Source organism: Psychroserpens luteolus (assembly GCF_021032705.1).
Lineage (GTDB): Bacteria > Bacteroidota > Bacteroidia > Flavobacteriales > Flavobacteriaceae > Psychroserpens > Psychroserpens luteolus.
On sequence record NZ_JAHVXI010000006.1, the window covers coordinates 1 to 57,671 of the forward strand.

Genomic DNA, 57,671 nt, shown 5'->3' on the forward strand with positions numbered 1-57,671 from the left:
AGGTTGGAATGGTAACTATAATGGGAACCAGATGCCAACAAGTGACTATTGGTTTGTAGTTGAGTATAATGAACCTAATACAGGTGACCGTAAAGAATTTAAAGCCCATTTTACCCTGAAAAGATAAGTTGGGAATAAGATAGATAAATAAATATAAAAGCTATGCGCACATGCATGGCTTTTTTATTTAATGCCTTTTCGAGATAACATACTGTTTTAATAAACCAATATTATGATGTGATATACTCTTTTATCTTAGTGTTACTAGTTTTATTTGGATTTGAAATAAGAACTCTGGAAAGTAATGCATTTATTTATATACTATGTTTTATCAAATAAAAATGCCGAACAAACGTTCGGCATTTTTAGTCTATATTTTGCTTTATAAATTACAAGTTGAAACCTAAGGTCAATGTAATGTTAGAATTGTTTGTGTCTAAGGTTGCTGCATCAGTTAATCCAACAGAATATAACTGATTATTAGTTGTTCTCTCAGCTTGATCATATGTAATATCTAGTCTAGTGTTTCCGAAGTTATAACCTAAACCTAAAGAATAACCTGTTAAGTCTCCGTAGAACGTATCATCTTCGTAAGGACTTTCTTCAAACCTGTATCCACCTCTAAAGCTAAATTGCTTAACTTTATATTCGCCACCAACTCTGTATGTGTTTGCGATTTTGAAAACATCATCGATGATATCATTTTGAGCTGCAAAAAACGCATCAGAAGTAGGTCTAAACTTAGTGTTTTTAAAATTTCTTCTTGAATAGTCGAAACTTAGTAATCCTTGCTCAGCAAAAACGTAAGCTAAACTTCCTGTAATTTTGCCAGGAGACTGTAGTCTATAATCTGGAAAAATATTTATGATATTTGGATTTATAAATGTGGAAATATTACCGCTTCCATCATTTCTTACCGTTTCTACATATTGCGAAGTTTCTTCTGTAATGGTCAACCATGTTGGTGAATTATATGTAAAACCAGCTCTTAATTCATTTGTAAGTTTTAAAATGGCACCTAATTGAAAGGAAAACCCATTTCCAGTTGTCAATAAATTATTGTCAAAGCCTACATTTGTTACTAAAGAACCAGTGTTAGAATTAGATTCATTAAAAGATGTGAATCTTTCATAATTAATGAAATGTGTATTTAAGTTTATACCCAAATACAATCTATCATCATATTGAGCAGAAGCATTAAAACTGACTTTTCCGTTATATCCTCTTGAGGTATAGTTATAATTTTGATTAAAAGTACCAGGAGCTATATTGGACGTGTATATTGTATTTTCATCAGTATTTGCATCTGGTTCTAAAATAAAAGATTCATATCCTAAAAAAGCTTGTTGATTTCCAAAGCCAAAAAACGCACCAATTTCTCCATAGGCCTCAGATATGGTCTCGCCAGGAAAAGCAGATATTTCATCAAGTCTTTTACCTTGTGCAAAAGCTAAAAAGTAGCTATCTATAGAATTTGTATTCTGCCCATTTGCTGACCACTGGTCATCATAGTTCCCAGTTTTATCATAAGCTACACTTAGTACAAATTTACGCCATGGTGAATTTTCATTATTATTAGAAAAAACAAAAGCCGCACCACCTTGGTTTATGTCTGTTTTAGAATCTGAAGACGCGCTTTGCCCATTAAAATAGGTTACATCATTATCGATGTTCAAACCCGAAAGTGATATCGATGCATGACTTCTACTAAAAATTGCAGAACCTGCTGGATTAATACTAACTGCAGACATATCACCTCCAAGTGCGCCAAAAGCACCGCTTAGGGCTCTAAATCGAGCAGAACCTTGAATTTCATCTTGTGAATATCTTAGGGCATCAGAGATATCTTGTGCCATAATATTAGACATAGAAAGTACACCTATGACTAGTATAGTTAATTTTTTCATAGTAAAATTTTATAATTTTTCGATAAATAAATTTGGATTATCCTCTACGACCACCGCCTCTAGATGATGATCTAGATGAACCAGATGATCTTGAAGAACCACCAGAACTTCTTACAGAGCTGCCTCTACTAGAAGATCTACTGCTTCTAACACTAGAGTTATTACTTCTGCTTGGTCTAGATCTAACACTAGAATTATTACTTCTACTTGGACGCGTTCTAACATTGGAGTTGCTACGTGTATTTGGTCTAGTTCTAATTCTGGTATTTGGTCTAGTTGTTCTAATTCTAGTATTTGGTCTCGTCGTTCTAATTCTAGTATTAGGTCTAGTTGTTCTAATCCTTGTATTACTTCTTGTATTGCCTCTTATACTTGCATTATTTCGTCGTGTATTAGCTCTTGTTAATGCGGCATTTGATCTACTGCTGTAAACACCTCGACGTGCATTTGCTCTATTGAGTCCATTTATAGACCCTCTTCTTCCATAGTTATAGGCTACATTGTTGTAATAACCGTTATTGAAACCATATCCATAATAGCCTGGAGGGCACCATGCATTCCAGCCCCAACCGAAACCGCCATTCCAGCCGCCCCAGCCGTAATAACCCCAGCCATAATTAAAGCCATTATAAAAACCGCCTCCAAAACCTCCCCAAGGAGACCAACCAAATCTGTTCCATCTATTCCATCCCCAATAGTTCCATCCCCAATTGTTCCATCCCCAACCGTTGTTGATAATATTAATGCTAACATTATCAGGATCTTGTCCCCAGCCAGCATTACCAGTTTGAACTTCATCAGAAGCGACATCATCATACTCACCTACATATGAATCTATATCAGTGAATATAGCACTACCATCATCGGGAATGTTATCATACTGATCTGATTTTTCTGTAAAATAATCTTTAAAATAACTATTATTTTCTGCAGGAACGGTTCTTGTTTCTTCATATACTACTTCACTGTCACTATAGATACCATCGCTGTCATAACCAACGTATTGGTATGAACCACAAGAAGCCAACAGAAATGTTAAGCTTAGTGCAACAAAAAATGGAAATTTGTTCTGTATGTAATTGTTTAATTGCATATCTCTTGATTTTTATTGTTGAACATTACAAAAATAGTTAGTTTTGTTGAACTATTTTTTTATTTAACAGTATCACAAATTTTGTGCCAAAACACTTAAAATGAGTAAAAACCTTACAAGTAGAGCAGAAGACTATTCAAAATGGTATAATGAATTGGTCGTAAAGGCTGATTTAGCTGAGAATTCAGCAGTAAGAGGATGTATGGTTATAAAACCTTATGGCTTTGCAATCTGGGAAAAAATGCAAGCAGAATTAGATAGAATGTTTAAAGAAACTGGACATCAAAATGCCTATTTTCCTCTTTTTGTACCTAAAAGCTTGTTTGAAGCTGAAGAAAAAAATGCTGAGGGCTTTGCTAAAGAGTGTGCAGTAGTGACTCATTACAGGCTACAGAATGATCCAGATAATGAAGGAAAGCTTCGTGTTGATCCTGAGGCTAGGCTAGAAGAAGAGCTTATTGTTAGGCCTACAAGTGAAGCTATTATATGGAATACTTATAAAGGATGGATTCAAAGTTATAGAGATTTACCAATTTTAATTAACCAATGGGCTAATGTGGTGCGTTGGGAAATGAGAACACGGTTATTTTTGCGTACGGCTGAATTTTTATGGCAAGAGGGACATACTGCTCATGCGACTAAAAAAGAAGCACTAGTTGAAGCAGAACTCATGAATAATGTCTATGCAGAATTTGCTGAAAATTTTATGGCCATACCAGTTATCAAAGGTGTGAAAACAGAAAGTGAGCGTTTTGCTGGTGCTGAAGAAACCTATTGTATTGAAGCTTTAATGCAAGATGGAAAGGCACTACAGGCTGGAACATCTCATTTTTTAGGACAAAATTTTGCTAAGGCCTTTGATGTGAAATTTACTAACAATGAAGGGAAGTTGGATCATGTTTGGGCGACGTCTTGGGGTGTTTCTACCCGATTAATGGGAGCCTTAATTATGACACATAGTGATGATAAAGGTTTGGTGTTACCTCCAAATTTAGCCCCTTTTCAAGTGGTGATTGTTCCTATTTATAGAAATGACGAGCAGCTTGATACTATAACTGAAAAGGCAAATGGTATTATAAAAGAATTGAAAACTCTAGGCGTGACTTGTAAATTTGATTCTAGAACAACGCATAGGCCAGGAGCTAAGTTTGCACAGCATGAATTGCAAGGAGTACCTTTAAGAATAGCCATTGGTCCTAAAGATTTAGAAAATCAAACAGTAGAGTTAGCTAGACGTGATACTTTAAGCAAAGAAATTGTATCAATGTCTGAATTGTCATCTACAATAAGTTCATTATTAGTAGTGATTCAAGATGAACTATTTAATAAAGCGCTTAATTTTAGAGATACGCATATCACAGAAGTTGATGATTTTGAAACATTCAAAGATGTTTTAGAGTCCAAAACTGGTTTTATTTCTGCGCATTGGGATGGTACTGCAGAGACAGAGCAGAAAATAAAAGAGTTGACAAAGGCGACCATTAGATGTATACCAACAGATGCTGAAACAACAGATGGAGTCTGTGTTTACAGTGGGAAACCATCAACGAAAAGAGTGTTATTTGCAAAGGCGTATTAATTTTTTTTTAAAAAAGTTTATTTAGGTGTTGCAACATTTAAAAATAGTTGTATTTTTGCATCCGCAATGAGTAATTGCATGTTCATTTGAAATTGTAGTTAGAAAACTAATAAAATGTCCAACTACAAATGAAATAACTCAAATGGCCCGTTCGTCTATCGGCTAGGACGCCAGGTTTTCATCCTGGTAAGAGGGGTTCGATTCCCCTACGGGCTACAATTTTTAATAAGAAAGAAAATACAATGGCAAATCATAAGTCAGCATTAAAAAGAATTAGAAGTAACGAAGCTAAACGTTTACGTAACAGATACCAACACAAAACTACTCGTGGTGCTATCAAGAGATTACGTGATATGGAAAAAGCTAAAGACGCAAAAGAATACTTGCCTTCAGTTATTTCAATGATAGATAAATTAGCTAAAAACAATATCATTCATGATAATAAAGCGGCTAATTTGAAATCGAAATTAACTAAGCATGTAGCTTCCCTAAGCTAACAAGAACTTATTATAATTAAAATTATAAAAGCTTCTCATATGAGAAGCTTTTTTTATGTGATGTATTCAACAAACGAATTATTTGCATTTACTCATAAAAAAACTCTTAATATTATATTAAGAGTTTTTTGTTGTATCAAGTTTTTATGTATTTAGCCATTCATAGATACCAAAAACTCTTCATTATTTCTAGTTTGTTTAAATCTATCGTTGATAAATTCCATAGCTTCTACAGGGTTCATATCGGCAAGATATTTTCTCATCACCCACATTCTTTGAATTGTAGTTTCATCTAATAGGATATCGTCACGACGTGTACTAGATGATGTTAAATCAATTGCAGGGAAAATACGACGATTAGATATCTTACGATCTAATTGTAACTCCATATTACCTGTTCCTTTAAATTCTTCGAAGATAACTTCGTCCATTTTAGAGCCAGTTTCTGTTAATGCCGTAGCTATTATAGTTAATGAACCACCATTTTCTATATTACGGGCAGCACCAAAAAATCGTTTTGGTTTGTGAAGCGCATTTGCATCTACACCACCACTTAATATTTTTCCAGATGCTGGCTGAACTGTATTATAAGCTCTTGCCAATCGTGTAATAGAATCTAATAAGATGACTACATCATGGCCACATTCTACAAGACGTTTTGCTTTTTCTAATACAATATTTGCAATTTTTACATGTTCATGGGCTTCCTTATCAAAAGTTGAAGCGATTACTTCACCACGAACATTACGTTGCATATCTGTTACTTCTTCTGGGCGTTCATCAATTAATAAAATCATTTGATATACTTCAGGATGATTTGCAGCAATGGCATTGGCAACATCTTTTAATAACATCGTCTTACCAGTTTTTGGTTGAGACACAATCATACCACGTTGTCCTTTTCCGATAGGAGAAAACAAATCCATAATACGTGTTGAAATCGTACTTTGCTTTTCTGCAATATTGAATTTTTCCTGAGGAAACAGAGGTGTTAAATGTTCAAAAGATACGCGGTCTCTTACAACTTCTGGTTTTTGACCATTAATTTTACTAACCTTGATTAAAGGGAAATATTTTTCACCTTCTTTTGGAGGTCTTACATGACCAAGAACTGTATCTCCTGTTTTTAATCCAAATAGACGAATTTGAGATTGAGATACATAAATATCATCGGGTGACGATAGATAATTATAATCAGATGAACGTAAAAATCCGTAACCATCTTGCATAATATCTAATACACCTTCACTTTCAATAATGGCATCAAATTCAAAATCTGGCTCTCTGTAACGGTTACGACTATCTTTGTTACCGTTGTTTTTATGTTGATTACCATCTTTGGAGCGCGGATTGTTCTGTTTATTATCATTCTTCTGACGATTATTTTGCTTATTGTCATTAGAGTTTTTAGAACGATTATCACTTCTCTGATTATTATTTCTATTGTCTTTTTTGTCCTTAGGATGAGATTTAGGAGAGTTATCCTCTTTTTTCTCTTCTAGGTTCATCTTCTGCTGCTGTGCAGGTTTTTGATCCTGTTTTTTATCATCCTGCTTTTTTTCAACACGAGCTCTAGGCTTTCTTTGTTGAGGCGCAGGTTTCTTCTGTTCCTGTTTTTGAGCAGGAGCTGCTACTTCTTTTTTTACAGCGTCTGGATTGGCTGCTTGGAAGTCTAAGATTTGGTAAACGAGATCCAGTTTCTTTAACGAACGGTATTTAGGAACGTTCAATTTTTGAGCGATTTCCTGAAGTTCAGGAAGCTTCTTTGCTTTTAATTCGGAAATTTCGAACATGTATAATGTGTACTAATTAAGTTTATTCTTTGAAATGGATTAGTTTCTTACTTTTCTGAAAAATATAAAATGGGAAAAATTTGAAAAAAATCTGAAGATTAACAACCTGCTACACTGTAGGTAACGCATTGTTTATGCAATAATACAATTTTATTTTTAAAATTTAATACTACTTTTAAAAAGAAACTATTAATTTTGTGCCTTATTATTGATAATTATAAATGATTCAACGTATACAATCCATATATCTTTTATTTGCAGCAGGAGTTTCTGCTGGTTTGATATTTGTATTTCATTTGTGGACTAAGGTCGAAGATGTTATAGTTTACGCAAAAGATGAACACTTGTATTTAGGTTTGTTTTTAGGATCTGCTTTATTATCTTTAATTTCAATTTTTTGTTTTAAAAATAGGAAGCTTCAATTTGTTTTGGGCCGACTCAACATCATATTAAACTTTATTTTATTAGGATTTTTTGTATATCAATTGCTAATGCCACCTGGAGAGAGTCAAATCTCAGAGAAGGGTGTTGGGATATTCATACCTATTTTATCTATCGTGTTATTGGTCTTAGCCAATAAAGCCATAAAAAAGGATGAAGACCTCGTAAAATCTGTTGATCGATTACGATAAACCCTATTATCTTAATTATTTTAGTGCGTAAACCCAAGGTGAAGACCTTGGGTTTTTTATTATTTTTAAAAGTTTGAACTATCTTTTTGGAAACTCTATTACTTCGAGGTTCTCGATGTTTTTACCATCTATTGTAAAGCGAAGCATTGTTCTTATTTTATGAAAACCATGCTTGCCTACTGCACCTGGATTCATGTGGATTAAATTATAGCGCTTATCAGGTATAACCTTTAAAATATGTGAATGCCCTGAAATAAAAATACGTGGAGGGTGTTCTTTGATCATATGTCGAGTCCGCATATTATATTTTGGAGGGTAACCGCCAATATGAGTTATCCAAACATCTACGTCTTCACACATGAACCGATTATTTTCAGGGAATTCAACTCTAGCCTTCGCATCATCAATGTTTCCGTAAACAGCGCGCAAAGGCTTAAGCGCTTTGATAGCATCAGTAACACTTAGATCTCCAATGTCTCCAGCATGCCATACTTCATCTGCTTGTTTAACATATTTTAAAATAGCTTCATCGATGTAACTATGTGTATCTGATAGCAGTAGGATTTTTGTCATAAAACGGCTTCATTTTGTGGTTGTATGGTTTTCTGGAGAAAACCTTTTAATTATGTTAATAGCGATTAAAAAGCGACAAAAACATTTATCTTTGTTCTTTTACAAAAGTAAGGTTTCTATTGCGTTTTTTTATCGAATTATCATACAACGGAAAAGCATATCATGGGTGGCAAAATCAGCCTGACGCCATTTCTGTACAGGAAGTTGTTGAAAAGGCTTTATCGACTTTATTAAAACATGATATTTCAATAATGGGAGCAGGTAGAACAGATGCTGGAGTGCATGCTTCACAGTTATTTGCTCATTTTGATACCGAACAGAAGTTTCCAGATAATTTTGTATTCAAGTTGAATTCTTTCCTTCCGAAGGATATTGCTGTTACAACTATATTTGAAGTTTCTGCTGATGCACATGCTCGTTTTGATGCTTTGAGTAGAACATATCACTATAGGGTTTCTACCAAAAAAAATGTCTTCAATTTTGATTTTTCCTATGCTTTGCATAAATCATTGGATGTGGAGTTAATGAACAAAGCTTGCGATATCCTATTGCAGTATAGCGATTTTCAATGCTTTTCGAAGGTGAATACAGATGTAAAAACGTATCATTGTAAACTCATGCAAGCTCATTGGACTATTGAGAACAACGAACTACTATTTACGATCAAAGCAGATCGTTTTCTAAGAAATATGGTTCGCGCTATAGTTGGCACACTCATTAATATTGGTTTAGGTAAGTTGGAATTGGAACGTTTGCATGATATTATAAAATCTAAAGATAGGAGTGAGGCCGGTTTTTCGGTCCCTGCTCACGGGTTATATCTCGTTAATGTAGACTATCCAAAACATATAAAACTAGAAGGAAATTAAATGGAAAACAAAAAGACCAAAGCTTTTGATTTAACACTATTCAAACGGTTACTGCAGTACATTAAGCCTTACAGATTAGTGTTCTTTGGATCCTTGCTATGTGTTATTGGCCTTGCTCTTTTTGGAGTTGCTCGGCCATTAGTTCTCCAAAAAGCTATTGATGACTATGTCGTTATAAAAGCTTATGACGGATTTCTATTTTGGATTTTAGTAATGTTAGGCCTATTGATTTTTGAAGTAGTAAGTCAATTGTTATTTATCTATTATGCAAGTTGGTTAGGGCAATCTGTTGTTAAAGACATTCGCGTCAAATTGTATGACCATGTTCTGAATTTTAAAATGAAATATTATGATAACTCCTCAGTTGGAGTTTTAATTACAAGAACAGTTACAGATATGGAGCGTATTGCGGATATCTTTGGGCAAGGACTGTTTATGATTTTTAGCGATCTTCTTAAAATGTTGGCAGTTGCTGCAGCTATGTTTTATTTAAATTGGAAATTGAGCCTAATTGCTTTTGCAACCATGCCTATTATCTTATTTGCGACAAAGATATTTCAGAAGTATATGAAACGCGCTTTTGAAGAAGTGCGTAATGAAGTATCTAACTTAAATTCTTTTGTGCAAGAGCGTGTCACAGGAATGAAAATACTTCAGTTGTTTACTAGAGAAGATACTGAATTCAAAAAGTTTAAAGCTATAAATGAGCGTCATAAAAAGGGCTGGCTAAAGACCGTATGGTATAACTCTGTATTTTTTCCTATTGCCGATTTATTGTCTTCCATTACATTGGGAACTATTGTTTGGGTAGGAGGATTAATGGTAGTTTTTAACAAAACAGTTACCATAGGAGATCTAACAGCTTTTATCATGTTTGTGCCTATGTTGTTTAGACCTTTAAACCAAATAGCGAATAAATTCAACACCCTCCAAATGGGAATGGTGGCAGCCGATCGTGTATTTAAAGTTTTAGACACTACATCACAAATAGATGATTCTGGTGAAGCAATTGCTCAAGAGTTTAGAGGTGATATAGCATTTAAAGAAGTGCGCTTTTCATATATTAAAGATGAAGAGGTTCTTAAAGGTATTTCATTAGATGTTAAAGCAGGAGAGACAGTTGCTATTGTTGGAGCAACAGGTGCTGGGAAATCAACTATCATTAATTTATTAAATCGTTTTTATGATATTAATGATGGTACGATTTGTATTGATGGGACAGATATCAAAAGTTTAACTTTAAAATCATTGCGTTCACAAATTGCTGTAGTACTTCAAGATGTGTTCTTGTTTGCAGACACCATACTTAATAACATCACACTTAAAAACCCTCATATTTCGGAAGAGGAAGTCATTCAAGCTGCTAAAGATATTGGAATTCATAAATTCATATCAAGCCTTCCTAATGGCTATCATTATAATGTTAAAGAACGTGGAGCTATGTTATCTTCTGGTCAACGTCAACTGATTTCATTTCTTAGAGCCTACGTGACCAATCCGAGTATATTGGTTCTTGATGAAGCGACATCATCTGTCGATTCTTATTCTGAACAATTGATACAGGATGCGACAGACAAAATTACTGAAGGTCGCACGTCAATTGTTATTGCACATCGTTTGGCAACAATCCAACAAGCCGATCAAATTATTGTTATGGATGCAGGGAAAATTGTAGAAAAAGGGACACACAAAGAGCTGCTTAAAGTAGAAAACGGTTACTACAGAAATCTATATGAGGTCCAGTTTTTAAAAGCTGAAGCTGTATAAATTATTTTTTTGGAATATAATCTTTTATACCTCCAGTGGCTATTAAGAATATAGTCATGATGATTACGAGTATAATATAAAGTGCTATAAACACAGCAAAGAAAAGTAAAACCTTTAGAAATAATTGTAGCGCGCTTAGTTTAAATATGCGTTTTAGTGCGTAGCAATGATAGGCAAAGATAATAACATAAAATAGCATGCTATAGATCAAATAATGCTCAGGTATTGCTAATAGTACAAGCATACCAATAATAACCGAGGCCGAAAGTAATGCTGACATACTATACATATAAAGAATAATATGCTCGGTTAAATTATAACGCTTATCATAGAAAACAACAGCCGATACAATGGCCAATAAAGGTATCATTGCCGAAATTATCAATGAATTATATTCGAAGGCACCTCCTCCACCATTAGCCATATCGGCCAACATTTGTTGAGAGGTTGGATTATTAAATATTTCTGCGGTGAACAACTTTGAAAAATCAAGATACTCTAAATAGTATTTCTTGATAATAAATATAGACAACCCACTTAATGTTAAGGTGATACCTAAAAAACTCAAAGGGTTCACATAACGTTTTCGCACGCCTTGCACATAGCTGTCAATAACGGCTTCAGGCTTCTTAAATAAATCGATAAACGTACGTAGTAATTTATTATCATAATTGAAGAAGGTTTCACTAATATGTTCAAAAAGATTTTTAAAGCTCAGGCGGTTGCGTATGACTTTCCCGCCACAATTATTACAAAAATTGCTTTCTGAAGTGAGTTCGGTATGACAGTTTTTACAATTCATATTAGTGCAAATCTATAGGTTGTATTTGACCAGAAGCGCCTAAGTAGATGCCATATATAACTCCTATTATAATGGCAGAAATGATCATAACTATTAGCGCAATTAAGTAATAGGCAACTACTCTTATAAAGGCATTAAAGGTTTTTATGTCGAAAAGCCTTTTAAATACGTAGGTCATGTAAATCAACATTGGAATAATGGCAAACTGAGAAAAGAGATTATAATTGATACTAAAAACGATCGAAATCATGCTAGCCACAAACCAAAAGGTGAAAAAATGTGCATTTGTATATATGTTAATCACAAAGTGTTCGGCAAGATTATAGCGCTTCGAATCTAAAAATAGTAGCTTCGAACCGAATGCATAAATAGGAATAAACATTACAGTTAACAATCCTTGATACTGATAAAAGTTATCAAGAAAGGTTTCAGGGTCAAAAATCTTTTCATTTACAGGAGTTGTGGTTTTTATAAGATCACCAACACTTAACAATTCTGGAAAAAAGCTTCTGAATATATAAAACTGTAATCCAATAAGTGTTACGACTAAGCCTAAATAGCTAACTACGTTAACATAATTTCTTCTAAAGCCTTGGTTATAACTATTGATGACTTTCTCTGGTCTTAGCGTAAGATCTCGAAATGTTTTTATGAACTTATTATCATAACTTAAGAAATTTGAAAAAAATAAAGAAACAATAGATTTTACCGTTAGGCGGTTTGCATTGATCCGTTCACCGCAATTTGAGCAGAAACGATTAAAATCTTCTGAAAGTTGACTATTACAATTCTTGCAATTCATTTAAGTCAGATCTTTATACAGTAAAGTTGTGAGTTCTTGTATATCTTCAAACATGACGAACTCTCCATTTTTTAAATAAGAAATCTGTCCAGTTTCTTCACTAACAGCTAAAGCAACAGCATCTGTTTTTTCGGTAATACCAACTGCTGCACGATGACGTAAACCAAAACGCTGAGGGATGGTTTTTTCATTATTCACTGGTAATATGACACGTGTAGCTTTCACCACATTGTTTTCAATAATAATGGCGCCATCATGTAACGGACTGTTTTTAAAGAATATACTTTCAATGATAGGTTGGGTTACTTTTATGTTCATTTCGTCACCTGTATTGACCAAAAAATCAAGATTATTATTGCGTTCTATAACAATAAGTGCTCCTGTTTTTGATTTCCCCATACGTTCACAAGCATTTACAAGTGCATTAATATCGGTTTCGGTTTCGACTTCTGTTTTTAGGAATTTCATTTTCTTGAAAAACTTTCCACGACCACTTAAATTTGTGGAGCCAACCATGAGGAGGAATTTCCGTATTTCGGGTTGAAACACAACTATAAGTGCAATAATTCCAACTTTAATGAAGCCATCAAAAATGCGATGAAGCATGTACATGTCTAGAAAATCGGTGACTCTCCAAACCAAATAAATAATAATGATTCCAATAAAAATATTAACTGCAACGGTGCCTTTAACAAGCTTATAGACATAGTAGAGAAGAATAGCGACCAGAAAAACGTCGATAAAGTCTATAATCCCAAAATCCCAAAATTTGAATTTCTCCAAGGCTAGCGTGTTTGTGTAAATGTAATAATTATTGCTTAATAAATGAATTCTCTATTATCGATTCTGACACCGTTAATTTTTATGTCTGTTATGGCAGCTTTAAAATCTATGTAATCTTGAAAACTTAGATTCTTTTGAAAATTCAAATAGACTATTAGCGAATCCTTAGTGTTGTTTTTTTGTATAGCTTTTAAATAATCACTAAAATCTGAATAATTTATTAGTTTTAATTCAGGCTGATTCGATTTGTTGAATGTCATTGAACGGATTTTTCGGTCTTTATAAATTTCTGGATGAATAAAAATCCTATCAGAAAATAGTTGTGATGTATTACTAAGCGCAGATGCCGAATAATCTTCAGTATAGTGAATTTCAGTAAACTCCAAAAATCCTAAATTTTCAATACTCGTATCATTGCAGGTGTAATAATTCTTGGCATTTTCATTTTTATGCATCTTAGCATTTCGCTTTTTATCTTGTAAGAATTTGATCTTCGGAATGGCTTGTTCGAGAGTTAAACGCTTGTCCACATTAATTAACCAATTGGTTGTGCTAATTAAATTTTTTCGATTGAGTTCCACACTGTCAGGTTGAGTTTCATCATAAAACAAATAGGCATGGGATACATCATAAATTTCGGTGATTTCTGCATGTTCAATTTCAGGAAGTAGTACTGATTTTCCTTTTCCGCAGGAGAATAAAGTAACAGCAATAAGTAAGATATATAAATGTTTCATTAATGTAATTGTTGAGTAAGTGTTATGCATTCCATTGCTTCTTTAACATCATGAACTCTTAAGATACTGGCGCCTTTTTGTAGTGCAATAGTATTTAGAACTGTAGTCCCATTAAGTGCTTCTTCTGCAGAACTATCAAGTGTTTTATAGATCATCGATTTACGAGATACACCAGCTAAAATGGGTAAATCGGTCATTTTTAAAAGCTCTAATCTATTAAGTAATTCGAAATTTTGTTCTATAGTTTTTGCAAATCCGAAACCAGGATCTACTATAAGGTCGACGATTCCTAAATCTCTAGCTTTGGCTATGCGTTCAGAAAAATAAAAGAGGACATCCTTGATTAAATCATCATAATCGGTCATTTGCTTCATCGTCTGTGGCGTGCCTCTCATATGCATCATAATATAAGGAACCTTGAGCTTTGCAACTGTGTTTAACATCTGATGATCTAAATGACCTGCAGAAATATCATTGATTAAACACGCTCCAGCATCAATGGCTTGTTTTGCGACTTCACTACGGAAGGTGTCAATAGATAATAATACATCAGGGAAATTTTTAATAACCAGTTCGACAATTGGAAGGACACGCTTTAATTCTTCGGTTTCACTTATATGGTCGGCATTAGGTCTAGAGCTATATCCACCAACATCAATAAACGTTGCACCATCACTCAACATAGTCTCTACTTGCCGTATAACCATAGATTTATTTCTAAAGCGTCCTCCATCATAAAATGAATCAGGAGTAACGTTTAAAATACCCATAACTTTCGGTTGGTTTAGGTCTATTAATTGCCCTTTACAATTGATGTTTTTGCTCAAAATTATATAGTGAGGTTAAAGTTTTTAAATCTGATTAATTTATGCGAAATTTACGGAAAATTAAATGTTTTAAATGCAAGATACTTCAAAACAATATGATGATGTGATTTCGCAATGCCGAAGTCTGTTTGTTAACAAAATGAAAGACTACGGAAGTGCATGGCGAATTTTGAGATTACCATCTTTAACCGATCAAATTTTTATAAAAGCTCAGCGTATAAGAAGTTTACAACAAAATAGTGAACGTAAGGTGGATGAAGGGGAAGTGAGTGAGTTTATTGGGATTATCAATTATTGTACTATGGCTTTAATACAATTGGATAAAGGCGTTGTTGAACAACCAGATTTGTCTTTAGAAGAAGCTACAGCACTTTACGATGAGAAAGTTGCCGTAACTAAGCAGTTAATGATGGATAAAAATCACGATTATGGCGAAGCTTGGAGAGATATGCGTGTGAGTAGTTTAACCGATTTGATTTTGCAAAAATTATTGCGTGTAAAGCAAATTGAAGACAACTCAGGAAAAACTTTAGTGAGTGAAGGTATAGATGCCAATTATCAAGATATGATCAATTATTCGGTGTTTGCATTAATTCATCTTAATAACGAATAATATCAAGGCATTAAAAGTAGCTGTTTGTTAAACTAATAGAATTCAAAATGAAGATATTTATAACCATATCAAGACTTATTGTAGGAAGCTTATTTATTGTTTCAGGTTTAATTAAGTGTAATGATACAATTGGATTTTCATACAAACTCAATGATTATTTTGCCCATGATGTTTTAAATATGGAGTTTTTGATTCCATATTCTTTGGCATTAGCAGTATTTATTTGTGTAGTTGAGGTGGTTCTGGGAGTTGCAGTTCTTTTTGGATTAAAAACAAAACTCTCCACAGTATTGATTTTACTAATGATGCTGTTTTTTACATGGTTGACATGGTACACGTCAAGTTGCTTAGAAGCACAAGATGCTGCTGGCAGGCTAGGAGAAGAGTTTAGTAAAAATTGTGTAAAAGATTGTGGTTGCTTTGGCGATGCTTTAAAATTAGAACCTAAGGAGTCTTTTTATAAGGATCTGTTTTTGCTCATATTTACGATTCCGCTATTCATTTTTGGTATTAGAAATAAGATACCAAAAAATGATAAGAAACAAGATCATTTTTATATTATTGGGTCATTGATCCTTATTTTCCTGTTTGGAGTTTTATATATTGGATGGTGGTTTAGTTTACTATTTTCTATTGTTATATTTGGTATTGTATACCTGCTTAAACATAAAATGAAAGGAGACTGGTTAACGCTCTTAGCGGCTTATATGCTGTCTTTGGCTTTTGCTTATTATTGTTTGCAAAATCTACCTTTTACAGATTTTAGAGCTTATAAAATTGGCGACAATCTTCAGGAAAATATGACCTTGCCTCCAGATGCTCAAAAAGAAATAAGTGATTATACTTGGACGTATAAATTAAATGGAGAAGAGAAAACCTTAACAGATCGTGGTCGTGGACCAAAAGAATATGACGAAATTATAGGTGTAAAAACCGAAGTTGTTAAGAAAGGGGATGAACCAAAAATTCAGGATTTTACGATAGAATCTGAAGATGAAGATTTAACACAGCAGTTTTTAGCTGAAGATAAATTGGTAATCATCGTTTGTTATAGTTTAGAAAAAGCCGAAGCCGAAGGTATGCAAGCGCTTAAAGCTATGACGAAACGAGCACAAGATAATGGTTATCCAGTGATTGGATTGACGGCTTCAGGTCAACAAAAAAAGAAAGAAATTCAAGACACCTATAAATTAGATGTCGATTTTTACCTATGTGACGAAAAAGTACTAAAAACTGTAGTACGAGCTAATCCTGGAGTTATTGTTTTAGAAAAAGGAACAGTTACTCAAAAAGCACATTGGAATGATCTAGAAGATTTAGAGTTTTAATTAATTACTAATAACAACTATCTGTTTAGTTATATCTTAAATAAAGCCTTTTATGCATTGCTTACTCTTTTTGGAGTAGTGACTGTAATTTTTTTCTTATTTAACGTACTACCAGGAGACCCAGCACAAATGATGTTAGGGCAAAATGAAGATAGCGAACAAATTGCAGCTGTAAAGGCTAAGTATGGCTTTGATCAACCTATTTCAACGCAGTATTTATATTACTTAAACGATTTGTCACCATTATCATTTCATTCTACTAATGAAGATGATTATACATTTTTACGAGACGGAAAGTACAGTGCGTCTCAACTGTTCACTGTCGGACAAACAACCACAGTTGTCAAGTTTCCATATTTGAGAGAATCTTTTACAAAACAGGGAAAGAAAGTGTCACAAGTCATTGGAGAGACTCTACCAAATACTTTCGTTTTAGCGGTATCGGCTATTTTTATTGCCATCGTTTTAGGAATTATCTTCGGAATTATTTCGGCCTTATACAAAGACCAATGGATTGATAAAACGATTCAAATTTTTAGTACCTTCGGCATGAGTGTGCCTTCCTTTTTTAGTGCTATCTTATTTGCCTGGTTATTTGGTTTTGTGTTACATGAGTATACCAATTTGGAAATGACAGGAAGCTTGTACGAGCTTGACGATTTTGGTGAGAACGTCAATATCCAATGGAAAAATTTAATTCTCCCAGCTATTGTTTTAGGAATTCGTCCGTTGGCTGTTGTGATTCAGTTGATGCGAAATTCTTTATTAGAAGTATTTAATCAAGATTATATTAGAACAGCTAGAGCAAAGGGGTTGAGTGAATTTCAAGTGATAAAAAAGCATGCTGTAAAAAACGCGTTAAATCCGGTAGTAACTGCAATATCAGGATGGTTTGCATCAATGTTAGCAGGTGCTGTATTTGTAGAATATATATTTGGATGGAACGGCCTCGGAAAAGAAATTGTTAATGCATTAAACACTTTAGATTTACCAGTAATTATGGGATCTGTTTTGGTCATTGCAATGCTCTTTATCATTATAAACATTTTTGTAGATGTCATCTATGGATGGCTGGATCCAAAAGTAAAATTAGAATAATATGAAAAAGATTTTAACCATATGTTGTTTGAGCATCTTCTTTTTAAGTTGTGAAGCACAACCAGATCCAACGAGTTTCTCGACAGATGCTCTAAACGATACATTTGTCAATAGTGAAGGCGAATCTGTAACTCTTCAATCTATTTTAGACAGTCATAAAGGAAAAACTATTTTAATAGATGTCTGGGCGAGCTGGTGTAGAGACTGTATTGTAGGTCTTCCCAATCTTAAAAAACTCCAGGAAGAACATGCTGAAGTGGTGTATTTGTTTTTATCAATGGACAAAACCCAAAAGAGTTGGAAAGCAGGAATTAAAAAATATGAGATTGAAGGCGAACACTATTTTATGCCTTCAGGATGGGATGGTGTCTTTAGTGATTTTATAGATCTAGATTGGATTCCAAGATATATGATTGTAGATAAAGACGGGAAGATTAAATTATTTCGAGCTGTAAAAATTAGTGACCCAAAAATAAAAGAACATTTAAAATAAATTTACCGTTTCTTCGGTAATATAAAAGTATAGACACATGAGAAAGCATATCGTAGCAGGAAACTGGAAAATGAATAATGGTTTAATACAAACAGAAACCTTGATTTCAGAATTAAAGCAACAAGAGCAAACTTCTGATGCCGAAGTAATGATTGCTCCATCATTCACAAACTTATGGCATGCTTTTGAATCCACCAGGCAACACGATATTGAGGTCGTTGCTCAAAATATGCACTTTTCTGATAAAGGTGCTTATACTGGAGAAGTGAGTGCAGGAATGCTAAAAAGTTTAGGCATCAAAACAGTGATTTTAGGGCATAGTGAACGCCGTGCCTACTATAATGAAACTGATGAATCGTTAGCTAAAAAAGTAGATGCAGCGTTGCAAAATAATATGCGAATCATTTTTTGTTTTGGTGAAGAGTTGTCAGATCGTAAATCTGGAAATGAAGAGACTGTTGTAGAAAACCAGATTAAAAATGCATTGTTTCATCTAGAAGCCTCTGCGTTCAAAAATATAGTACTCGCATATGAACCAGTTTGGGCTATTGGCACAGGAGAAACTGCATCTCCTGAGCAAGCACAAGATATGCATGCATTTATTAGGAAAACATTAGCCAATAACTATGGTAATGATACTGCAGAATCTGTCTCTATTCTATATGGAGGTAGTGTGAAACCCAATAATGCTAAAGAGATTTTTTCTAAACCAGATGTTGATGGTGGACTAATTGGAGGTGCTTCATTGAAGGCTGAAGATTTTTATGCTATTGTTAATGCGTTTTAATGTATCAAAAAATCTATAACTGTTCAAAATAGAAAGGAACTGGTCTCAGTTTTAAGAATAATAAAACAATAGTTTGATAAAATTACCTGTAACTTTGTAATCTAAACAGGTGAGATGTCAAACACAATATACATAGGTTATTATTTTAAAGTACAGCCGCTTCAACCTGCTGTAGAGATTCTCATAGCAGAATTAGGTTATGCCGGTTTTGAGAGCTTTGTTGAAACTGAAACTGGTGTGACAGCCTACATTCAGAAAGAGGAATGGAATGAATATATCCTTGATGGTGTTTGGATCTTAGATTCTGAAGAATTTGAGATATCATTTACTTTTGAAGAGATAGAACAAACCAATTGGAACGCCGAATGGGAAAAGAATTTTAGTCCAATTATCGTTGATAATAAATGCTCGGTTCGAGCTCCTTTTCATGATAAACCAGATACAGAATATGACATCGTCATAGAACCCAAAATGAGTTTTGGAACGGGTCACCACGAGACTACCCATATGATGATTCAATATATTCTAAACAATGATTTTAAAGATAAATCAGTTTTAGATATGGGATGCGGCACAGGTGTTTTGGCTATTCTTGCCGAAATGAAAGGCGCAAAACCTATTGATGCCATTGACTATGATAATTGGTGTTATCTCAATAGTCTTGAAAATGTCGAACGTAATAATTGTAAGCATATTACTGTTCTTGAAGGCGACGCAAGTCTCTTGCCTGGAAGACATTATGATATTGTTATTGCCAATATCAATCGAAATATTTTATTGAATGATATGGAAACCTACGTCAATACTTTGAATGATAAAGGGGTTTTGTTTTTAAGCGGATTTTACAATGACGATATTTCTATTATCAATACCAAATGTGAAACCTATGGTTTAAAGCATATAGAGACTTTGAAAAGAAATAATTGGGTCGCTTTAAAATTTAAAAAATAGATAATTTTCAGTAATTTTTAAAAACTTCGACGAAAAGCTCAAAATTTTAACAATAAAACTGAAAATAATTTTAAAATTACGGAAAAACCGTAATTTTTTTATTTAAGAAATATTTAACTTCGCATTGATAATTATCAAAGACTAAATGATGAATAATAAAACATGGAATTAATATTTATTATATAGCTCATCCCATTTACGTAAATACCATTTATTAACTTAATTTACTCAAAAATGAAAAATTTTAAATTTTTGACCTTAGCTGGTCTATGTCTAATATTTTCTTTTCAATCTTGCGAAAAAGAAAGTGTCACAGAGGATATTTCAAATCTTGATGAGGACATAATTATTAATATGAACAATCTCGAGAATAGAACTTTAGTTACTGATACAGAATTATTGGATGCTATTCAAACTTTAGATATCGACGTTGGAATTGTTTCCATTGGAGATTTTCACCTTCCAGATGGAACAATAGAAGAACGAATTTATATTGGTAGTGATATTGTTTTCACAAGAGATGAACTAAATACACTAGCAGGCATCGGTACTGATTTAAATCGTCAATATAGAACGTTTAATTTAGTATCAGCAAATAATCAAACTATTAATATTTTAGGATATACTGGAGGTAGTCAAGCACTATCTAGTAAGGCACAAACTGCTTTAACTAGAGCTGTTGCTAATTATAATAACATTAGTAATATGACGCTTCAATTTAATTTATCGTTTGGTACTAATTACCAAGCCGCAGATATGGTGGTATATGATAATTCTATAAATAATCCCGGAAACGGAGGTGTTGCTGGTTTTCCAAACTCAAACGGAGAACCAAATAAGTTTGTACAGATTTATGGTATAGAGCAATTTTCTACTAATGTCAATGAGCATGTCATTACTCATGAGATAGGGCACTCTATTGGTTTTCGTCATTCAGATTGGTTCGATCGTTTAAGTTGTCCTCCATCTAGTCAAGGTAATGAAGGGTCGGGATCAAATGGAGCTGTACATATAGCTGGAACTCCTACAGGTAGAGATTTGAGTTCAGTTATGCAGGCTTGTTTTTCTACAAGTGTAAGTGGTAATTTTAACGGTAATGATGTTACGGCTTTACGTGCCATGTATCCAGCAAGTACTTCTGGTCCTTGTGATGGTGTTTCCGAATGGCAAAGTGGAGTAAGCTATAGTATTGGTGATCGCGTTACATATTTTGGTAACCTTTATGAACGAGTGAGTGGTGGTTGGACTTTTATAGGACCATGTAATTAATCATAAATTATAGGTTAAACTACTAAGATTACAATAATATTAAAAGACTTCTGTTCTATGAATAGAAGTCTTTTTTATTACTGAGATTTTTTTTAAATTTATATAAAAATAGTTGATGAGCACCAAAGAAAAAATACAGGAAGAACTCCTCGTCGATACCTTAGAACAACCGCTTAATGAGATTGTACTATACAATGATGATGTGAATACTTTTGATCATGTTATCGACACTTTAATTTATGCCTGTGACCATACACCAGAACAGGCCGAACAATGCTCAATTATTGTTCATTATAAAGGACAATGTACAGTAAAAACAGGTGAATATAAAGAATTAGAGCCGCGTTGTACTATGCTTTTGGAAGCTGGTCTAAGCGCTGAAATTGTTTAAAAGAATTTAGAAATAGATAGTCTTAAAAATGTATCTTCTCTAAAGTTAGATAAGATAAATTCGTTGTTGTCTATATTGCTAAAAAAACGACCTTCTAATTCTACTTTCCAGCTATTTCCTAGTCTGCGAGATCCTTCAATACTAAAAATTTTACTTGAAGACTCTAAATCGGCAATTCCTCCAATTAATATAGACGTATCTTGGGTATCATTAAGAGCAATTCGACTTCCGAAGAATATATCATTTTGAAGTGCATTTAATGCCAATTCATCTCTATCATCGTATAGATATTCTCCTAAAACACCAATATCTAATCCATTCCCATTTATATTACTAAAGGTGTATTCTAATCCTGCCACCAATGCAAAGAAGTCTTGCGCTTCAGAACTGCGATAAATGGATTCAAATTTCCAAAGAAAAGCATTATGAGTTACTTGAAGATCTAAACCTGTTTGATTGATAACTGGATAAAACGCATTACTATTTCCGGAGGCATCAAAAGCGAACAGTGGTTCACGACCATTACCATAAAAATGGGATAATCCAATATCAAATGCTCCAAAAAAGTGAGACCATCTAATTGCGAAATCTTGTCGCCACTCTTTTGCACTACTCTCGTAGTTTATGGCATCTTCATCTATGACCAAAGGAAATCGCAAACGTCCCTTTTCTCCTGGAAATACTCTTTTACGATGGTAAGGAAGGTAGAAAATATCAAAATTTCCATAATTGGTCGACAGTGTATATTGAATCATTGGCTGACCAAGCTTATCTTCACCGTCAAAAGATTCTACAGCATCTGTTTGATTGATAATGTCAACAAGATGGTTACTTTCTGTAACACCCCAAAATATTTTTTTGAGACCTATACTAAGCTCCCAATTGCTTTTGGCCTTTTGGTAATACAATTCTCTTATATCCCAATGCGTTCTATTATCGTCTTGGTCTAATCTAAAGAAACCTGTGGCATTTATACTTTCGTAACCGTTATTCCATTGTGAACTGTATTCAGGTTGAATGGCGATTGACGGGAAATGATCTTTCTGTCCTTCAAAAGCACTTTTGTTTGGGAAATAACGATATTCAGCTTCTAGTTCAAGCTCGAATTCATGGACTAAAGCATTATCTTCCTCTTGAGCATAACCGTTAAATTGAGTTAATAAAAAAAGAAAAATTAATACGTGATATGATGATTTAAGAATTTTCATTGCTATGCTAATTTAAAAGCGCAATACCGAAAACTATTGCTATTAACCAATACTAACTAAAACGATGAAGGAAAATAGTTAACGATATTGCGACTTTTTAACGCTATTAATTACCAGCTCTTTTAAGTGCAACTTGAGAAAAATCATCATCGGTCAAGTTAACATCGAAATTATAATCATTGAATTCTAGTCGCGTTTCTTTATTGCTTTGATGATTTACCATATTAAAAACACCTGCCCTCCAGAATTTATTTTTATAAAGTTTATAATCGGAATAGGTTAAGGTCTTTAAAAGTGCATTTTTTCTATCATAGAATTCAACTTTTTCAATTCTGTATCCTTTATTTTTGTTATAGCTTACTACTCGTCGTGTGTAACCAGATTTTGGATCTACAGGATCTTGTTCAACGATAAGAAGACCATTCTTTTCTTCGAGAAATTTATATGAGTACTTTTCTACTTCTTGAGAAGAGAGGTCCTCATAAGCAAATTCACTGCCAACAAAAGGTCCTGATTTGTTATTAGATGATATTCGTTTAACACGCTTTATTGACGGTAAGTATAACCATTGATCATCAGAACCTACTTTATGAGTAAATGTTAAGGTTGAGGTACCTTTAACATCTTTCGGACTATTAAAAACGATTAAGGATTTGTCCCCATCTTCGGTTAGTTCTAAAGTTCTGGTAGTTAGAGAACGTTCACTAGTTTGTCCGTTTTTGTTCTTTAAGGTCATTTTCAATTGAACAGAGGAACTATTAAATCCTAAATCGGCTTTTTCAGCGGCTTTAGCTATCTCTAATCCACGCTGTTCAGGTGTTTGTGCATTGGCAAATCCTATGATTGATAATGCAACGACTGTAATTATTGTTTTTTTCATTTTTACTATGATTTAATTATTTGCTTTAATTGATGTATTCTTTTTACTTGTTAAAATGAGTAGACTTGGTAATAGAATAAAATCAATTACCAATGCTGAAACGATAATGATTACGGTAATTCTAGCCATGTAGCTGTTAAGCGCAAAAGATGATGTAGATAGAATTGCGAAACCTGCAAGTAATACTAACGTTGTTGTTACAAGTGCCTTCCCAACAGTTTCAAAAGCATAGATTACAGCTTGTTTGGCATCATAGCCTAACTCTCGACGTGCTCTTAAAAATTTACTCATAAAATGTACAGTATCGTCTACTATAATTCCTAGTGTCATACCAAAAACGATAACCATTCCAGTATTTATTTGTCCTTTATATAGTGCCCAGATTCCAAAACCAACCAATACAGGTGTAACGTTTGGTATTATACTTAATAATCCCAGTTTAAAATTTCGTAAAGCAAACATCAGAACTAAAGAAATTAGAATAAGAGCTATGATATTTCCTTTAAACATGCTATCTGCTTGTCTAAATCCAAGTTTAGAAAACATTAGTGTTGGACTAACACCAATGGCGTGCATAGGTTCTGGTGTATTATTTTTAAGCCAATCCTCGCCTTTCTTTGCAAAGACAATCATGTCTGCACTAGTCACATTTTCAATAGTTACAGTTACACGAGTTTCAGATTTATCTACATTGATTTGATTGTTTAAATCCAATCCAAAAGGCAATGAGAGTTCATATAATAATAAGTATTGAGCAGCTTCTTCGCGATTATCAGGTACGCGATAAAACTGTTCATTATCACCATGCATAGAACGATTAACACGTCTAGCAACCTCACTAAAGGCATTAACATGAACCACTTCAGGCTGTTCTTCCAGCCAATTTTCAAAAGCATTAAGGTTTTTTAGATATTCTGGATTATTAATTCCTCCGCTTTCGCCACTTCCAATAGAATATTCAATATTGTAGATGCCAGTTAAGTTGTCACTTATGTAATCTGTATCTGTTCTAAATTCTACACTTTCATCAAAATAGTTGATGAATTCATCATTAAATGAATTTTTGGTAGCTAGGTAAGTTAATCCTCCAATAATAACAAGTGATATAATGGTTAATCGACGTGGTTGTTTCACTACAAATTCACCAAGCGTAGTATACCAGTTTGCTTTTATAAGCTTTGATTCTTCTTTTTGTTTGACTTTTGATTTTACAGGTAATATGGCCATTAAAGCGGGTAGAGCAGTAGTTGAAAATAGAAATGCCATAGTCATCCCAAATGCAGTAATATTTCCGAGGTCCCAAAATGGCGGAACATCACCAAAATTCATTGTTAAAAACCCAATAACTGTAGTTAAACTTGTAATAAAAACAGGCATAAAATTTAATCGCATTGATTCTGTCAAAGCATCTATTTTGCTCAGTCCATCTTTTCGCATTTTTTGAAGCATAGTAATCAATATGTGAATACTATCAGCAACAGCCAGTGTCAAAATCATAGTTGGAAATACCGAAGAAGGTGGTGTGAGTTTGATACCCATAAGCCCTACAAATCCAACAGCGCTCATGATAGAGAACATAACAACAACAAGTGTGGCTATGGTGCTATAAATATTTCGAGTAAGGATAAATGTGGTAATAATAACAATGATCAACATGATCATAGTGAGCATGAGATCTCTCATAGATGCTTCAAAAAAAGCAGTGTTGAGTGGAACCAAGCCTGAAGAGTGTACTTCAAAATTTGGATGTTTCTCTTTGAAGTTAGCAATCATTTCTCTTACAAAGGCTGTCACTTCTGGAATTTCTTTTGCGCTATCTTCACCTGGTAGTCTAACAGTTATGTTAATAGCCGTAACGCTTCCGTTTTCGTTTAAAATACGATTGACCAATAAAGGTTCTTTTAAAGCCCTTTGCTTTATTTGTTGTATTTCAGATTCGCTTTTAAGCTCAGATTCATAGGACAAATCATCGACATAAAGATCGTCACCTTGAGCACTTGTATATTGAAAATTGGTCAATGCATCTACTCTCGAAGAGTATGGCGTATTCCAGGCTTCAGCAGTTAGACTCTCAATGGCCGAAAGATTATCTCTGGTAAATACATTTTTATTACTTGGTGATAAAACTAGTATGACATTATCATCCTTAGTATATTTCTCTTGTAAGGCATCAAAAGCTTCTAATTCTGGATTAGACTTACTAAAAAATACATGATAATCGCCATCAAATTCCATATTGCCTTGAGAGCCCAGTCCCATTGCTAGAATTAGAGATGCAATTAATACATACCATTTTCTTTTGATTACAAATTCGGCCCATTGTTTTGCGAATCTGTTTGATTTGTCTCTTACTTTTTTGATTGCGTTCATTGTTTGATTGAATTAGTTGACCAGTCAATTAGTATAATTGACATAAGTCATCGTTAGTTTAATAATAAGACGATTCTAATGATACATTAGTGGACAATTTTTTAAATTATTTTTATAATTGACCAGTCGTCTATTGTTTTGTCAAAAGAAATTATTTCAAAAGAACATTTCTTATCATATTCATAAAATTATCAATAGGGTAAGAATCATTCATTTCTTTCATAGTCGTCATAGAACCTTTTCCTGCGTCTTCAATAAAGGCTGCAATATCTGAAGCTGCCATTGTATTATTGATTTCTCCAAAGTCTTGAGCTTCTTGGATAACTTCGGTAATAATTGATAATACTTCTTGTTCTTTATGTAAAATGCTGGTTCTAATAAGTTCACTATGTTCAGACATTTCATTGCCTAAATTACAAGCCATACATCCCATTTTACAATCCATTTCATTCTTTAAGATATTGTATCTAAACTCATGAAAATCTAAAAGGCGTTGTTTGGGTGATACCGCTTTGTTTTGTAAAATCTCTTTGGCAGGAGTAAAGTGATCATCAAAATATTTTTCGATGGCTTTAACAGCAAAATCTTCTTTACTTTCAAAATAGAAATAGAAAGATCCCTTAGGGATTCCAGCTACTTTTACAATATCGTTGACGCTTGTCGCATTATAACCTTTAGACCATAACAATTCTATCCCTTTGTCTAAAAGGGTATCTGCTTTGAGGTCATGTTTTAAGGTTTTTGCCATGTGTTTCTTTTACGGAGCAAATATATGACCACTCGTCTAGTAAATAAAATTTTTATGTGTTAAATTTTTTATAACTTAAAAGTAATTGATTGTAATATGCTGTTTTTTAGAATGTTATTTGTTAATTCTTCCAACTGCACAGCTTACAAAAGATTTAGCTTTTTTAGTTAATGGGTTTGCCTCTCCCTCTACAGGGTATCCCAACGTAGACAGTAATGATGTAGCAGTTTCGAGTTGTTTATCACTAGAGTAGTTAAAGTGTACAGCGTGAGATTCATTATTAACAGTGACATTATTTATGCCTTCTAAACTTTCTAAACGTGTTATGATTGTATGTGCGCAACCACCACATTTTAAGTTTTGAATATGTAAGATCGTTTCCATAATTTATAATGTTGACGGACAAACAAAGTCCGTTGTTGGTAAATCTGTTTTTTTAATCGCTCCAAAGCCACCTGCAATATCGACGAGGTTATGAAATCCGCGAGCTTTTAAAATTGATGCAGCTATCACACTTCTATAACCTCCAGCACAATGAATGTGGTATGTTTTTTCTTTAGAAACTTCATTCATGTTTTCATTGATGAAATCTAAAGGAAAGTGCTGTGCATCTTCAAGATGCATACTACTATACTCTCCATCTTTTCTAACATCTAATATGTTTACGCCTCCTTGCTTTACCCTATCTGCAAACTCTTCTGCAGAAATAGATTCAAGCGTGTCTATATCATTTCCAGCAGTAATCCAAGATTCAATACCACCTTCTAAATATCCGAGTGTGTTATCATAACCTACACGTGATAATCGTGTTATAGCTTCTTCACTTTTACCTTCAGGAACCACTAGAAGAATAGGTTGTTTAATATCTGTGATTAAGGCGCCAACCCAAGGCGCAAATCCGCCATGTAAACCAATAAATATTGAATTTGGGATATGACCTTTGATGTATTCACTTTCTGGTCTAACATCTAGAACTAAAGCCTCTTCGTGATTAGCCATGGCTTCAAAGTCTTCAGGAGATAATGGTATGTTTCCAGTTTTTAGAACTGTTTCAAAAGTATCATAACCCATTTTATTGAGCATAGCATTTTTTGCAAAATACTGAGGCGGTGGTGCAATACCGTCAAGCACTTCTTTTACAAATTCTGCTTTGGTCATATCTGCTCTTAATGCGTAGTTAGTTTTCTTTTGATCACCTATTGTGCCCACAGTTTCTTTACTAAGATTTTTTCCGCAGGCAGAACCAGCACCATGAGCAGGATATACAATAACATCGTCGGCTAATGGCATTATTTTTTCGCGAAGTGAATCATAGAGCATAGCTGCTAAATCTTCTTTGGTTAAATCAGATTTAATGGCTAAGTCAGGTCGACCAACATCACCTAAAAACAGTGTGTCTCCAGAAAATATGGCATGATGCTTTCCGTTTTCGTCTATCAATAAATACGTTGTCGATTCTAAGGTATGACCTGGAGTGTGTAATGCTTTTATTGTAACATTTCCGAGTTTAAACTCTTCATTGTCTTTTGCTGAGTGAATCTCATAAGTTGTTTCTGCTCCTGGGCCATAAATAATTGTCGCTCCAGTATTTTTAGCTAGATCAACATGACCAGACACAAAATCGGCATGGAAATGAGTTTCAAAGATATATTTGATCTTGGCGTTATTACTATTGGCTTTATCGATATAAGCTTGTGTCTCGCGAAGTGGATCAATAATAGCCACATCACCATTTGATTCTATATAGTAAGCACCTTGTGCTAAACAGCTTGTGTATAATTGTTCTATTTTCATAGGAATATAATATTTGACTCCAATATAGGAGGTATTAATGCTATGCGCACTTTAAATGGCAAAGATACGAAGTATTCTTTTTTATAATCTGATAAAAATCAGCTTTTGCTAATGTGGTAATTTATCTTTTAGTAGCCCATATATAAAAGTTCCTAGAATAGCGGCAAGAATAACAATAATGACAGAGAACGCTCCAGTACCAACAAGAATGTACATTGGACCTGGACATGCACCAGACAAAGCCCAACCCAATCCAAATATAGTACCACCTATAATATAGCGAGAAAGACCTTTTGCTTTTTTAGGAACGGTCATCAATCCACCATTTATATTTTTGAAATTTTTACTTAGTAACAGCAAAATAATTCCAGTGATCACAGCCGTTCCAATAATTCCATACATATGAAAAGATTCAAACTTGAACATTTCGTAGATACGATACCATGAGACTGCTTCAGATTTTACGAGAACGATTCCGAAAATAATACCAACGACTAAAAATTTTATATACTTTGCCATATTAACCAAAAATTAAAGGGAATACTAAATGAATCATGATTAAACCTCCTAAAAAGAAACCGATAACAGCTATTAAAGAAGGTAGTTGTAAGCTGCTTAGCCCAGTGATAGCATGCCCAGAAGTACAGCCACCAGCATAACGCGTACCAAAGCCTACAAGAAAACCACCAATGATTAAGATTGCTAAACCTTTTAAACTAAATACAGCATCCCAACTATAGAGTTCTGCAGGAAGTAATGATTTACCTGCATTTTCAAAACCGAGTGTGCTTAAGGTTTTAACAGTCTCAGGGTTAAGATCGATGTTTGTTGGTGTTGAGAGATAGAAATGTGCAATAAAACCACCAATAACGGCTCCTAGAACTACGGTAAGATTCCAGCGTTGTTGTTTCCAATCGAAATCAAAAAACTTTACTTTTTTTCCAGCACCTCCAATGGCGCAAAGGGTTCTGAGGTTGGAAGACATACCAAATGTTTTTCCAAAATATATGAGGATAAACATGATAATGGCGATAAGCGGACCAGAGATGTACCATGGCCAAGGTTCTAAAATGGATTGCATAAAACTAAAGTGAAAAATTAAGTTCAAAAATAAGAATTTAGATTTTTGAAATAATAGTTTGGTTATAAATTAATAAAAGTACTATATTTGCATCCACAAAAAAAGGCCATGTGGCGCAACTGAATAGCGCACTTGATTACGGCTCAAGAGGTTGCAGGTTTGAATCCTGCCATGGTCACTTTACCAACTCTAACTAATTGATTATCAAGTAGTTAGAGTTTTTTTTGATTCAATTTTTCCGACATTTGCCCGACATTTTTTATATAATTAATCAACTTTTTACATTTGGTTTTGAGGTATATTTAAGCTGAAAACATAGACAAATCAAGTGGTTAGGCGTTCGCATTAGTATCTCTGAAGAGTTTTTTTATAATTAAAATATTAAGAGTTCGAATCAATAACCAGTAAAGATTTTACATTGAATAATAGAAAACAAATTAAAAAGTGAATCGATAAAAAAGGATCTTAAAAACAAGGTGTAAGTATTTGTTAATGAAGTAATAACTAGTTGTAAAAATATAACCTTTCCATTTGACATAAAAATAGAGTTGGTAGATTCTTTTTTTACAAATTATATTGAAAGAGAAGAGGAATATTTTTTGGGAGTGACTTATACATTTTCAGATATATGAAGAAGTGCATTAGCAAGATTTTTTAAAAACTCGTAATTGACGACCTGGTTTCCTTTTTCTGGCTTTTCAAATTTGTATCGCCATTCATCAAATGAATTTGAATGAATCTTTAGCATATCATGAAAATCGGGATGTCTAGGCTGTAATAGAAACAGAATCAAATTAAGTGTTTCTGTATCTAGTCGATACATTAATTTGCCAATATGATGAACTTTTCTAAATTTGATTCCTTTTTTAGTTAAAATATACTTTAACAACAACTCTATTGAAAATGAGAAGTTCATTACCGCAGGAAAATTAAGTATTTCTATTTTATCTGGAATGTTGTCCCTTTTTTCCAAACATCTTAAGGCTGCCTTTTTAAACTCAATAGCGTTAGATAACAATAGTGATGAATCCATTTTCGAAGTATTAAATAATCAATTACTAAAAAATAAACAAAAATCTGGTTTATTGTGAATCTAGTTACATTAATAATATTAATTATTCTGCTATTTTTAGAATTGCAAGAACGATTGCAATTATGAAGCTAACGACCGACATGAATTGTGTCAATCCATAATAGCTTAGTTTTGTATTAACCAAATTCAAATCACTTCTAAGTTTTTCCAATGCTAATTTGTTATGGTGTTTTCTACTCTTATCAGCTTGTACTTCAGTATCTATGTAGTTTTCCCAACCTCCAACATTAAGAACTTTAATACCTAAAGGAGTTATAGTGAACTCTTGACTGTATCCTGAATTAACTGTTATCAATCTTCTTTCGATATTTAAATTCCAGCCTACTCTTATGTAGTCATCGTAATTATCTATTCTTATAGTTTTTGCTTCTTTAAAGCGTTCTAAAAATTCATCTGCTAATTCATTGTTGCTTTTCATAACGATTATTTTAATTTTCTAATTTACAATAATTTATTAGGTGGCATGATGGTATTTTAGACTAGAGTCTCAAAAGTATTTATGGGACACCTAACTACAGAATAGATAAAGAAAATAATAAAAGTATAAATAGTTTAGTTTATGGTTAATAAGGCAATAGATTATCTTGTACAACAGATTGTATTATTTTGTAACTAGAATATTAATAGGGAGCAATCTGATATATTAAAAATTAATTATTTAAAAATAAGATAAATACATGTAAAAAAACCTAGTAAAAACTCTCTAATGTCAGTTTGGTTTAATCTTTTTAATTTTTTCCGACATCTGCCCGACATTACCATATCATATACTATCACATTCTATTATATTTATTATTAAATATCAGATTTGGTGCAATAAAGTATGATTTTTAGTAAGTTTAGTTAATGTTTTAGTGTAAAACCTTGGACCTGCCATGGTCACGAATAAACAAAAAAGCAAGCAAAATAAAATAGCTTGCTTTTTTATTTTGTGGCTTTTTTGTTTTCAAAGCGGAGCTTTGCCAGGAAGGACGGAGTCAATCCTATTGTCTAAAGCGGAGCTTTGTCAGGATGGACGGCGTCAATTCCAATCATTAAAGCAAAGCTTTATTAGAAATGACATAGCTAATTTTTTCTCCAAGACTTAACAGCGTGCAAGTAGGCACTAGATTCTGAATAGCCTAAAATATAAGCGACATCTTTAGTTTTGAGATGCTTTTCATTGACCAAATACTGAGATAGTTCTTTTTTTATATCATTTAAAATACGTCTAAATGATGTGCCTTCATTAGTTAATTTTCGTTGTATTGTTCTTTTACTGAATGGAAATTGCTTTTGTACTTGCTCAAAATTCGGAATTTCTGGCGCACACATACGTAAGGTCATATGTCGTATTTGACTTGAAAGTCTGTTTTTGCTTTCGGAGTCTTTGTTGAGCATTGCTAAAAACTGAGGTAATAATAGTTCAATTTCCTTTATTTTACTTTTATTAATTTCAGTTTTAATGATATCTAATGGAAGTACTAATTGATAATTATCACCATAAGCGATTTTAGTTTTTAGAACGTCGGTATAGCATTTTTTTTCTAAAAAAGGAATGCGAATTTGAGGTGTAAAATGTTTAGGAATCATTAGTTTTAATTCTCTAAAAACAATTGCTAAAACTAGATCTAAAAGATGTCTCCTCATTTTTTTATGCTTTACAGAGCTTTCAAGTTGCAGTATGAAGTGGTTTTGATCTTTGATAACTGTAGCTGTTACTAAAGGGAATTTGGTTTTTAAAAATTGCTGAAGAATATAAACCCCTTGCTCTATACTAGACGTATTCAGAGAGATTTCTAAAACTAGCCCTAGAGCACCTAAATTGAGATAAGATCCAAAATTCAAACCAAAATAATCACTATTGGTAACTTCAATGGCCTTCTCAAAAACGGATAAATACGTTTTTGCTTCAATCATTTCATTTGGATCACAAAGGTCAATATTGTGTTCGGGAAGAATATCTAATAAAGTAGTACTATCTAAATTATGATATTCGGCATAGTCTAATAAGCTGGCTAAGTAAGGTGCAAAAACTCTCATATTGTAAAGTTAAAAAAATGGCGTAAAATATCAATACAAGCTTATTTCCTTGTTATAATTTTGGATAAAATAAATTAATACAATGAATACATTACAAAAGTCATTAACCGCCAATGCAGTATTTTCTTCAACCTGTGGTATTATATCTATACTATTTAAAAATGATCTAGAACATTTATTTGGTATCGCATCAAATAGCACATTTCTAATTTTAGGAATTCTACTTCTCATATTTGCCTTAACACTTGTGATAGAAGTAAAGAAACAAAGAGCACTTTCGGTGTTATGGATTATTATTCAAGATTTACTGTGGGTAATTGGTAGCGCGATTTTATTGTTATTTAATCCATTTGATATAACTACAGAAGGACAAGTTATTATTGCTATAGTTGCGTTTGTAGTTTTACAGTTGGCATTTGTTCAAGCAAGAGGGCTGGCTAGAATTGACGAAGAACACACAAGAGGATTAAAAGTCATTAGGTTTAGTAGAACGGTAAAAGGAACCAGACGAGAGTTATGGGACGTTATTTCAGATGTAGGTAATTACCATCAAGTAGCTCCAAACATTGATAATTCAAAAATTATTTCAGGAGAAAGAGAAGGGATGGTTCGATCTTGCTCACATGGTAAGGATAGTTGGACTGAAACGTGTACACTGTGGGAAAATGAAAAGCAATATGCTTTTGAGGTCAATACCAAAGCTCCAGATTATCCTTATCCTTTAAAATTTCTAAAAGGGACCTGGATTGTGAATGAACTAACTTCTAGCGAGTCTGAAATTGTTATGATTTTTGAGTTTGAATATAAAAAAGCGTTACAAAATATTCTTGTACATCCTTTAATGACATACAAATTCACAAAAGTGTGCAAAGCACTTTTAGATAATTGGCAGCATATGATTGAGAAATAGCACATGTACATTAATGCAGGATTGGCCACTTATAACACTTCGTCGTAGTTAAATGTTAAAGAAGGGTTTGGTGGCTTTTTCTGTAATTAGAACTACCCTAAAGCACGCTTAGTCACATAAACTCGCCAGCCAATAATAGCTAATTGTAGTTTTGTGGCTTTGCTTAGATCTAACTGTTGTTTGGAGTAACTAGGTAAGAGTAATTTGTTGAGTTTGGCAAGTCCCTTAAAGAAATTCTGCTTCATATACTTAGGTTTAGAAGATTAAACCGGTAAGTAAATTTAAGAGATTTGTAATTGTTGCCAAAGAACTTCTTTTTATTTTTTTAATGATGTAAAACCTATTCTAGACTAAGTTTTACAATCATGGGTTTGATTTAGTTAACCGAAAAAAGAATATCGATTAATAGTTTTGCAAGTGTCATCATAATGTTTTGGTTTTAAGGTTAATATTTATGTCATTTTCTTGATTGAGTTTTCAATATATAATTTTGGAAATCTAGTTTCCAAATGTTTATACTAAAATCTATGAAATTGAATATAAAATTATAACCAAAAAGATGATTTTAATTTCAGTAATTATGTGACGCTCTTGAATGAAGTTACAAAATGTAATATTAAAATGCGTTTTTGTTTATTTTTTGTAATAATTCAAGGGGTGTTTTGGTGCTTTTTTTTAAAACCAAGGGGGTTTTCGTCATAAAAATGCCCAAAAGAGAATGTTTCATCTTTTTTAGTTTTTAATTTTCGAGATTTGAGCAATATCAAATGGACTAAAAAAAAGCTGTCTTTTTCATAAATTTTATCATTTATTAAGATGATAATGGAGAATAGCTTCGATAGATGATTACATTTGTAAAAAACATACAATGAAAACACCGCTATTATATTTCATTTCCATATGTTTTATGCAACTTGCATTTTCACAAGTCGTTATTAACGAATTAGATTGTGACACTCCTGGAGTTGATAATATGGAATTCCTAGAACTTTTAAGTGATACACCAAACTTTCCATTAGATGGCTATGTCGTTGTCTTTTTTAATGGCTCTACCTCAGGAATGAATTCGAGCTACTTCACAGTCGACCTAGATGGTTATGAGACCGATATTAACGGATTATTATTAATTGGTAGTAACTCTGTGAGTCCAGTACCTCAATTGCTCATTTCAGAAAATGTAATTCAAAATGGCGCAGATGCGGTTGCTATTTATCAAGCCGATGATACTGATTTTCCAGAGCAAACGGTGGCAACCATTGATAATTTGATTGATGTATTAATCTATGGAACAGCAGATGCTGATGATGCAGATATGATTGCAATTTTTAATCAAGATCCTAGGTTTACTAGTATTCAACAAATTAATGAAGGGTCTGGAAATAATACAAATTCAATTCAGCGATTTGTTGATATGGACGATAATGTTTCTTATACAGCGACAACACCTACTCCAAGGCAACTTAATGATGGAAGCGGCGTAGTACTCAATGGGGTTAGTATTAGTGTTGCTCAAACGCAATACAATGAAGATGATAGCTTTGATATTACATTTACTACCGAAACACCAGTTACAGAAGCCTTAAACTTTAATATCCTTCTTGATAATTTTGGTTTTAATACCTCTGATTTTACTGGAAATACTATGATTACAATTCCTGTAAGTCAAAATATGGCGTCGACAACAATTTCTTTAGTTGATGACATGGATGATGAAGGTGATGAAGTGACACGTATTCGATTTGAAAGTTTGCCTGCAGAGTATTTAGAGCTTAATAATAATTTAGAAATTCGTATCGTGGATAATGATTTTACCATGGCTAATTTTGGAACACCTTTAAATCCTACCTTCGGAAATGTAACAAGTACGCAGCCTACTGGTTATTATAATTCATTAGATGGGTTGGCAGATACTGAATTACGTCAGGCTTTACAAGACATTATAGCTAATCCAAATGTGGTTAGAGCTCAGACTTATGCAGATGTGCTAGATATATTGGTAGATGCCGATCAAAATCCATTAAACAGTAATCAAGTTTGGTTATTGTATATAGAGCAAGGTCGTGCTAAGTTAGACTTGCAAACAGGATCTAATAATAACGGAAAATGGAATCGAGAACATACATATCCACGTTCTAGAGGTGGTTTTTTTGATATTGAAGAAGATGAAATTGCTGATGGGATTGATGTGTTTTGGACTACCAAGGCTGATTCCCTACGCCATGGAAATTCTGATGCGCATGCGCTTCGTGCTGCTGATGGACCAGAAAATAGCGCAAGAGGAAATCAACATTATGGTCAATATACTGGACCATTGGCAACCCAAGGTAGTTTCTACGGAGATGTTGCTAGAAGTGTTTTATATATGGAAATTAGATATAATGGCTTGCAAGTAGTTAACGGTTTTCCAGAAAACGGACCTGGTGAATTGGGTGATCTTGCAACATTATTGGATTGGCATAGAAATGATCCGCCAGATGATTTTGAAATGAATCGTAATAATATTGTTTATAATTGGCAATTTAACCGAAATCCGTTTATTGATCAACCCGATCTAGTAGAGTATATATGGGGAACTAATGTAGGTGATACTTGGGATCAACAATTAAGTGTGTCAGAGTTTGATGCAAATACAATTAAAATTTATCCTAACCCAAGTAACGGGACTATTTCAATTAAAGGATTAGAAAATGAAGCAGTATTAAGTGTATTTTCAATAGAAGGAAGGCAAATTAAAACAGTAGTACTTAACGAAGATCGCTTATTGAATCTTAATTTAGCAAGTGGTATATATGTACTTCAAATAGCCTTAAAAAATAAAACAACGACTAAAAAACTTGTTGTAGAATAAAAAAAGCCCAAACTAAAGTTTGGGCTTTTTTTTAATTACCTATGGCTCTTATAAATAAATTTTCTCCTTGAGATTTCCCCATGACAATATCAGGAATTGCTTGATCTTTTTCTTTCCAACTTGATGTTGATTTACTGCCTTTCTTATCATTAAGTGTAATTTTTATACTGGTTATTTCGCCAGCTTTATTACGTCGCACTTTAGAGAATTTTGCATCTATACCATGCTTTTTTAATTCGCTTTTCTGTTGTTTTAAAAAGGCATCAGAAGAGTTTTTAGAGATAATGAATTCTGCTGTGCTATAATCATCTCCTACAACATATGCATATGACCCTTTAGTTTCAACAATCACAGGACTTATATGTCCTTTTACAACAGCTCCAGTTCTATATCCAGTAACTACTTTAGGTGATTTTGTATTAACAACTATAACACCATTCTTTCCTTTTTCCCCATAAACCTTAACAGCTCTTTGATCTTTTATGACATCAATGCTATTAATGGCATTAGGATTAATATCACTTATCGTTCCTGTAGTTATGGCTTTTCCGTCAACAATAATAAGCGGCTGCTCGCCATCAGATTGGATAAATTCGTAAGTACCAATAGTGTTATTTTTACCAGCTCCTCTTACTACAAATTTATTTCCTCCTCCTTTTTTGGTCATTACCACAACCCCATTCTTAGCTTTGCCACCATAAGATTGCACAGCTGTTGTACCTTTTAATACATTTATGGATTGGATTTGTTCAGAATCGACATCTTCAAAGTCAGCTTTCTCTACAACCTTTCCATCTATAATAAATAGTGGGTCATCAGATTCGGAAATAAAAATATTACGCTTTCCATTTTCCGAAGCATTGATACTTATTTTTTTGCCATTTTCTTTAACCCAAAAATTTTGCCCTGCTTTTTGTTCTAAAATTATTGGTTCGTCTCCACTAGAGGTTTTGATCCTTACTTTAGAGGTCTTTTTTTGTCCGTCCTCCTCATCACTTTCAAAAACATATACATTACTGCTACCAGTCGATTGTGCTTTTACTTCTCCGTCTTTGGTTTCATAAACAAATACATTTTGCCCTTTGTCTAAAGAGCCAATATTAAATGAATCTTTGGTGCTTTTAAAACGGAATGCTTTAATCCCATCATCACCATTGATGTTGTAATTAGAAGAGCGTTCTGCACTTTTAAAATCGGTTTTAATACTAGTGATTTGACCTTCCTTGTTTCGTTTGAGATTAGAGTAAGTGAACGTAATGCCTTTGTCTTCTAATCGTTCTTTAAGCTTTTTTAATTGTTCGTCGGTCGTGTCTTTAGTGATGACGATCTCTATATCACCAGTTTGAGGAATGAGATATTCGGCTTCAGTTTTTTCTTCTGAAGGCACTTCAACATATATGGTTTCTGTGTTGAAACTCATCATAAAAAGAGCCAGTAACGGAAGTACCAGGCAGAACTTAAGTTGGTTAATCTTGTTTGATTTTGATTTGTGTAACATAACAATTCGTTTTTTAATTAATGATGTGTAAAAATTATTTGTAAATGCTAGTTGATGGTTTTTCACGCTAGCTTTTAATAAAACTGTTTGATAGCTTATATCACATTCGGATATGTATTGTGCTTTTTGGTCGGCAATAAATTCTAAATTTTGCTGTAATGCTTTCTTATAGAGCCAAATAATTGGATTAAACCAAAATAAAATGCATGAGATTTGAGCAACAATAGTATCTATAGAGTGTAACTCTTTAGTGTGCACTTTTTCATGATTGATCACATGTGCTAACTCATCGTCTTTGAATAGGCTCGGATTATACACGATGCGATTAAAAAATGAAAACGGAGCAACTTGAGCTTTTGTTTCTAGAAGTTTGTATGAGCTCGAGAATCGTATCTGACTAGTTTTTAGAATTTTTCGGAGCGATAAAAATTCGATAGCTAATTTTCCGAAGAAAAATAAAATACCAATAAGATAGGTCCAAATAATCAATTGAGTGTAATCAAATGGTTCTGTTTCTATGGCAACATTGTTAACTGCTATGGGAACAGTCGTATCTGTGGCGAAGGTAAAACCTGAAATATTCGTCGCTGTGTACTCGACATAATTTGGAATAACAACAAGTGGAATACAACTTGCAAACACCAATCCTGATAATAAAAACCAACGATTAGCTTGGAAAAAAGTTTCCCGTTGCAAAAACAATTGATAGCATAAATAGAATATTAATAGTACAGCAGATGCTTTAAGTAAATAGTCCATAATTATTTCTTTTTTTCTATTAAAGCGATAATCTCTTTAAGTTCATCAACACTTATTTTTTCTTCCTTGGCAAAAAACGATACAACGTTCTTGTACGAATTATTAAAGTAATTCTCAATAGCTGTATTCATAAACCGTTCTTTATAAGCTTCTTTACTTACAATAGGGAAGTATTGATGTGTTTTGCCATAGGCATTATAGCTTACATAGCCTTTTTCTTCCAAGTTTCTAATAATTGTAGATAAAGTATTGTAATGTGGTTTATCTTCGTTGATCTCTGCAAGTACATCTTTTACAAAGCCTTTTTCAAGTCTCCATAAGATGTGCATGATCTCTTCTTCTTTGTTTGTAAGTTTTTGCACGATTACTGATTTTTTGATTGCTCTACAAACCTATAACTATTTTTATAGTTATACAACTATTTATTTAGTTATTTAACTAAAATTTAAGTTTTATTTGCATTGAATTAGCATGAATTAAAGTAATTGACACTCTATAAATTATGCTATCTTCGCAAAAATTTAAATTGAATGAGCTTAGTCTGGATAATTCTAGGATTGATGTTATTGGTAATAGGAGGTGAGTTTTTAGTGCGCTCATCTGTCGCATTGTCATTTAAATTGAGTATTTCAAAAATGGTTATTGGAATGACAGTGGTGAGTTTTGCAACATCAGCTCCAGAGTTATTGGTGAGTTTAAATGCGGCATTAAATGAGTCTCCAGCAATCGCTATAAATAATGTTATTGGCTCTAATATTGCTAACATTGGTCTCGTTCTAGGAATTACGGCTATTGTAAGTTCTATAGCTGTAGACAAGTCATTTTATAAGCTTAACTGGCCGGTGATGATGATGTTTTCAATAGCATTATATTATTTTTTGAATAATGACAATCAGTTATCTCCCATTGAAGGTGGTACATTATTTATAGCACTAATTGTTTTTTTAATTGTACTTATACGATCTGCAAAAAAAGATACGTCTACCGAAGCTATTGATGAAAACTTAGCCATAGTTTCAAATTTTAAAATTTCGACGTGGTTGCTTATTGGAGCAGCTGCTCTCTATTTTGGATCTGAATGGTTGGTAGAAGGAGCAAAAGATCTAGCGAGAACTTTAGAAGTTAGTGAAGCCGTTATTGCGGCAACTGTTATAGCAATTGGTACGAGTGTTCCAGAGTTAGCGGCATCGGTTATTGCTGCTGTAAAAAAGGAAAAAGCCTTGTCCTTAGGAAATTTAATTGGTTCTAATATCTTTAATATAGGTTCTGTGCTTGGCTTAACTTCGATTGTGAAAACAATTCCTGTGACAGATGTCTCTATTTTAGAGCACGATATTTTCTGGATGTTAGCTTTTGCTGCAGTATTGATTTTATTGATTTTTATTCCGAAGCGATTTCAAATATCAAGATATAAAGGTTTGCTGTTGGTAGCAGCCTATGGTACATTCATCTTTTTAGCTTTTAAATCTCAAGCATAAAAAAAACGCCTTCTCAATTTAAGAAGACGCTTTTATGAACAAAATATTTACTAATCTAGCTGATATCAGCAGACTTCACAGTTTTAATAATACGACCAGCAATTTTATAAGGATCACCGTTTGATGCTGGACGACGATCTTCTAACCAGCCTTTCCAGCCTTTTTCAACAGTAATAATAGGAATACGTATAGAAGCTCCTCTATCTGAAATTCCATATGAAAAATCAGATACATGGGCAGTTTCATGTAAACCTGTTAAACGCTCATCATTAAAGGCGCCATAAACATCCATGTGCTCATCTGTAACTGGTCTGAAGGCTTCACAGATTTTTCTGTAAGTATCCTCACTACCACAAGTTCTTAAAGTTGTATTAGAGAAATTAGCATGCATTCCTGAACCATTCCAATCACCTTTAATTGGTTTTGGATGGTATTCAATGTAGTACCCATATTTTTCAGTTAAGCGATCTAGTAAATAGCGCGCTACCCAAATTTCATCACCAGCTTTCTTTGCACCTTTAGCAAATAATTGAAATTCCCACTGGCCAGGCGCTACCTCTTGGTTAATACCCTCGAAGTTCAATCCAGCAGCAATGCATAAATCTGCATGCTCTTCAACAAAATCTCTTCCCCAAGTATAACGACCACCAACTGAGCAGTAGTACTTTCCTTGTGGTCCTGGGAATCCACCTCTTGGAAAACCTAAAGGTAGATCAGTTTTAGTATCCATTAAGAAGTATTCTTGCTCAAAACCAAACCAGAAATCATTGTCGTTATCGTCAATTGTGGCTCTAGCATTAGAAGGATGAGGTGTACCATCGGAGTTTAATACTTCAGACATTACCAAATAACCATTCTTTCGTGTTGGATCTGGATAAATAGCAACAGGCTTTAAAAGGCAATCAGAAGATCCGCCTTCTGCTTGTTCGGTTGATGATCCATCAAAAGACCATACGGAACAGTCTTCTAGTTTTCCACTAAAGTCATCTTCTACTTTAGTCTTACTTCTCATGTTTTGTGTTGGCTCATGTCCATCTAACCAAATGTATTCTAATTTAGATTTGCTCATGCTGTTTTAATTTTTTAAAAATTGAAAGCACAAATATTGTAATTTTTATGTTTTGGTCAAAAAAAAGAGGGGTGTTTTAGATAAAATGTTATTAACAATTGTTTATACCCTAATTTTTTAGGGGTTAATCATGTATATTTTTAAATATTGGTTATTTTTGCCCTGTTAAATTTGATAAACAGTATATTTTATGTCTACTCTAAGATTTCATGCGTTAAAAGAAGTATTTAACCATCGACCTATTCATATTGAAGAAAACACAAGACGTTCTGAAATCTTTGGAGCTAATGTTTTTAATGAGTCAACAATGCGACAGTACTTGACTAAAGAAGCATTTGAAAGTGTAATGGATGCTATTAGCGATGGCTCTAAAATAGATAGAACTGTAGCCGATCATATTTCAACAGGTATGAAAGAGTGGGCAATTTCTAAAGGCGCTACACATTATACACATTGGTTTCAACCTTTGACAGGGGCAACTGCAGAAAAACATGATGCTTTTTTCGAAACAATTGGTAACGGGCTTTCAATAGAAAAGTTTGGAGGAGGTCAACTCGTTCAACAAGAACCAGATGCATCAAGTTTTCCAAATGGAGGTATAAGAAATACCTTTGAAGCTAGAGGGTATACAGCTTGGGATCCAACATCTCCAGCATTTATTTATGGAACTACATTATGTATACCAACCGTTTTCGTAGCGTATACTGGAGAGGCTTTAGATTATAAAACGCCTTTGTTACGTGCACTTCAAGCTGTAGATTCAGCAGCAGTAGCCGTTTGTAAATATTTTGATAAAAACGTAAAGAAGGTAAATGCATCACTTGGTTGGGAACAAGAATATTTTTTAATAGATAGTGGTTTGGCAATGTCAAGACCAGATATTGTATTAACTGGTCGTACACTTTTAGGGCATTCACCTGCTAAAGGACAACAATTAGATGATCATTACTTTGGTACTATACCTAATAGAGCTATGGCTTACATGCGTGATTTGGAGACCGAATGTATGCTGTTGGGAATTCCTGTAAAGACCAGGCATAATGAGGTTGCACCTAACCAGTTTGAATTGGCGCCAATCTATGATGAAGCTAATTTGGCTGTTGATCACAATTCGTTATTAATGGATGTGATGGATAAAGTTGCAGAGCGCCACAATTTTAAAGTACTATTTCATGAGAAACCTTTTGCAGGTGTTAATGGTTCTGGAAAGCATAATAATTGGAGTTTGGGAACAAATACTGGTGTTAACTTATTGAGTCCAGGAAAAACACCAATGAGTAATTTACAATTCCTCACATTTTTTGTAAACACGATTAAAGCCGTACATGATAATGAAGAATTATTGAGAGCAGCTATTGCTTCAGCAAGTAATGATCATCGCTTAGGTGCTAACGAAGCGCCACCTGCTATTATTTCGGTGTTTATTGGGGCGCAATTGACAAAAGTACTTGATGAGTTGGAAAATGTAACTAATGGAAAGTTGTCGCCTCAAGAAAAAACAGATCTCAAATTAAACGTAGTTGGTAAAATTCCGGATGTTTTACTAGATAATACAGACCGAAATAGAACATCACCTTTTGCATTTACAGGTAACAAATTTGAGTTCAGAGCTGTGGGATCTACTGCAAATTGTGCAAACCCTATGACTATTTTAAATACCATTGTGGCTAAGCAATTAATCGATTTTAAGAATGAGGTCGAGCAATTGATTTCTAAAAAGGATATGAAGAAGGATGATGCTATTTTTAATGTATTAAGAGAATACATAAAGATGTCTAAACCTATTCTTTTTGAAGGAAATGGTTATGGTGAAGCCTGGGAGAGAGAAGCTAAAAAACGCGGATTAAGTAATAATAAAACAACACCAGAAGCATTGAAAGCTAAAGTATCTCAAAAAGCAATTCGTCTTTTTGATGATTTAGGCGTCATGAACAAAATTGAGAGTGAAGCGAGATATGAGATTGAAATGGAAGAGTATGTATTGCGAATTCAGATCGAGGGACGTGTGCTTGGCGATATTGCACGAAATCATGTCGTGCCAACCGCAGTTCGTTATCAAAACATTTTAATAGATAATGTTAAGGGACTTAAAGAGATATATGGTAACGCTTTCAAAACTCTAGCTAAGGAACAACTTAATCTCATTGAAGAGATCTCAAGTCATATTGAAGGCATTAACTCTAATGTTACCAAAATGACAGAAGAGCGAAAAAAAGCCAATACTATTGAGAATTTAGAAAAAAAGGCAGATGCCTATTGTTTTAATGTTAAGCCTCTTTTTGACGATATTAGATACCACTGTGATAAATTAGAATTATTAGTAGACGACGAACTTTGGCCTTTAACCAAGTATAGAGAGTTGCTATTTACTAAATAAACTATACATCTAAAAGCCTCATTTGTTGAGGCTTCTATGTTTTCGTAAGGGCTAATGAGCGTCATAATCTACGTAGTTTTACGTAGATGTTCTTTATAATTAATGTATTTCAACGCATAATTTTATCAAATAGTCGAAAATATGGTTAAAGCAAGCACAACACTGACATAATTAGTTAAGTTTGTAATGCTATTAATCAATTTTTTGTAAAATGAAAAAGTTACTACTAAGCGTAGCAGCTCTCATGTTTGCTACCTTGTTGTTTTCTCAAGACGATTCTAAGGACGTAAAAGATGGCCTTACTCAGGACAACGTTGTTAAGACCGAAGCGAGATTTCAAGCAGAATCGTAAATGATTTCTGATGCTTACAAAAATTAGTTGGCATTGCTTTCATTGCCAGTTAAAAAGACAAATGAATTTTTTAAATCCATTTGTCTTTTTTTATGTGTCATAGTTAATTTTTTAAAAAATGTAACTCATTGATAATTAATTTTTTATATTGCCAGCCGCATTACCAAATCTTTTGAACCTAAAATCACTTTGTTATTGGTTTCGTTTAACCAAAACAAAATTTGATGATAGCACAACAAATTCGTTTCAATTTACTAGCAATAGTAATCTGTCTAATTGGTTTTCAAGGCTTTACTCAAGAGCAAACCGAAATGCCAAAAGCACCTAAGACCAAGTTTTATGACCTAAGAGGGACTAATGCCTTTGATGTGGCTTTAGGCACTTCAGTTATAAATGGGGATTTTATAGATCCTATGTTTGAGATCTATAGTCATTTTGGTTACAAAAGACATTTAACGCCTCACTTAGCTATAGATTTTGGATATCATAAGTTCAACTTAGCATATATAGACCTTTTTAATGAAGGTTTTATGTCTTTTGATTTAAATATGGAACTGTTACTCATACCACATGAGCGATTCTCTCCTTTTATTTTTGGAGGTGCTGGATACAATGCTTCAAATCACTTTAAGCAAACAGCTCCAAAAGTTCAAGGGGGTATCGGTTTAGAATGTATTGTATCCAATCAATTTGCACTCAAATTATATACTGATTATAATTATGTTTCGAGCGATACACTCGATGGTTTGGAAGCTGGAGCATCAGACGACACCTACTTTAGAATAGCTTTTGGCCTCAACTTCTATTTTGGTGGTGCTCAAAAGAAAGCTAAAATCCTTAAAGATTATTCTACCGAAATTGAAGCAAATTCAATAACTGATGATAAAAATAGACCTAAATTGTAATTAACAATTCTTATTTTTGTGGCTCAAAATAAATCCATGAGCCAAGATATTAGCAAACGTTATGCGCAAAGAGGAGTGTCTGCCTCCAAAGAAGATGTGCACAATGCTATAAAAAATATAGATAAAGGTCTATTTCCTAAAGCATTTTGTAAAATCGTTCCAGACTATTTAACTAACGATGATGATTACTGCTTGATTATGCATGCTGATGGTGCTGGCACCAAGAGTTCATTAGCCTATATGTACTGGAAAGAGACAGGAGATCTTTCGGTATGGAAAGGTATAGCTCAAGATGCCCTTATCATGAATATTGACGATTTGCTATGTGTTGGAGCAACAGATAATATTATGTTGTCTTCTACCATTGGTCGTAATAAAAACTTGATTCCTGGAGCAGTTATTTCTGCTATAATTAATGGCACAGAAGAACTTATTGAAGATCTAAAATCATTTGGAGTTACTATCCATTCTACAGGAGGTGAAACTGCCGATGTTGGAGATTTAGTTCGAACTATAATTGTTGATTCAACTGTTACGGCTCGTATGAAACGTAGTGCTGTAATTGACAATGCTAATATTAAAGCAGGAGATGTGATTGTTGGTCTCGAGAGTTTTGGTCAGGCAACTTATGAGAAAGAATATAATGGTGGAATGGGAAGTAATGGACTAACATCTGCGCGTCATGATGTGTTTCATAAGTACTTAGCAGAAAAATATCCAGAGAGTTTTGATGCATCTGTACCCGAAGATCTTGTCTACTCTGGACAAACAAAACTAACTGATAATGTTGAAGATTCTCCTATAGATGCGGGTAAATTAGTGCTGTCACCTACACGTACTTATGCGCCAATTATAAAAGCAATTCTATCTCAGTTCTCTTCGGAAACCCTACATGGTATGGTACATTGTTCTGGTGGTGCTCAAACTAAAATTCTACATTTTATAGATAACTTGCATATTGTGAAAGATAATATGTTTGATATTCCGCCACTATTTAAATTAATTCAAGAGCAATCAAAAACAGATTGGGAAGAGATGTATCAGGTATTTAATTGTGGACATCGAATGGAATTATATGTCTCTCCAGATATTGCAGATACAATCATCGAGATTTCAAAATCATTTAATGTCAATGCTCAAATTATTGGACGTGTTGAGGCTTCCGAAGAAAAAAAGCTTACGATTAAAAGTGAATATGGTATTTTCGAATACTAGATAAAACCTTTTATTAAAAGTAGAAAGGACGTCGTTAGCAACCCATCAAATAAGAATATAACGGTAAAAAATTTCATATTGGAAACACCTCTAATTCTATAAAAACGCAAGCGTTGTCTCACCTTTCTGTCGCTAATTAAAAACCAAAGTACAAAGACCAAAAAGAGTTTTGTTGATAACGCCAAAATAAGCTCAGGGTTGATAATTGTTATTCCCAGAGTGACAATAAATGACCATAAAGCCATTGATTTGTAGTAGTTTAGTATGGATTTTACTTGCTTTCGCATGTAGATATAACGTTAAAACTTATCAGATTATTTTTCATTATAGTAACAAGTTTTTCACTATGGTGAATCCATAAATTATCGTATTTTTGAATCACAATTTTAGAAGATAAATGTTAGAGAAATTACAAATAGTCAAGCAGCGTTTTGATGAGGTGAGTGATTTGATCATTCAGCCAGATATAATAACAGATCAAAAACGTTATGTGCAGCTTAACAAAGAATATAAAGATTTACGCATCCTTATGGATAAACGTGAATTATATATAGAACTGACGAATAATTTAAAAGAAGCAGAAGAAATTATTGCTGATGGCAGCGATGCTGAAATGTTAGAAATGGCTAAGATGCAATATGATGAAGCTAAGGAAGGTATCCCAAAACTTGAAGAGGATATTCGTTTCTTACTCATTCCTAAAGATCCTGATGATGCTAAAAATGTGGTTGTCGAAGTAAGAGCAGGAACTGGAGGAGACGAAGCCAGTATTTTTGCAGGAGATTTATACAGGATGTATACTAAATATTGTGAAGGTAAAGGTTGGAATGTAAGTGTTGTGGATTTAAATGAAGGAACGGCAGGAGGCTTTAAAGAAATTATTTTTGAAGTTTCTGGAGATGATGTTTATGGGACTATGAAGTTTGAAGCGGGTGTACATCGTGTACAACGTGTACCACAAACAGAAACTCAAGGACGTGTGCATACAAGTGCGGCTACTGTTATGGTATTACCCGAAGCAGAAGAGTTTGATGTCGAACTCGACATGACAGAAGTAAGGATTGAACGAACAACATCAACAGGTCCAGGAGGGCAATCGGTAAATACAACTTATTCAGCTATAAAACTTCATCATGAACCTACCGGAATGATTGTGAGTTGCCAAGATCAAAAATCATCACATAAGAATTTAGAAAAAGCTTTAAAAGTATTACGTTCGCGACTATACGAAATGGAATTAGCAAAAAAACAAGCGGCAGACTCTGAAAAACGTAAGAGTATGGTGAGTTCTGGAGACAGAAGTGCTAAGATTAGAACTTATAATTATCCACAAGGACGTGTCACAGATCATAGAATTGGATTAACATTATATGATTTACAGAATATTATAAATGGTGATATTCAAAAACTGATAGACGAATTAATGCTAGCCGAAAATACTGAAAAGTTAAAAGCTAGTGATGAACATATATAAATGTAGAGCCTCTTTTTTGGAGGCTTTTTTAATATGACAACACAACAACTTACAGCACAAATTAAAAAAAAGAACTCCTTTCTTTGTATTGGATTGGATGTCGATTTAGATAAAATTCCTAAGCATTTATTAAGTGAAGAAGATCCAATTTTTGCATTTAATAAAGCAATCATAGATGCAACGCATCACTTATGTGTGGCATATAAACCCAATACAGCATTTTATGAAGCGTATGGATTAAAAGGTTGGAAAGCATTGGAAAAAACAATTCTATATCTCAATAAGAAACATCCTGAATTGTTCACTATTGCAGATGCAAAACGCGGTGATATTGGCAACACCAGTACAATGTATGCCAAAGCCTTTTTTGATGATCTAGCATTTGATAGTGTGACCGTAGCACCTTATATGGGAAAGGATTCTGTAGAACCATTTTTAGCATTTGATAATAAACATACAATTCTTTTGGCATTAACATCTAATCAAGGTGCTTTTGATTTTCAAACAAAAACCGTTGATGGTCATGAATTGTATAAACAAGTTCTTGAAACCTCTAAAACTTGGGAAAACGCTCAAAACCTCATGTATGTAGTTGGTGCCACTAAGGCAGAATATCTAAGAGATATAAGGCAAATTATTCCAGATAGTTTTTTGTTGGTTCCGGGAGTTGGAGCTCAGGGTGGTAATTTACAAGATGTTTGTAAATATGGGATGAACGATTCCGTAGGTTTGTTAATTAATTCATCACGCGGAATTATCTATGCCTCTCAGAATGAAGATTTTGCACAGGCCGCTGCTCAAAAAGCTGAAGACTTACAGCAACAAATGAAAGCGATTTTGTCGTAAATTATCTTACGGAGTGCACTAGGCGTTAAATATGATTTATAAAGACCAGCTAAATAGATTATTGGATTTTGATGATACACCAAAACGAATCATCTCGTTAGTGCCATCTCAAACAGAACTGTTGGTCGATCTTGGTTTAGAATCTTTAATTGTGGGCGTAACAAAATTTTGCGTGCATCCTCAAAACTTGAGGCAGAAGAAAACGATTGTTGGTGGTACAAAGCAAGTCAATTTCTCTAAAATTAAAGATCTAGATCCTGATATTATTCTTTGTAATAAAGAAGAAAACACCAAGGCGATGATTTCAGAATTAGAGCATATTGCACCTGTTCATATTAGTGATATTTTTGATTTAGAAGATGCTCTAGAACTTATTGATATGTATGGTGATTTGTTTTCTAGAGAAGAAAAAGCAATCGAAATAATTCAAAGTATTAAGGCTGTTAGATATGACTTTTTAGAATATATTACAGATGAACCTAAGCTTAAGGTTGCCTATTTTATCTGGAAAAACCCATGGATGGTAGCTGCTCAAAATACGTTTATAGATGCTATGCTCAAATTAAACAATTTTGAAAATTATTTTGAGCATTTAGAGCGTTATCCTGAGATCGAACTTGATGAGATGAATAAAAACATTGATGTTATAATGTTGTCTAGTGAACCTTATCCTTTTAAAGAAGATCATGTCAAACAACTCAAAGTTATATTTCCAAAGACAAAAATTGTATTAGTTGATGGTGAATATTTTTCTTGGTATGGATCTCGGTTAAAACATGCTTTTACATATTTTAAAACGCTGCATCAAGACCTTTAGCTTCCATTTTTTTTAAACTGAGAATACGCTGTTTTAGCTTTTGAGCTTCATATAATAAAATATCACTTAAGCTCATGTCTGTTTGTTCAACATTGTATGCCTCTTCCATGACACGTGTGTACTTATCCTCTAGCTCTTTAATGCTAAAAACTTTACGTCTTGTGGGACGTCTTTTTCCAACTTTGCAAAAATGTGAATTCATAATAACTTGCTTTTATACCTTATATACGGTTAAAAAACTAAGCTTAGTTGAAAGAGGTACGTTAAAAAAACGTGAAATTAATTCTGCTGAGCCAACATGAGATCTCTATTTAAATATTTAAGCTTATTGATCTTATGAAGTAGCTTGATTGCTTTATATTCTGAAATATCACTTAAAGCAGAATCCGTTTGCCTAAAATTATAAGCTTGCTCAATAAGCGTTTTATAGCGAGCTAATAATAGGTTGTGATTGTCGATGATTCGTTTTGTGTATTTCATCACAGAAATTATTTGTAATTAAATTTAGATAAAATATTGTAATTCAGCACTATAATTTTTGAAAATGTTGATAAAAAAATCGACCTAAAGGAATAGACCGATTTTTTTTACTAACTTTTTCGAAGTAAAAATGAAAAAGACTTACTAACTATAACAAATATGAGATGTATTTTCGGTTTTAATGTTATGTTAATATTAGCTTTATATTAATTGTGAATACATACTCTAATAGTAAATATTACAAAATGAAGCATACGTTACTTTTAATTACACTTGTTTTTTCTTCCTTGAGTTTTGCGCAGAATACTAACTGTAATTGCTGTACTGAAAATCATAAAGCCTTTGATTTTTGGGTAGGTGAGTGGACGGTTACAAATCCAGATGGAACTGCTGCCGGTGAGAATTCTATCCAAAAGATTCAGGACGGCTGTATTTTATTAGAAAAATGGACTAGCGCTAAAGGTGGTTATACAGGAACAAGTCAAAATTTCTATAACCTAAAAACCAAGCAATGGGAACAACTTTGGATAGATAATCGCGGTGCCCATCTAAAGCTTAAAGGCAACAGAAAAGGAAACCAAATGATTATGCGAACCGATGATGAAACCAATACAGATGGAAAATCATTTTATCATCGTATTACATGGACATCAAATGCCGATGGATCTGTTAGACAATTGTGGGAAACGATAACTGAAGGCAAAGACACTACAATTGCTTTCGACGGACTTTACAAAAAGAAAAGTAACTAGAAAACGTTTTTAGTCTTGAAGCGCGAATACTTTCTTTAATAAGTCAGTAGTTCTTGACGATACTTTATTTCGTATTTCTTTTTCTTCAACAGCAATCATAGTATAAACACCTTTTAATGCCTCTCCAGTAACATAATCTGTAAGGTCAGGATTTACATTGTTTGTAAAAGGAATCGCATTGTATTTATTGATGAGGTTTTCCCAAATCTGGTCTGCACCAACTTTAGAAAATGAATTTTGTATCACAGGTTTAAACTTATTGTAAAGTGCTGTTCGTGTTTTTGAAGTCAAATATTGAGTAGCTGCGTCATCGTTACCTAGCAAAATACTTTTTGCGTCGTTGAAAGTAATATCTTTAACTGCATTTATAAATATGGGAGTCGCTTCGCTAACGGCATCTTCAGCAGCTCTGTTTAATACTTTTAGACCTTCATCAGCTAAATTCCCTAAACCAATATCACGCAATCCTTTGTCAACTTTTTGTAATTCTTCAGGGAGTAAGATTTTTACCAACTCATTCTTGAAAAAACCATCTTTTTGAGTAAGCTTAGTTACTTGTTTGTCTATTCCTAAGTCAAGAGCCTGACGAAGCCCTGATGCAATATCGGCATTACTTAAAACACCTCCGCCTTGAGGAAGATTATTAACAACGTCTTGTAATTCTGCACAAGCAGTCAAGTTGAAAATTAAAACAAAAGCTAAAAATTTACGAATCATGATTTTGGGATTTTATATATTTAACAAATATAGATATTTTACTAATGAAGGTCATTCAATTTTTGTGCCTAATACCGATAGTTCTTTTTTTTAATTGTAAAGAGGCAAAAAAAGATGAAGCTAGTATAAATAGTTTTAAGCAATATATAACAGTTTTGGGTATAGCTCAAGATGCAGGTTTTCCGCAGATTGATTGTGAGAAGTCATGTTGTTCGTCCTTTTATAAAGGCGAAGAATCCAAAAAATTAGTGTCGTGTTTAGGTTTGGTAGATATAGAGTCTAATCAAAAATGGTTATTTGATGCCACTCCGGATATGCCTGAACAAATTCAAAATTTAAAATCTAAACATTTAGATAACAATAAAGTTATTGATGGTGTTTTTTTAACACATGCTCATATTGGTCACTATACAGGCTTAATGTATTTAGGATTTGAAGCTTTAGGAGGAGATCATATTCCAGTGTATACGATGCCAAGAATGAAACATTACCTTGAAACTAATGGGCCTTGGAGTCAGTTAGTGAGTTTTAGAAATATTCAATTAGAAAAACTCCAAAGAGACTCTACCATGAGGATTAGCAATGCATTAAAGGTTACACCTATACAAGTGCCTCATAGGGATGAGTTTTCAGAAACCGTTGGATATAAGATTGAAGGACAGAATAAGTCGGCATTATTTATTCCTGATATTGATAAATGGCATATTTGGCAAAAAGATATTGTGCAGGAGGTGAAACAAGTAGATTACGCCTTTCTTGATGCTTCATTTTTTAGAGATGGAGAATTAAAGCGAGATATGAGTAAAATACCACATCCTTTTACTACTGAAACTACGACGTTATTTGAAAATGAATCAATGGCAACAAAAAATAAAATCTATTTTATACATTTTAATCATACCAATCCAACCATAAGGGATGCGCATCCGCTAAAAGATAGTATTCAAAGTTTGGGGTTTAATTTTGCCAAAGAGGGTCATGTATTTGATTTGTAATTGAGAAAATCAGAATTAATTACTTTAAAATACTATTTTAGCACAATAGTTGTTAATATAAAGGGAGTTATAAAAACAAATGAAATGAATTGTAAAAAAATTCTTGTACTCTTACTCTGTATTAGCTTTCCATTTATAAGCAGTAGTCAAGTTCGTTTTTCTGAAACGATACAAGCCTCTAAATCTGCTAATGATACAAAAGCATCACTTTTCTTTATTGATTTTTGGGCAACTTGGTGTGGACCATGTGTCTATGCATCTGAATACTTAGGTGTTTTACAAAAACAATACCCAGATCGCTTTTATGTAGTCTCTTTGTCTGAAGAAAATCCTGAAGTTGTCAAGAGATTTCTTAAAAAACATCCGACAGATTTGGCTGTTTCAATTGATTATAAAGGAGAAACATTTAAAGCAAACAATACGAGAGCACTTCCATACGGACTTCTTTTGAACGCCAAAGGAACTGTATTATGGAAAGGAAGTCCTACCGATTTTAAACAAGCAGACCTTGAGCGCTATTTAAGGCAGCATACCAAACAAAGCGATATTAGTAATGTATTTAAAGTGCAAAAAATAAAGGCCGAAACATTCAAAGCCGATTACAGACCTAAATCAGATTTTGAAATGAAATCGCTTAAGAATCAAACTTATGAAACACTTGTTCGTAATGTTAAAGGGAATTATGTTCATTACAAAGGCGATTTAAAAAGTATTATTGCTAGAGAACAAAAACTTCTCATTAATCAAGTATTAATAAGTTCAGAATTGAATAAAACATATGAAGTTTATATAAAGAAAGGAACTAATGCAACCTTTCAGATTTTAGATCAACTCAAATTAGATCTATTTCATACTGAAACAAAAGGGGATGTATTAATGTTGGACATATCCAATATTCGTTATTGGGATACACAACAAATTGATTGGGGAAAAAATACTGCTCAATACCTAATTGATGACACACAAATTCAAGCAGATAATGTTACCTTCAATGATGTTATATATCAGTTAGCTTCTGTTTTAAATTTACCTGTTGTCATTAAAAAAGGTGAAGCAGATGAGTTGAAGCATGATTGGCAAATCCACCATAGATTCTACAATCTTATGGAAACAGATTTGCAAGACACCTATGGTATTAAAGTGAGTAAAGAAAAAGGGAGTTTTAAAGTTTATAGCATAAGAAAAAAGACACCTTAAAAGGTGTCTTTTTTATAATCTAATTTAGAAGTGCTATTAGTTATTTAATACTCTAAATTCTGTACGTCTGTTTCTTCTGTGTTCTGTATCTGAACAATCTACACCATTAGAACAACGATTTGTTAATCTAGACTCTCCATATCCTTTAGCAGATAAACGACTTCTAGAAATACCTTTAGATACTAAGTAGTTTACAACAGAATTAGCACGTTGCTGTGATAAAGACATGTTGTAATCATCATTACCTCTAGCATCTGTATGCGCCATAATCTCAATACTTACAGGCTTATCATTTAAAATTGGTAATAACGTTTCATCAATCGTTCTTTTAGATGCAGCAGTTAAACGAGCGCTAGCAGTTTCATAAAAAATAGGAATAACTGTTGGGTTCAATAATTCACACTCAACTTCTTCCCAAGTCGTAATACCACCTTTTTGATCAAGAATAGTTCTAGTTACAGTTTCTGTTCTGGCAGGAATAGTATTGCTTCTTGTGCTAGCAGGAACATCTACAACTTGACGTGTTATTGTTTTGTACTCTGCTGGAATTTCAATTTTATCCATACGAGCAGGAGTTTTGATAACACGCTTTTTATAAGAAGTCATCTGCTCAGAAACAGGTACAGCATTTGTACTTGCGTCTGTTGCTAAAGTTGTAAAAGGAACATCTCTATTAGTTGCTGGATATTCAACAAAACAAGCAGCAACACAGTCGTCTTTGTTTACAGAAGGACAGTCTTCAAGAATCTTGTATTCCCAACCTGAAGTTGCAGGATATGTTTGAAAAGATCTAGAATCTCTACCAAATGTAGCAGGAACGACTTTTAAATCTGTACGTCCTTCTTTTTTTACATAAGATACATCTACAGTTTCATAAGTTGCTGGAGTATACACATATTTCTCTGTAGCTTCTTTAACTAATACTGTTTCTTCTACAGTTTTATATGTTGCAGGTACAACTTCTAAAGTTGTATATGCAGGATACACTTGTAAGGTTTCTGTAACTTCTTTAAACGTATCTTTAGTGATACATTTTACATAGCATTTTCCAGGTTCTGGATTTGTCGGTAGCCCTTGAGCTTGAACGTAACCTACACTTGCCATGAAGCATAGGAATAAAAATAATTTTTGTTTCATAAAATTAAAAATTAGTTAATGGTTATAGATAATTGTTTATAGCTTCACTCACTGTGAGGCAATAATTTAGACACATAACTTTTTAAAGCGTCACTTTGTAATGACCTTTAACCAAAAGTAGATTTTCTTAAAATTTTGATTATAATTTAGCTCAGAAGAATAAGGAATGTAAATTTAATAAAAAATTAACATAATATTAAAAAATATCATAATTTTTTAATATAAAAAATCCTACAAAAATTTTATTAATAAAATCTTAAAACCCTATTTTCTCCTTTATTAAAGAATTCTAAATAATTGAATGCTTCTTTTGAAAATTCCGTAAATTTGTGTCTTTAAAACATCATAATATTACGAATGAAGCAAGTCGCACCATATCACCCAAAATATAAAGTAAGAATTGTAACTGCAGCCTCCCTTTTTGATGGTCATGATGCATCTATCAACATCATGCGTCGAATTATTCAAGCCACAGGTGTTGAGGTTATTCATCTAGGGCATGACAGAAGTGTTGAAGAAGTTGTTAATACAGCCATTCAAGAAGATGTAAATGCTATCTGTTTGACTTCATATCAAGGTGGTCATAACGAATATTTTAAATACATGTATGACCTGCTTAATGAAAAAGGAGCTGGACATATTAAAATCTTCGGAGGTGGAGGAGGTGTTATTCTACCATCAGAGATTAAAGAGCTTATGGATTATGGGATTTCAAGAATTTATTCTCCTGATGATGGTCGTGAAATGGGATTGCAAGGTATGATTAATGATTTAGTCGAAAAATCAGATTTTGCCATTGGTGATGCGTTAAATGGAGAGTTAGACAATCTTCCGAAGAAGAACCCTAAAGCGATTGCTCGTGTGATTTCTTCTGCAGAAAACTTTCCAGATATAGCTAAAGAGACTTTAGATAAAATACATACTAAAAATAAAAATTCAAAAACGCCTGTTCTTGGAATCACTGGTACTGGTGGCGCTGGGAAATCGAGTTTGGTGGATGAATTGGTGAGACGTTTTTTAATAGATTTTCCGGAAAAAACAATCGGTATCGTTTCAGTTGACCCTTCAAAACGAAAAACAGGAGGCGCTTTATTAGGAGATAGAATTCGTATGAATGCTATTAATTCACCTCGAGTGTATATGCGCAGTTTAGCAACACGTCAATCTAATTTAGCCTTATCAAAGTATGTCAATGAAGCAGTGGAAGTATTAAAAGCTGCCGAATATGACTTAATCATTTTAGAAACTTCAGGAATTGGGCAATCTGATACCGAAATTATTGAGCACAGTGATGTGTCATTGTATGTTATGACTCCAGAATTTGGAGCAGCTACACAGCTTGAAAAAATCGATATGTTAGATTTTGCAGACTTGGTAGCGATTAACAAATTTGACAAACGTGGTTCGTTAGATGCTTTACGAGATGTGAAAAAACAATACATGCGTAACAATAATCTTTGGGATACACCACAAGAGGAGTTGCCAGTATTTGGAACTATAGCTTCACAATTTAACGACCCTGGAATGAATACACTCTACAAAGCCATTATGGATAAGATTGTAGAGAAAACAGATACAGATTTGAAATCGACATTTCATATTTCAAATGAAATGAGCGAAAAGATTTTTGTGATTCCACCATCTAGAACGCGCTACCTTTCTGAAATTGCCGAAAATAATCGCGCGTATGACAAAACCGCAAACGAACAGGTTGAAGTAGCTCAAAAGCTTTATGGGATTTATAAAACTATAGAATCTGTGAGTGATAACACACCACAATTGGATAAAGCTGGAATTGATTCAGAGTCTTTGAATTCTGATGAAAATAAAGAGTTCATCAAATTGTTGGTTGGAGAATTTGATCGTGTAAAACTAAACTTAGATCCTTACAATTGGGAAGTGATTACAGGTTGGGATGAGAAAGTAAATAAGTATAAAAATCCGATATATTCATTCAAAGTTCGCGATAAAGAAATAAAAATTGAAACACATACAGAGTCTTTATCACACACCCAGATTCCGAAAGTAGCTTTACCAAAATATCAAGCTTGGGGAGATATTTTACGTTGGACCTTACAAGAAAATGTACCTGGTGAGTTTCCTTATACTTCGGGATTGTATCCGTTTAAGAGAACAGGTGAAGATCCTGCACGTATGTTTGCTGGTGAAGGTGGTCCTGAGCGAACTAACCGTCGTTTTCATTATGTGAGTATGGGCTTGCCTGCTAAGCGTTTATCTACTGCATTTGATAGTGTGACGCTCTACGGAAATGATCCAGATCACAGACCAGATATTTACGGAAAAATTGGAAACGCAGGTGTATCGATTTGTTGTTTAGATGATGCTAAGAAATTGTATTCAGGATTCAATTTAGCAGATGTCATGACGTCGGTAAGTATGACTATTAATGGTCCTGCACCAATGTTATTGGGCTTTTTTATGAATGCAGCAATTGATCAGCAATGTGAAATCTATATAAAAGAGAACAATCTTGAAAAAGACGTTGAAGCTAAAATAGCTAAAATCTATAAAGACAAAGAACGTCCAACGTATAATGGCGAACTTCCAGAAGGAAATAATGGTTTAGGGTTAATGCTTTTAGGTGTTACTGGAGATCAGGTATTACCAGCTGATATTTACCAAAGTATCAAAGCTCAAACCATTGCACAAGTAAGAGGAACAGTTCAAGCTGATATTTTAAAAGAAGATCAGGCCCAGAATACCTGTATTTTCTCTACAGAATTTGCATTGCGCTTAATGGGTGATGTTCAAGAATATTTTATTGAGAATAATGTGCGTAACTTCTATTCGGTTTCAATTTCAGGTTACCACATCGCAGAAGCTGGTGCTAATCCAATTTCTCAGTTAGCATTTACACTAGCTAACGGATTCACTTATGTGGAGTATTACTTATCACGTGGAATGGATATTAATAAGTTTGGACCAAATCTTTCTTTCTTTTTCTCCAACGGAATCGATCCTGAATATGCGGTAATTGGACGCGTTGCCAGAAAAATCTGGTCTAAAGCCATGAAGCATAAGTATGGTGCAAATGCTA

General features: G+C 33.5%; 57 protein-coding genes and 2 tRNA genes (1 of these 59 running past the window's edge). 30 read left to right on the top strand and 29 right to left on the bottom strand.

Annotation, left to right across the window (positions count from 1 at the left end):
• Positions 1-127, top strand: a 127-nt coding sequence (locus KWG70_RS14150; protein WP_262910639.1) for a T9SS type B sorting domain-containing protein, incomplete at its 5' end; no start/stop codon positions are given.
• 262 nt (positions 128-389) lie between these two features.
• On the opposite strand, the gene KWG70_RS14155 is transcribed toward KWG70_RS14150, so the two are convergent.
• Both KWG70_RS14155 and KWG70_RS14160 read right to left on the bottom strand, forming a co-directional pair.
• Positions 390-1,907 (bottom strand): OmpP1/FadL family transporter, encoded by a 1,518-nt coding sequence (locus KWG70_RS14155; RefSeq protein ID WP_230936701.1) that lies wholly within the window; start codon positions 1,905-1,907, stop codon positions 390-392.
• A 37-nt stretch (positions 1,908-1,944) separates the two neighbouring features.
• A complete protein-coding gene (locus KWG70_RS14160; protein WP_230936702.1) occupies positions 1,945-3,000 on the bottom strand; it encodes a hypothetical protein in 1,056 nt (351 codons plus the stop codon).
• A gap of 100 nt (positions 3,001-3,100) precedes the next feature.
• Between KWG70_RS14160 and proS the strand changes: the two genes are divergently transcribed.
• The 3 genes from proS to rpsT all read left to right on the top strand — a co-directional run bounded on the left by proS (position 3,101) and on the right by rpsT (position 5,076).
• Entirely contained in the window at positions 3,101-4,579 is a 1,479-nt protein-coding gene (proS, locus tag KWG70_RS14165; RefSeq protein WP_230936703.1) for a proline--tRNA ligase, read from the top strand.
• Positions 4,580-4,723: 144 nt separating this feature from the next.
• Positions 4,724-4,795 (top strand) — tRNA-Glu (locus KWG70_RS14170).
• Between the two features lie 26 nt (positions 4,796-4,821).
• Positions 4,822-5,076, top strand: coding sequence for a 30S ribosomal protein S20 (gene rpsT, locus KWG70_RS14175; RefSeq protein WP_230936704.1), 255 nt, complete (start codon positions 4,822-4,824; stop codon positions 5,074-5,076).
• Positions 5,077-5,228: 152 nt separating this feature from the next.
• Here the strand turns inward: rpsT and rho are convergent, their stop codons facing one another.
• The gene (gene rho / locus KWG70_RS14180; protein ID WP_230936705.1) at positions 5,229-6,869 is read right to left on the bottom strand and encodes a transcription termination factor Rho; all 1,641 of its coding nucleotides are present in this window, start codon (positions 6,867-6,869) and stop codon (positions 5,229-5,231) included.
• A gap of 221 nt (positions 6,870-7,090) precedes the next feature.
• On the opposite strand from rho, the gene KWG70_RS14185 reads away from it, so the two are divergent.
• Complete coding sequence (locus KWG70_RS14185; protein WP_230936706.1) at positions 7,091-7,501, top strand: DUF4293 domain-containing protein; 411 nt, start codon at positions 7,091-7,093, stop codon at positions 7,499-7,501.
• A gap of 78 nt (positions 7,502-7,579) precedes the next feature.
• Here KWG70_RS14185 and KWG70_RS14190 read toward each other — a convergent pair whose 3' ends face one another.
• Entirely contained in the window at positions 7,580-8,074 is a 495-nt protein-coding gene (locus tag KWG70_RS14190) for a metallophosphoesterase family protein (RefSeq protein ID WP_230936707.1), read from the bottom strand.
• A 119-nt stretch (positions 8,075-8,193) separates the two neighbouring features.
• On the opposite strand from KWG70_RS14190, the gene truA reads away from it, so the two are divergent.
• A complete protein-coding gene (gene truA, locus KWG70_RS14195; protein ID WP_230936708.1) occupies positions 8,194-8,943 on the top strand; it encodes a tRNA pseudouridine(38-40) synthase TruA in 750 nt (249 codons plus the stop codon).
• Entirely contained in the window at positions 8,944-10,710 is a 1,767-nt protein-coding gene (locus tag KWG70_RS14200; protein WP_230936709.1) for an ABC transporter ATP-binding protein, read from the top strand.
• 1 nt (position 10,711) lies between these two features.
• On the opposite strand, the gene KWG70_RS14205 is transcribed toward KWG70_RS14200, so the two are convergent.
• From KWG70_RS14205 to folP, 5 genes are read right to left on the bottom strand one after another with little or no spacing between them, the layout of a single operon-like run.
• The gene (locus KWG70_RS14205) at positions 10,712-11,512 is read right to left on the bottom strand and encodes a DUF3667 domain-containing protein (protein WP_230936710.1); all 801 of its coding nucleotides are present in this window, start codon (positions 11,510-11,512) and stop codon (positions 10,712-10,714) included.
• A gap of 1 nt (position 11,513) precedes the next feature.
• On the bottom strand, positions 11,514-12,314 hold the full coding sequence (locus tag KWG70_RS14210; protein WP_230936711.1) for a DUF3667 domain-containing protein: 801 nt from the start codon (positions 12,312-12,314) through the stop codon (positions 11,514-11,516).
• Positions 12,315-13,097, bottom strand: a complete 783-nt coding sequence (gene cdaA, locus KWG70_RS14215) for a diadenylate cyclase CdaA (RefSeq protein ID WP_230936712.1) — start codon at positions 13,095-13,097, stop codon at positions 12,315-12,317.
• Positions 13,098-13,132: 35 nt separating this feature from the next.
• The gene (locus tag KWG70_RS14220) at positions 13,133-13,834 is read right to left on the bottom strand and encodes a hypothetical protein (protein WP_230936713.1); all 702 of its coding nucleotides are present in this window, start codon (positions 13,832-13,834) and stop codon (positions 13,133-13,135) included.
• Positions 13,834-14,604 carry a dihydropteroate synthase gene (gene folP, locus KWG70_RS14225; protein ID WP_230936714.1) on the bottom strand — a complete coding sequence of 257 codons (771 nt, stop codon included), beginning with the start codon at positions 14,602-14,604 and terminating at the stop codon, positions 13,834-13,836. The genes KWG70_RS14220 and folP overlap by 1 nt, the downstream gene beginning before the upstream one ends.
• A gap of 130 nt (positions 14,605-14,734) precedes the next feature.
• Between folP and KWG70_RS14230 the strand changes: the two genes are divergently transcribed.
• From KWG70_RS14230 to KWG70_RS14265, 8 genes are all read left to right on the top strand, one after another.
• On the top strand, positions 14,735-15,274 hold the full coding sequence (locus KWG70_RS14230; RefSeq protein WP_230936715.1) for a DUF1599 domain-containing protein: 540 nt from the start codon (positions 14,735-14,737) through the stop codon (positions 15,272-15,274).
• A 47-nt stretch (positions 15,275-15,321) separates the two neighbouring features.
• On the top strand, positions 15,322-16,602 hold the full coding sequence (locus tag KWG70_RS14235) for a MauE/DoxX family redox-associated membrane protein (RefSeq protein ID WP_230936716.1): 1,281 nt from the start codon (positions 15,322-15,324) through the stop codon (positions 16,600-16,602).
• Positions 16,603-16,623: 21 nt separating this feature from the next.
• The gene (locus tag KWG70_RS14240; RefSeq protein ID WP_230936941.1) at positions 16,624-17,700 is read left to right on the top strand and encodes an ABC transporter permease; all 1,077 of its coding nucleotides are present in this window, start codon (positions 16,624-16,626) and stop codon (positions 17,698-17,700) included.
• A 1-nt stretch (position 17,701) separates the two neighbouring features.
• On the top strand, positions 17,702-18,193 hold the full coding sequence (locus KWG70_RS14245; RefSeq protein ID WP_230936717.1) for a TlpA family protein disulfide reductase: 492 nt from the start codon (positions 17,702-17,704) through the stop codon (positions 18,191-18,193).
• Positions 18,194-18,230: 37 nt separating this feature from the next.
• Complete coding sequence (gene tpiA, locus KWG70_RS14250) at positions 18,231-18,980, top strand: triose-phosphate isomerase (protein ID WP_230936718.1); 750 nt, start codon at positions 18,231-18,233, stop codon at positions 18,978-18,980.
• Positions 18,981-19,094: 114 nt separating this feature from the next.
• On the top strand, positions 19,095-19,931 hold the full coding sequence (prmA, locus tag KWG70_RS14255) for a 50S ribosomal protein L11 methyltransferase (RefSeq protein WP_230936719.1): 837 nt from the start codon (positions 19,095-19,097) through the stop codon (positions 19,929-19,931).
• 234 nt (positions 19,932-20,165) lie between these two features.
• Positions 20,166-21,200, top strand: coding sequence for a M57 family metalloprotease (locus tag KWG70_RS14260; RefSeq protein WP_230936720.1), 1,035 nt, complete (start codon positions 20,166-20,168; stop codon positions 21,198-21,200).
• A 115-nt stretch (positions 21,201-21,315) separates the two neighbouring features.
• Positions 21,316-21,591 (top strand): ATP-dependent Clp protease adaptor ClpS, encoded by a 276-nt coding sequence (locus KWG70_RS14265; RefSeq protein ID WP_230936721.1) that lies wholly within the window; start codon positions 21,316-21,318, stop codon positions 21,589-21,591.
• Here KWG70_RS14265 and KWG70_RS14270 read toward each other — a convergent pair.
• From KWG70_RS14270 to KWG70_RS14305, 8 genes are all read right to left on the bottom strand, one after another.
• Positions 21,588-22,799: a hypothetical protein gene (locus KWG70_RS14270; protein WP_230936722.1), complete on the bottom strand. Its 1,212-nt coding sequence runs from the start codon at positions 22,797-22,799 to the stop codon at positions 21,588-21,590. The two genes, KWG70_RS14265 and KWG70_RS14270, sit on opposite strands and share 4 nt — an antisense overlap.
• 106 nt (positions 22,800-22,905) lie before the next feature.
• Entirely contained in the window at positions 22,906-23,679 is a 774-nt protein-coding gene (locus KWG70_RS14275) for an outer membrane lipoprotein-sorting protein (protein WP_230936723.1), read from the bottom strand.
• Between the two features lie 12 nt (positions 23,680-23,691).
• On the bottom strand, positions 23,692-26,049 hold the full coding sequence (locus KWG70_RS14280) for an efflux RND transporter permease subunit (RefSeq protein ID WP_230936724.1): 2,358 nt from the start codon (positions 26,047-26,049) through the stop codon (positions 23,692-23,694).
• Positions 26,050-26,200: 151 nt separating this feature from the next.
• A complete protein-coding gene (locus KWG70_RS14285; RefSeq protein WP_230936725.1) occupies positions 26,201-26,797 on the bottom strand; it encodes a TetR/AcrR family transcriptional regulator in 597 nt (198 codons plus the stop codon).
• A 114-nt stretch (positions 26,798-26,911) separates the two neighbouring features.
• Positions 26,912-27,181, bottom strand: coding sequence for a heavy-metal-associated domain-containing protein (locus tag KWG70_RS14290; protein ID WP_230936726.1), 270 nt, complete (start codon positions 27,179-27,181; stop codon positions 26,912-26,914).
• 3 nt (positions 27,182-27,184) lie between these two features.
• Positions 27,185-28,591: an MBL fold metallo-hydrolase gene (locus KWG70_RS14295; RefSeq protein WP_230936727.1), complete on the bottom strand. Its 1,407-nt coding sequence runs from the start codon at positions 28,589-28,591 to the stop codon at positions 27,185-27,187.
• A 108-nt stretch (positions 28,592-28,699) separates the two neighbouring features.
• On the bottom strand, positions 28,700-29,110 hold the full coding sequence (locus tag KWG70_RS14300) for a DUF6691 family protein (protein ID WP_230936728.1): 411 nt from the start codon (positions 29,108-29,110) through the stop codon (positions 28,700-28,702).
• A gap of 1 nt (position 29,111) precedes the next feature.
• Positions 29,112-29,672, bottom strand: a complete 561-nt coding sequence (locus KWG70_RS14305; protein WP_230936942.1) for a YeeE/YedE family protein — start codon at positions 29,670-29,672, stop codon at positions 29,112-29,114.
• A 104-nt stretch (positions 29,673-29,776) separates the two neighbouring features.
• Here KWG70_RS14305 and KWG70_RS14310 point away from each other — a divergent pair.
• Positions 29,777-29,850, top strand: a tRNA-Arg gene (locus tag KWG70_RS14310).
• Between the two features lie 432 nt (positions 29,851-30,282).
• Here KWG70_RS14310 and KWG70_RS14315 read toward each other — a convergent pair.
• The 3 genes from KWG70_RS14315 to KWG70_RS14325 form a co-directional block, all read right to left on the bottom strand.
• Complete coding sequence (locus KWG70_RS14315) at positions 30,283-30,705, bottom strand: HEPN domain-containing protein (protein ID WP_230936729.1); 423 nt, start codon at positions 30,703-30,705, stop codon at positions 30,283-30,285.
• 82 nt (positions 30,706-30,787) lie between these two features.
• Positions 30,788-31,183 carry a hypothetical protein gene (locus KWG70_RS14320; protein WP_230936730.1) on the bottom strand — a complete coding sequence of 132 codons (396 nt, stop codon included), beginning with the start codon at positions 31,181-31,183 and terminating at the stop codon, positions 30,788-30,790.
• A 647-nt stretch (positions 31,184-31,830) separates the two neighbouring features.
• Entirely contained in the window at positions 31,831-32,787 is a 957-nt protein-coding gene (locus KWG70_RS14325; protein ID WP_230936731.1) for an AraC family transcriptional regulator ligand-binding domain-containing protein, read from the bottom strand.
• Between the two features lie 82 nt (positions 32,788-32,869).
• On the opposite strand from KWG70_RS14325, the gene KWG70_RS14330 reads away from it, so the two are divergent.
• Positions 32,870-33,697 (top strand): type II toxin-antitoxin system RatA family toxin, encoded by an 828-nt coding sequence (locus KWG70_RS14330; RefSeq protein WP_230936732.1) that lies wholly within the window; start codon positions 32,870-32,872, stop codon positions 33,695-33,697.
• Between the two features lie 92 nt (positions 33,698-33,789).
• Here the strand turns inward: KWG70_RS14330 and KWG70_RS14335 are convergent, their stop codons facing one another.
• Positions 33,790-33,942, bottom strand: a complete 153-nt coding sequence (locus tag KWG70_RS14335) for an SsrA-binding protein (RefSeq protein WP_230936733.1) — start codon at positions 33,940-33,942, stop codon at positions 33,790-33,792.
• Between the two features lie 623 nt (positions 33,943-34,565).
• Here KWG70_RS14335 and KWG70_RS14340 point away from each other — a divergent pair.
• Positions 34,566-36,545, top strand: coding sequence for an endonuclease (locus KWG70_RS14340; protein WP_230936734.1), 1,980 nt, complete (start codon positions 34,566-34,568; stop codon positions 36,543-36,545).
• Between the two features lie 31 nt (positions 36,546-36,576).
• On the opposite strand, the gene KWG70_RS14345 is transcribed toward KWG70_RS14340, so the two are convergent.
• Together KWG70_RS14345 and KWG70_RS14350 are read right to left on the bottom strand one after the other, a co-directional pair.
• Positions 36,577-38,802 carry a M56 family metallopeptidase gene (locus KWG70_RS14345; RefSeq protein ID WP_230936735.1) on the bottom strand — a complete coding sequence of 742 codons (2,226 nt, stop codon included), beginning with the start codon at positions 38,800-38,802 and terminating at the stop codon, positions 36,577-36,579.
• A 2-nt stretch (positions 38,803-38,804) separates the two neighbouring features.
• Positions 38,805-39,164 carry a BlaI/MecI/CopY family transcriptional regulator gene (locus KWG70_RS14350; protein WP_230936736.1) on the bottom strand — a complete coding sequence of 120 codons (360 nt, stop codon included), beginning with the start codon at positions 39,162-39,164 and terminating at the stop codon, positions 38,805-38,807.
• Between the two features lie 168 nt (positions 39,165-39,332).
• On the opposite strand from KWG70_RS14350, the gene KWG70_RS14355 reads away from it, so the two are divergent.
• Positions 39,333-40,280, top strand: a complete 948-nt coding sequence (locus tag KWG70_RS14355; protein WP_230936737.1) for a calcium/sodium antiporter — start codon at positions 39,333-39,335, stop codon at positions 40,278-40,280.
• Positions 40,281-40,335: 55 nt separating this feature from the next.
• On the opposite strand, the gene KWG70_RS14360 is transcribed toward KWG70_RS14355, so the two are convergent.
• Positions 40,336-41,349, bottom strand: coding sequence for a glutamine synthetase beta-grasp domain-containing protein (locus KWG70_RS14360; RefSeq protein ID WP_230936738.1), 1,014 nt, complete (start codon positions 41,347-41,349; stop codon positions 40,336-40,338).
• A 190-nt stretch (positions 41,350-41,539) separates the two neighbouring features.
• Here KWG70_RS14360 and KWG70_RS14365 point away from each other — a divergent pair, with 190 nt between their 5' ends.
• The 4 genes from KWG70_RS14365 (at position 41,540) to KWG70_RS14380 (ending at position 46,198) form a co-directional block, all read left to right on the top strand.
• Positions 41,540-43,726, top strand: a complete 2,187-nt coding sequence (locus KWG70_RS14365; protein WP_230936739.1) for a glutamine synthetase III family protein — start codon at positions 41,540-41,542, stop codon at positions 43,724-43,726.
• A gap of 211 nt (positions 43,727-43,937) precedes the next feature.
• Positions 43,938-44,078, top strand: coding sequence for a hypothetical protein (locus tag KWG70_RS14370; RefSeq protein WP_230936740.1), 141 nt, complete (start codon positions 43,938-43,940; stop codon positions 44,076-44,078).
• Positions 44,079-44,302: 224 nt separating this feature from the next.
• Positions 44,303-44,983, top strand: coding sequence for a Curli production assembly/transport component CsgG (locus tag KWG70_RS14375; RefSeq protein WP_230936741.1), 681 nt, complete (start codon positions 44,303-44,305; stop codon positions 44,981-44,983).
• Positions 44,984-45,019: 36 nt separating this feature from the next.
• On the top strand, positions 45,020-46,198 hold the full coding sequence (locus KWG70_RS14380) for an AIR synthase related protein (protein ID WP_230936742.1): 1,179 nt from the start codon (positions 45,020-45,022) through the stop codon (positions 46,196-46,198).
• Here KWG70_RS14380 and KWG70_RS14385 read toward each other — a convergent pair.
• Positions 46,195-46,485 (bottom strand): hypothetical protein, encoded by a 291-nt coding sequence (locus tag KWG70_RS14385; RefSeq protein ID WP_230936743.1) that lies wholly within the window; start codon positions 46,483-46,485, stop codon positions 46,195-46,197. The two genes, KWG70_RS14380 and KWG70_RS14385, sit on opposite strands and share 4 nt — an antisense overlap.
• A 110-nt stretch (positions 46,486-46,595) precedes the next feature.
• Between KWG70_RS14385 and prfA the strand changes: the two genes are divergently transcribed.
• From prfA to KWG70_RS14400, 3 genes are read left to right on the top strand one after another with little or no spacing between them, the layout of a single operon-like run.
• A complete protein-coding gene (prfA, locus tag KWG70_RS14390) occupies positions 46,596-47,672 on the top strand; it encodes a peptide chain release factor 1 (RefSeq protein ID WP_230936744.1) in 1,077 nt (358 codons plus the stop codon).
• Between the two features lie 33 nt (positions 47,673-47,705).
• Positions 47,706-48,518 (top strand): orotidine-5'-phosphate decarboxylase, encoded by an 813-nt coding sequence (gene pyrF, locus KWG70_RS14395; protein WP_230936745.1) that lies wholly within the window; start codon positions 47,706-47,708, stop codon positions 48,516-48,518.
• A gap of 31 nt (positions 48,519-48,549) precedes the next feature.
• Positions 48,550-49,335, top strand: a complete 786-nt coding sequence (locus KWG70_RS14400; RefSeq protein WP_230936746.1) for an ABC transporter substrate-binding protein — start codon at positions 48,550-48,552, stop codon at positions 49,333-49,335.
• Here KWG70_RS14400 and KWG70_RS14405 read toward each other — a convergent pair.
• Together KWG70_RS14405 and KWG70_RS14410 are read right to left on the bottom strand one after the other, a co-directional pair.
• Positions 49,310-49,537, bottom strand: coding sequence for a Lacal_2735 family protein (locus KWG70_RS14405; RefSeq protein WP_230936747.1), 228 nt, complete (start codon positions 49,535-49,537; stop codon positions 49,310-49,312). The two genes, KWG70_RS14400 and KWG70_RS14405, sit on opposite strands and share 26 nt — an antisense overlap.
• 77 nt (positions 49,538-49,614) lie before the next feature.
• Positions 49,615-49,815: a Lacal_2735 family protein gene (locus tag KWG70_RS14410; protein WP_230936748.1), complete on the bottom strand. Its 201-nt coding sequence runs from the start codon at positions 49,813-49,815 to the stop codon at positions 49,615-49,617.
• Positions 49,816-50,060: 245 nt separating this feature from the next.
• Here KWG70_RS14410 and KWG70_RS14415 point away from each other — a divergent pair, with 245 nt between their 5' ends.
• The gene (locus tag KWG70_RS14415) at positions 50,061-50,567 is read left to right on the top strand and encodes a hypothetical protein (protein WP_230936749.1); all 507 of its coding nucleotides are present in this window, start codon (positions 50,061-50,063) and stop codon (positions 50,565-50,567) included.
• A 9-nt stretch (positions 50,568-50,576) separates the two neighbouring features.
• Here the strand turns inward: KWG70_RS14415 and KWG70_RS14420 are convergent, their stop codons facing one another.
• Positions 50,577-51,284: a DUF4197 domain-containing protein gene (locus tag KWG70_RS14420; protein WP_230936750.1), complete on the bottom strand. Its 708-nt coding sequence runs from the start codon at positions 51,282-51,284 to the stop codon at positions 50,577-50,579.
• Positions 51,285-51,439: 155 nt separating this feature from the next.
• Between KWG70_RS14420 and KWG70_RS14425 the strand changes: the two genes are divergently transcribed.
• Both KWG70_RS14425 and KWG70_RS14430 read left to right on the top strand, forming a co-directional pair.
• Positions 51,440-52,279, top strand: coding sequence for an MBL fold metallo-hydrolase (locus KWG70_RS14425; RefSeq protein WP_230936751.1), 840 nt, complete (start codon positions 51,440-51,442; stop codon positions 52,277-52,279).
• 84 nt (positions 52,280-52,363) lie between these two features.
• Positions 52,364-53,476 carry a TlpA family protein disulfide reductase gene (locus tag KWG70_RS14430; protein ID WP_230936752.1) on the top strand — a complete coding sequence of 371 codons (1,113 nt, stop codon included), beginning with the start codon at positions 52,364-52,366 and terminating at the stop codon, positions 53,474-53,476.
• A 36-nt stretch (positions 53,477-53,512) separates the two neighbouring features.
• Here KWG70_RS14430 and KWG70_RS14435 read toward each other — a convergent pair whose 3' ends face one another.
• Positions 53,513-54,613 carry an OmpA family protein gene (locus tag KWG70_RS14435; RefSeq protein WP_230936753.1) on the bottom strand — a complete coding sequence of 367 codons (1,101 nt, stop codon included), beginning with the start codon at positions 54,611-54,613 and terminating at the stop codon, positions 53,513-53,515.
• 357 nt (positions 54,614-54,970) lie between these two features.
• On the opposite strand from KWG70_RS14435, the gene KWG70_RS14440 reads away from it, so the two are divergent.
• Positions 54,971-57,671: the 5' portion of a methylmalonyl-CoA mutase family protein gene (locus KWG70_RS14440; RefSeq protein ID WP_230936754.1), read on the top strand. It continues 710 nt past the right edge of the window; 2,701 of the gene's 3,411 nt are visible here — the first part of the coding sequence; its start codon is at positions 54,971-54,973; its stop codon lies beyond the right edge, outside the window.

Bases quoted from the DNA above. Each gene is read 5' to 3' on its own strand.
- KWG70_RS14155 (WP_230936701.1), bottom strand. From the start codon at position 1,907: ATGAAAAAATTAACTATACTAGTCATAGGTGTACTTTCTATGTCTAAT.
- KWG70_RS14160 (WP_230936702.1), bottom strand. From the start codon at position 3,000: ATGCAATTAAACAATTACATACAGAACAAATTTCCATTTTTTGTTGCA.
- proS (WP_230936703.1), top strand. From the start codon at position 3,101: ATGAGTAAAAACCTTACAAGTAGAGCAGAAGACTATTCAAAATGGTAT.
- rpsT (WP_230936704.1), top strand. From the start codon at position 4,822: ATGGCAAATCATAAGTCAGCATTAAAAAGAATTAGAAGTAACGAAGCT.
- rho (WP_230936705.1), bottom strand. From the start codon at position 6,869: ATGTTCGAAATTTCCGAATTAAAAGCAAAGAAGCTTCCTGAACTTCAG.
- KWG70_RS14185 (WP_230936706.1), top strand. From the start codon at position 7,091: ATGATTCAACGTATACAATCCATATATCTTTTATTTGCAGCAGGAGTT.
- KWG70_RS14190 (WP_230936707.1), bottom strand. From the start codon at position 8,074: ATGACAAAAATCCTACTGCTATCAGATACACATAGTTACATCGATGAA.
- KWG70_RS14200 (WP_230936709.1), top strand. From the start codon at position 8,944: ATGGAAAACAAAAAGACCAAAGCTTTTGATTTAACACTATTCAAACGG.
- KWG70_RS14205 (WP_230936710.1), bottom strand. From the start codon at position 11,512: ATGAATTGTAAAAACTGTCATACCGAACTCACTTCAGAAAGCAATTTT.
- KWG70_RS14210 (WP_230936711.1), bottom strand. From the start codon at position 12,314: ATGAATTGCAAGAATTGTAATAGTCAACTTTCAGAAGATTTTAATCGT.
- KWG70_RS14220 (WP_230936713.1), bottom strand. From the start codon at position 13,834: ATGAAACATTTATATATCTTACTTATTGCTGTTACTTTATTCTCCTGC.
- folP (WP_230936714.1), bottom strand. From the start codon at position 14,604: ATGGGTATTTTAAACGTTACTCCTGATTCATTTTATGATGGAGGACGC.
- KWG70_RS14230 (WP_230936715.1), top strand. From the start codon at position 14,735: ATGCAAGATACTTCAAAACAATATGATGATGTGATTTCGCAATGCCGA.
- KWG70_RS14235 (WP_230936716.1), top strand. From the start codon at position 15,322: ATGAAGATATTTATAACCATATCAAGACTTATTGTAGGAAGCTTATTT.
- KWG70_RS14245 (WP_230936717.1), top strand. From the start codon at position 17,702: ATGAAAAAGATTTTAACCATATGTTGTTTGAGCATCTTCTTTTTAAGT.
- tpiA (WP_230936718.1), top strand. From the start codon at position 18,231: ATGAGAAAGCATATCGTAGCAGGAAACTGGAAAATGAATAATGGTTTA.
- prmA (WP_230936719.1), top strand. From the start codon at position 19,095: ATGTCAAACACAATATACATAGGTTATTATTTTAAAGTACAGCCGCTT.
- KWG70_RS14260 (WP_230936720.1), top strand. From the start codon at position 20,166: ATGAAAAATTTTAAATTTTTGACCTTAGCTGGTCTATGTCTAATATTT.
- KWG70_RS14265 (WP_230936721.1), top strand. From the start codon at position 21,316: ATGAGCACCAAAGAAAAAATACAGGAAGAACTCCTCGTCGATACCTTA.
- KWG70_RS14270 (WP_230936722.1), bottom strand. From the start codon at position 22,799: ATGAAAATTCTTAAATCATCATATCACGTATTAATTTTTCTTTTTTTA.
- KWG70_RS14275 (WP_230936723.1), bottom strand. From the start codon at position 23,679: ATGAAAAAAACAATAATTACAGTCGTTGCATTATCAATCATAGGATTT.
- KWG70_RS14280 (WP_230936724.1), bottom strand. From the start codon at position 26,049: ATGAACGCAATCAAAAAAGTAAGAGACAAATCAAACAGATTCGCAAAA.
- KWG70_RS14285 (WP_230936725.1), bottom strand. From the start codon at position 26,797: ATGGCAAAAACCTTAAAACATGACCTCAAAGCAGATACCCTTTTAGAC.
- KWG70_RS14290 (WP_230936726.1), bottom strand. From the start codon at position 27,181: ATGGAAACGATCTTACATATTCAAAACTTAAAATGTGGTGGTTGCGCA.
- KWG70_RS14295 (WP_230936727.1), bottom strand. From the start codon at position 28,591: ATGAAAATAGAACAATTATACACAAGCTGTTTAGCACAAGGTGCTTAC.
- KWG70_RS14300 (WP_230936728.1), bottom strand. From the start codon at position 29,110: ATGGCAAAGTATATAAAATTTTTAGTCGTTGGTATTATTTTCGGAATC.
- KWG70_RS14305 (WP_230936942.1), bottom strand. From the start codon at position 29,672: ATGCAATCCATTTTAGAACCTTGGCCATGGTACATCTCTGGTCCGCTT.
- KWG70_RS14315 (WP_230936729.1), bottom strand. From the start codon at position 30,705: ATGGATTCATCACTATTGTTATCTAACGCTATTGAGTTTAAAAAGGCA.
- KWG70_RS14320 (WP_230936730.1), bottom strand. From the start codon at position 31,183: ATGAAAAGCAACAATGAATTAGCAGATGAATTTTTAGAACGCTTTAAA.
- KWG70_RS14325 (WP_230936731.1), bottom strand. From the start codon at position 32,787: ATGAGAGTTTTTGCACCTTACTTAGCCAGCTTATTAGACTATGCCGAA.
- KWG70_RS14330 (WP_230936732.1), top strand. From the start codon at position 32,870: ATGAATACATTACAAAAGTCATTAACCGCCAATGCAGTATTTTCTTCA.
- KWG70_RS14335 (WP_230936733.1), bottom strand. From the start codon at position 33,942: ATGAAGCAGAATTTCTTTAAGGGACTTGCCAAACTCAACAAATTACTC.
- KWG70_RS14340 (WP_230936734.1), top strand. From the start codon at position 34,566: ATGAAAACACCGCTATTATATTTCATTTCCATATGTTTTATGCAACTT.
- KWG70_RS14345 (WP_230936735.1), bottom strand. From the start codon at position 38,802: ATGGACTATTTACTTAAAGCATCTGCTGTACTATTAATATTCTATTTA.
- KWG70_RS14355 (WP_230936737.1), top strand. From the start codon at position 39,333: ATGAGCTTAGTCTGGATAATTCTAGGATTGATGTTATTGGTAATAGGA.
- KWG70_RS14360 (WP_230936738.1), bottom strand. From the start codon at position 41,349: ATGAGCAAATCTAAATTAGAATACATTTGGTTAGATGGACATGAGCCA.
- KWG70_RS14365 (WP_230936739.1), top strand. From the start codon at position 41,540: ATGTCTACTCTAAGATTTCATGCGTTAAAAGAAGTATTTAACCATCGA.
- KWG70_RS14370 (WP_230936740.1), top strand. From the start codon at position 43,938: ATGAAAAAGTTACTACTAAGCGTAGCAGCTCTCATGTTTGCTACCTTG.
- KWG70_RS14375 (WP_230936741.1), top strand. From the start codon at position 44,303: ATGATAGCACAACAAATTCGTTTCAATTTACTAGCAATAGTAATCTGT.
- KWG70_RS14380 (WP_230936742.1), top strand. From the start codon at position 45,020: ATGAGCCAAGATATTAGCAAACGTTATGCGCAAAGAGGAGTGTCTGCC.
- KWG70_RS14385 (WP_230936743.1), bottom strand. From the start codon at position 46,485: ATGCGAAAGCAAGTAAAATCCATACTAAACTACTACAAATCAATGGCT.
- prfA (WP_230936744.1), top strand. From the start codon at position 46,596: ATGTTAGAGAAATTACAAATAGTCAAGCAGCGTTTTGATGAGGTGAGT.
- pyrF (WP_230936745.1), top strand. From the start codon at position 47,706: ATGACAACACAACAACTTACAGCACAAATTAAAAAAAAGAACTCCTTT.
- KWG70_RS14400 (WP_230936746.1), top strand. From the start codon at position 48,550: ATGATTTATAAAGACCAGCTAAATAGATTATTGGATTTTGATGATACA.
- KWG70_RS14405 (WP_230936747.1), bottom strand. From the start codon at position 49,537: ATGAATTCACATTTTTGCAAAGTTGGAAAAAGACGTCCCACAAGACGT.
- KWG70_RS14410 (WP_230936748.1), bottom strand. From the start codon at position 49,815: ATGAAATACACAAAACGAATCATCGACAATCACAACCTATTATTAGCT.
- KWG70_RS14415 (WP_230936749.1), top strand. From the start codon at position 50,061: ATGAAGCATACGTTACTTTTAATTACACTTGTTTTTTCTTCCTTGAGT.
- KWG70_RS14420 (WP_230936750.1), bottom strand. From the start codon at position 51,284: ATGATTCGTAAATTTTTAGCTTTTGTTTTAATTTTCAACTTGACTGCT.
- KWG70_RS14430 (WP_230936752.1), top strand. From the start codon at position 52,364: ATGAATTGTAAAAAAATTCTTGTACTCTTACTCTGTATTAGCTTTCCA.
- KWG70_RS14435 (WP_230936753.1), bottom strand. From the start codon at position 54,613: ATGAAACAAAAATTATTTTTATTCCTATGCTTCATGGCAAGTGTAGGT.